The 56317-nt window shown below is 50.6% G+C and carries 60 protein-coding genes and 2 pseudogenes (2 of these 62 running past the window's edge); 15 read left to right on the plus strand and 47 right to left on the minus strand.

Annotated elements, in window-relative coordinates:
• The 39 genes and pseudogenes from I2I11_RS02600 to I2I11_RS02790 form a co-directional block, all read right to left on the minus strand.
• On the minus strand, positions 1–68 hold the 5' end (the start) of the coding sequence (locus I2I11_RS02600) for a DoxX family protein (RefSeq protein ID WP_196266087.1). Its footprint begins 391 nt before the window's first position; the window shows 68 of its 459 coding nt (coding positions 1–68); its start codon is at positions 66–68; its stop codon lies beyond the left edge, outside the window.
• On the minus strand, positions 40–681 hold the full coding sequence (locus I2I11_RS02605; RefSeq protein WP_196266088.1) for a class I SAM-dependent methyltransferase: 642 nt from the start codon (positions 679–681) through the stop codon (positions 40–42). Before I2I11_RS02605 ends, I2I11_RS02600 begins: the two co-directional genes overlap by 29 nt.
• Positions 682–898: 217 nt before the next feature.
• On the minus strand, positions 899–1450 hold the full coding sequence (locus I2I11_RS02610) for a sulfite exporter TauE/SafE family protein (RefSeq protein ID WP_230679843.1): 552 nt from the start codon (positions 1448–1450) through the stop codon (positions 899–901).
• Entirely contained in the window at positions 1374–1640 is a 267-nt protein-coding gene (locus I2I11_RS21190; RefSeq protein ID WP_230679844.1) for a hypothetical protein, read from the minus strand. The genes I2I11_RS02610 and I2I11_RS21190 overlap by 77 nt, the downstream gene beginning before the upstream one ends.
• Before the next feature lie 13 nt (positions 1641–1653).
• Entirely contained in the window at positions 1654–2415 is a 762-nt protein-coding gene (locus I2I11_RS02615) for a hemerythrin domain-containing protein (protein WP_196266089.1), read from the minus strand.
• 129 nt (positions 2416–2544) lie between these two features.
• Entirely contained in the window at positions 2545–3378 is an 834-nt protein-coding gene (locus tag I2I11_RS02620) for a helix-turn-helix domain-containing protein (RefSeq protein WP_196266090.1), read from the minus strand.
• A gap of 410 nt (positions 3379–3788) precedes the next feature.
• Positions 3789–3998, minus strand: a complete 210-nt coding sequence (locus tag I2I11_RS02625) for a hypothetical protein (protein WP_196266091.1) — start codon at positions 3996–3998, stop codon at positions 3789–3791.
• A gap of 323 nt (positions 3999–4321) precedes the next feature.
• Positions 4322–4522: a hypothetical protein gene (locus I2I11_RS02630; RefSeq protein WP_196266092.1), complete on the minus strand. Its 201-nt coding sequence runs from the start codon at positions 4520–4522 to the stop codon at positions 4322–4324.
• Positions 4523–4798: 276 nt separating this feature from the next.
• Positions 4799–5425 carry a DUF305 domain-containing protein gene (locus tag I2I11_RS02635; protein WP_196266093.1) on the minus strand — a complete coding sequence of 209 codons (627 nt, stop codon included), beginning with the start codon at positions 5423–5425 and terminating at the stop codon, positions 4799–4801.
• 156 nt (positions 5426–5581) lie between these two features.
• Entirely contained in the window at positions 5582–6049 is a 468-nt protein-coding gene (locus I2I11_RS02640) for a hypothetical protein (protein WP_196266094.1), read from the minus strand.
• A 127-nt stretch (positions 6050–6176) separates the two neighbouring features.
• Positions 6177–6299, minus strand: coding sequence for a hypothetical protein (locus I2I11_RS21400; RefSeq protein ID WP_255531334.1), 123 nt, complete (start codon positions 6297–6299; stop codon positions 6177–6179).
• Positions 6300–6428: 129 nt separating this feature from the next.
• The gene (locus I2I11_RS02645; RefSeq protein WP_196266095.1) at positions 6429–7097 is read right to left on the minus strand and encodes a ferric reductase-like transmembrane domain-containing protein; all 669 of its coding nucleotides are present in this window, start codon (positions 7095–7097) and stop codon (positions 6429–6431) included.
• A 103-nt stretch (positions 7098–7200) separates the two neighbouring features.
• Positions 7201–9300, minus strand: a complete 2100-nt coding sequence (locus I2I11_RS02650) for a copper-translocating P-type ATPase (RefSeq protein ID WP_196266096.1) — start codon at positions 9298–9300, stop codon at positions 7201–7203.
• Positions 9301–9408: 108 nt separating this feature from the next.
• Positions 9409–10704 (minus strand): annotated as a pseudogene (locus tag I2I11_RS21195) (PQQ-dependent sugar dehydrogenase).
• 118 nt (positions 10705–10822) lie between these two features.
• Positions 10823–11887 (minus strand): NAD-dependent epimerase/dehydratase family protein, encoded by a 1065-nt coding sequence (locus tag I2I11_RS02665; protein ID WP_196266098.1) that lies wholly within the window; start codon positions 11885–11887, stop codon positions 10823–10825.
• 170 nt (positions 11888–12057) lie between these two features.
• Positions 12058–12363 carry a heavy-metal-associated domain-containing protein gene (locus tag I2I11_RS02670; RefSeq protein ID WP_230679845.1) on the minus strand — a complete coding sequence of 102 codons (306 nt, stop codon included), beginning with the start codon at positions 12361–12363 and terminating at the stop codon, positions 12058–12060.
• 29 nt (positions 12364–12392) lie between these two features.
• A complete protein-coding gene (locus I2I11_RS02675) occupies positions 12393–13751 on the minus strand; it encodes an MBL fold metallo-hydrolase (RefSeq protein ID WP_196266100.1) in 1359 nt (452 codons plus the stop codon).
• A 189-nt stretch (positions 13752–13940) separates the two neighbouring features.
• Entirely contained in the window at positions 13941–14156 is a 216-nt protein-coding gene (locus I2I11_RS02680; protein ID WP_196266101.1) for an SHOCT domain-containing protein, read from the minus strand.
• A 20-nt stretch (positions 14157–14176) separates the two neighbouring features.
• Positions 14177–14506, minus strand: a complete 330-nt coding sequence (locus I2I11_RS02685; protein ID WP_196266102.1) for a P-II family nitrogen regulator — start codon at positions 14504–14506, stop codon at positions 14177–14179.
• Between the two features lie 214 nt (positions 14507–14720).
• Complete coding sequence (locus tag I2I11_RS02690) at positions 14721–15083, minus strand: hypothetical protein (RefSeq protein ID WP_196266103.1); 363 nt, start codon at positions 15081–15083, stop codon at positions 14721–14723.
• Positions 15084–15133: 50 nt separating this feature from the next.
• Positions 15134–17374: a heavy metal translocating P-type ATPase gene (locus I2I11_RS02695; protein ID WP_230679846.1), complete on the minus strand. Its 2241-nt coding sequence runs from the start codon at positions 17372–17374 to the stop codon at positions 15134–15136.
• A 140-nt stretch (positions 17375–17514) separates the two neighbouring features.
• Complete coding sequence (locus I2I11_RS02700; RefSeq protein ID WP_196266104.1) at positions 17515–18939, minus strand: outer membrane protein assembly factor BamB family protein; 1425 nt, start codon at positions 18937–18939, stop codon at positions 17515–17517.
• On the minus strand, positions 18936–19580 hold the full coding sequence (locus I2I11_RS02705) for a class I SAM-dependent methyltransferase (RefSeq protein ID WP_196266105.1): 645 nt from the start codon (positions 19578–19580) through the stop codon (positions 18936–18938). Before I2I11_RS02705 ends, I2I11_RS02700 begins: the two co-directional genes overlap by 4 nt.
• A 30-nt stretch (positions 19581–19610) precedes the next feature.
• Entirely contained in the window at positions 19611–20291 is a 681-nt protein-coding gene (locus I2I11_RS02710; RefSeq protein WP_196266106.1) for a DUF3347 domain-containing protein, read from the minus strand.
• A 229-nt stretch (positions 20292–20520) separates the two neighbouring features.
• Positions 20521–20979, minus strand: coding sequence for a hypothetical protein (locus tag I2I11_RS02715; protein WP_196266107.1), 459 nt, complete (start codon positions 20977–20979; stop codon positions 20521–20523).
• Between the two features lie 215 nt (positions 20980–21194).
• Positions 21195–21557 (minus strand): four-helix bundle copper-binding protein, encoded by a 363-nt coding sequence (locus tag I2I11_RS02720; protein WP_196266108.1) that lies wholly within the window; start codon positions 21555–21557, stop codon positions 21195–21197.
• A 90-nt stretch (positions 21558–21647) separates the two neighbouring features.
• Positions 21648–21854: an SHOCT domain-containing protein gene (locus I2I11_RS02725; protein WP_196266109.1), complete on the minus strand. Its 207-nt coding sequence runs from the start codon at positions 21852–21854 to the stop codon at positions 21648–21650.
• A gap of 162 nt (positions 21855–22016) precedes the next feature.
• Entirely contained in the window at positions 22017–22421 is a 405-nt protein-coding gene (locus tag I2I11_RS02730; RefSeq protein ID WP_196266110.1) for a hypothetical protein, read from the minus strand.
• A gap of 131 nt (positions 22422–22552) precedes the next feature.
• Entirely contained in the window at positions 22553–23116 is a 564-nt protein-coding gene (locus tag I2I11_RS02735) for an AraC family transcriptional regulator (protein ID WP_196266111.1), read from the minus strand.
• Positions 23117–23357: 241 nt separating this feature from the next.
• Positions 23358–23822 carry a heme-binding domain-containing protein gene (locus I2I11_RS02740; RefSeq protein ID WP_196266112.1) on the minus strand — a complete coding sequence of 155 codons (465 nt, stop codon included), beginning with the start codon at positions 23820–23822 and terminating at the stop codon, positions 23358–23360.
• A 2-nt stretch (positions 23823–23824) separates the two neighbouring features.
• Positions 23825–24415, minus strand: coding sequence for a DUF3347 domain-containing protein (locus I2I11_RS02745; protein ID WP_196266113.1), 591 nt, complete (start codon positions 24413–24415; stop codon positions 23825–23827).
• Between the two features lie 330 nt (positions 24416–24745).
• Positions 24746–25336 (minus strand): AraC family transcriptional regulator, encoded by a 591-nt coding sequence (locus I2I11_RS02750; protein WP_196266114.1) that lies wholly within the window; start codon positions 25334–25336, stop codon positions 24746–24748.
• 193 nt (positions 25337–25529) lie between these two features.
• Positions 25530–26009 (minus strand): hypothetical protein, encoded by a 480-nt coding sequence (locus I2I11_RS02755; protein WP_196266115.1) that lies wholly within the window; start codon positions 26007–26009, stop codon positions 25530–25532.
• 233 nt (positions 26010–26242) lie between these two features.
• Entirely contained in the window at positions 26243–26890 is a 648-nt protein-coding gene (locus I2I11_RS02760) for a DUF3347 domain-containing protein (protein ID WP_196266116.1), read from the minus strand.
• Positions 26891–27072: 182 nt separating this feature from the next.
• The gene (locus tag I2I11_RS02765) at positions 27073–28287 is read right to left on the minus strand and encodes an efflux RND transporter periplasmic adaptor subunit (protein ID WP_196266117.1); all 1215 of its coding nucleotides are present in this window, start codon (positions 28285–28287) and stop codon (positions 27073–27075) included.
• Between the two features lie 11 nt (positions 28288–28298).
• Positions 28299–29636 carry a heavy metal-binding domain-containing protein gene (locus I2I11_RS02770; protein ID WP_196266118.1) on the minus strand — a complete coding sequence of 446 codons (1338 nt, stop codon included), beginning with the start codon at positions 29634–29636 and terminating at the stop codon, positions 28299–28301.
• On the minus strand, positions 29614–30885 hold the full coding sequence (locus I2I11_RS02775; RefSeq protein WP_196266119.1) for a TolC family protein: 1272 nt from the start codon (positions 30883–30885) through the stop codon (positions 29614–29616). Before I2I11_RS02775 ends, I2I11_RS02770 begins: the two co-directional genes overlap by 23 nt.
• A pseudogene (locus I2I11_RS21520) lies at positions 30872–34084 on the minus strand (efflux RND transporter permease subunit). Before I2I11_RS21520 ends, I2I11_RS02775 begins: the two are co-directional and overlap by 14 nt.
• Before the next feature lie 172 nt (positions 34085–34256).
• Entirely contained in the window at positions 34257–34688 is a 432-nt protein-coding gene (locus tag I2I11_RS02790) for an HYC_CC_PP family protein (RefSeq protein ID WP_196266122.1), read from the minus strand.
• A gap of 224 nt (positions 34689–34912) precedes the next feature.
• Between I2I11_RS02790 and I2I11_RS02795 the strand changes: the two genes are divergently transcribed.
• The 3 genes from I2I11_RS02795 to I2I11_RS21200 are packed head-to-tail and all read left to right on the plus strand — an operon-like array spanning position 34913 to position 36111.
• Entirely contained in the window at positions 34913–35284 is a 372-nt protein-coding gene (locus tag I2I11_RS02795) for an ArsR/SmtB family transcription factor (protein WP_196266123.1), read from the plus strand.
• Positions 35285–35317: 33 nt separating this feature from the next.
• Positions 35318–35902 carry a mercuric transport protein MerTP gene (merTP, locus tag I2I11_RS02800; RefSeq protein WP_230679847.1) on the plus strand — a complete coding sequence of 195 codons (585 nt, stop codon included), beginning with the start codon at positions 35318–35320 and terminating at the stop codon, positions 35900–35902.
• On the plus strand, positions 35902–36111 hold the full coding sequence (locus I2I11_RS21200) for a GDCCVxC domain-containing (seleno)protein (RefSeq protein ID WP_230679848.1): 210 nt from the start codon (positions 35902–35904) through the stop codon (positions 36109–36111). Before merTP ends, I2I11_RS21200 begins: the two co-directional genes overlap by 1 nt.
• A 94-nt stretch (positions 36112–36205) precedes the next feature.
• Here I2I11_RS21200 and I2I11_RS02805 read toward each other — a convergent pair whose 3' ends face one another.
• The 4 genes from I2I11_RS02805 to I2I11_RS02820 all read right to left on the minus strand — a co-directional run bounded on the left by I2I11_RS02805 (position 36206) and on the right by I2I11_RS02820 (position 39463).
• On the minus strand, positions 36206–36979 hold the full coding sequence (locus I2I11_RS02805; RefSeq protein WP_196266125.1) for a metallophosphoesterase family protein: 774 nt from the start codon (positions 36977–36979) through the stop codon (positions 36206–36208).
• An 81-nt stretch (positions 36980–37060) separates the two neighbouring features.
• On the minus strand, positions 37061–38149 hold the full coding sequence (gene arsB, locus I2I11_RS02810; RefSeq protein ID WP_196266126.1) for an ACR3 family arsenite efflux transporter: 1089 nt from the start codon (positions 38147–38149) through the stop codon (positions 37061–37063).
• Positions 38150–38218: 69 nt separating this feature from the next.
• On the minus strand, positions 38219–39064 hold the full coding sequence (locus tag I2I11_RS02815; protein ID WP_196266127.1) for an arsenite methyltransferase: 846 nt from the start codon (positions 39062–39064) through the stop codon (positions 38219–38221).
• Positions 39065–39130: 66 nt separating this feature from the next.
• Positions 39131–39463: an ArsR/SmtB family transcription factor gene (locus I2I11_RS02820; protein ID WP_196266128.1), complete on the minus strand. Its 333-nt coding sequence runs from the start codon at positions 39461–39463 to the stop codon at positions 39131–39133.
• A gap of 162 nt (positions 39464–39625) precedes the next feature.
• Between I2I11_RS02820 and I2I11_RS21525 the strand changes: the two genes are divergently transcribed.
• On the plus strand, positions 39626–39946 hold the full coding sequence (locus I2I11_RS21525) for a DUF6660 family protein (RefSeq protein ID WP_370582906.1): 321 nt from the start codon (positions 39626–39628) through the stop codon (positions 39944–39946).
• On the opposite strand, the gene I2I11_RS02825 is transcribed toward I2I11_RS21525, so the two are convergent.
• Positions 39943–40224, minus strand: coding sequence for a hypothetical protein (locus tag I2I11_RS02825; RefSeq protein ID WP_196266129.1), 282 nt, complete (start codon positions 40222–40224; stop codon positions 39943–39945). The genes I2I11_RS21525 and I2I11_RS02825 overlap by 4 nt on opposite strands.
• Positions 40225–40270: 46 nt before the next feature.
• Here I2I11_RS02825 and I2I11_RS02830 point away from each other — a divergent pair, with 46 nt between their 5' ends.
• The 11 genes from I2I11_RS02830 to I2I11_RS02880 all read left to right on the plus strand — a co-directional run bounded on the left by I2I11_RS02830 (position 40271) and on the right by I2I11_RS02880 (position 53756).
• Positions 40271–44713, plus strand: a complete 4443-nt coding sequence (locus I2I11_RS02830; RefSeq protein WP_196266130.1) for a CusA/CzcA family heavy metal efflux RND transporter — start codon at positions 40271–40273, stop codon at positions 44711–44713.
• Positions 44714–44718: 5 nt separating this feature from the next.
• Positions 44719–46020: an efflux RND transporter periplasmic adaptor subunit gene (locus I2I11_RS02835; protein ID WP_230679849.1), complete on the plus strand. Its 1302-nt coding sequence runs from the start codon at positions 44719–44721 to the stop codon at positions 46018–46020.
• Positions 46021–46173: 153 nt separating this feature from the next.
• Positions 46174–46512: a P-II family nitrogen regulator gene (locus tag I2I11_RS02840; RefSeq protein WP_196266131.1), complete on the plus strand. Its 339-nt coding sequence runs from the start codon at positions 46174–46176 to the stop codon at positions 46510–46512.
• Between the two features lie 16 nt (positions 46513–46528).
• Complete coding sequence (locus tag I2I11_RS02845) at positions 46529–46888, plus strand: zinc-ribbon domain-containing protein (RefSeq protein ID WP_196266132.1); 360 nt, start codon at positions 46529–46531, stop codon at positions 46886–46888.
• Between the two features lie 126 nt (positions 46889–47014).
• The gene (locus I2I11_RS02850) at positions 47015–47776 is read left to right on the plus strand and encodes an AlbA family DNA-binding domain-containing protein (RefSeq protein WP_196266133.1); all 762 of its coding nucleotides are present in this window, start codon (positions 47015–47017) and stop codon (positions 47774–47776) included.
• Between the two features lie 131 nt (positions 47777–47907).
• Positions 47908–48321 carry a Fur family transcriptional regulator gene (locus tag I2I11_RS02855; RefSeq protein WP_196266134.1) on the plus strand — a complete coding sequence of 138 codons (414 nt, stop codon included), beginning with the start codon at positions 47908–47910 and terminating at the stop codon, positions 48319–48321.
• Between the two features lie 193 nt (positions 48322–48514).
• Positions 48515–49231, plus strand: coding sequence for a ZIP family metal transporter (locus I2I11_RS02860; RefSeq protein WP_196266135.1), 717 nt, complete (start codon positions 48515–48517; stop codon positions 49229–49231).
• A gap of 97 nt (positions 49232–49328) precedes the next feature.
• Positions 49329–51344 (plus strand): heavy metal translocating P-type ATPase, encoded by a 2016-nt coding sequence (locus I2I11_RS02865; RefSeq protein WP_196266136.1) that lies wholly within the window; start codon positions 49329–49331, stop codon positions 51342–51344.
• A 38-nt stretch (positions 51345–51382) separates the two neighbouring features.
• Positions 51383–52402 carry a cation diffusion facilitator family transporter gene (locus I2I11_RS02870; protein ID WP_196266137.1) on the plus strand — a complete coding sequence of 340 codons (1020 nt, stop codon included), beginning with the start codon at positions 51383–51385 and terminating at the stop codon, positions 52400–52402.
• A gap of 12 nt (positions 52403–52414) precedes the next feature.
• Entirely contained in the window at positions 52415–52771 is a 357-nt protein-coding gene (locus I2I11_RS02875) for a SpoIIAA family protein (RefSeq protein ID WP_196266138.1), read from the plus strand.
• An 82-nt stretch (positions 52772–52853) separates the two neighbouring features.
• Positions 52854–53756: a cation diffusion facilitator family transporter gene (locus I2I11_RS02880; protein WP_196266139.1), complete on the plus strand. Its 903-nt coding sequence runs from the start codon at positions 52854–52856 to the stop codon at positions 53754–53756.
• 41 nt (positions 53757–53797) lie between these two features.
• On the opposite strand, the gene I2I11_RS02885 is transcribed toward I2I11_RS02880, so the two are convergent.
• The 3 genes from I2I11_RS02885 to I2I11_RS02895 form a co-directional block, all read right to left on the minus strand.
• Positions 53798–53959: a carboxypeptidase-like regulatory domain-containing protein gene (locus tag I2I11_RS02885; protein ID WP_196266140.1), complete on the minus strand. Its 162-nt coding sequence runs from the start codon at positions 53957–53959 to the stop codon at positions 53798–53800.
• A gap of 552 nt (positions 53960–54511) precedes the next feature.
• Entirely contained in the window at positions 54512–55870 is a 1359-nt protein-coding gene (locus tag I2I11_RS02890; protein ID WP_196266141.1) for a T9SS C-terminal target domain-containing protein, read from the minus strand.
• Between the two features lie 38 nt (positions 55871–55908).
• Positions 55909–56317, minus strand: partial view of a TonB-dependent receptor gene (locus I2I11_RS02895; protein WP_196266142.1) — the 3' end only. The gene runs 2390 nt beyond the window's last position; the window shows 409 of its 2799 coding nt (coding positions 2391–2799); its start codon lies off the right edge, out of view; it ends in the stop codon at positions 55909–55911.

Genomic DNA, 56317 nt, shown 5'->3' on the forward strand with positions numbered 1-56317 from the left:
GCGCCGGTCATCAGCCGGATAAGAATAGTGGTGGACGAGCTATCGGTTTCTAAGAATCTTTTTAACATGTTGTTGTGTGATAGTGGTTCTGAAGCTGCAAAAAAGGAAGTTCTGAGTGGTATGGAAAGGCGTTACATGGTCTTCTGTGATACACCTTATTTTTTGAAACTTGGCGGCAAGCTGTAATTGTAGCTCCTCCTCCGAGTATTGTTTTACCTCCAGTCCGCTACATTTATTCGGCCCTTTGTCAGAAAACGTTCCGATGACCAGATAACCTTCGATGGCCTTGCGGGCAGTTTCCAGGTATGAGTGTATCTGCTCGCGGGAAGTGAGAAAATGGAATGTGGCCCGGTCGTGCCACACATCATAACTCTCTGCCGGAACAAACTTTGTTATATCAGACTCTATCCATTTCACGCGGTTCGCTTTATTGCCAAGCCTTTGTTTTGCCCTTGCAAGTGCGATGCCCGAAATATCCAGCACGGTTACATTCTGGTATCCTTTCTGCAGCAGGAAGTCGACCAGCCTGCTGTCCCCGCCGCCAACGTCTATAATCCGTGCGGATTTGGGCAGCCCGAAACTATGTATAAATGCGAGCGAGGTTTTCGGCTCTTGTTGCGTCCAGCTTACCTCATCGGGCTGTTTGGTCTGGTAAATCTTTTCCCAGTGTTGTTTTCCCATGATATACCTGTTCTTGTGAACACTGTTTTTATTGCAAAATCGAGATAGTTGTTCCCGGAAAGAAGTACAAGGCAAAATTAAAGCATGATTTCCCAGAACTATGGTACAACAGCCGCTATGTTTGGTATGACCGATGCAACACGAGACCTTTTTACTGCTATTAAACGAGAAAGTACTGCAAAGTATAAAGGCGCTGTTGTGTATGCCGAATGAGTGTTTACGAAGTCAGCAGCTCTTTCAGTTGGTCATAAATAATCACAGCGCCGCTTATTACCATAACTATAAGTACAAGTTTCCGGAATGTTTCGCTGCTGATTTTCTGCAGGAATCTCTTGCCGAAGTAATTTCCGATAGAAGCTCCTGCACCCAGTGCCAGCCCATAAAGCCACAGGTTGCCATGAAGGGCCCCCAAAGTGGTATAAGTCCCGATTTGTACCAGCCCCACCAGAAAGGAGTTGGCCGTTTTGGTGCCAATCATGCTTTCCTTATCCACTCCATAGTTGAGGTAGAACGGGTTCAGCACAGGTCCCATCGCTCCAACTAGCGTCGAAAAAAAAGCTATTAGGAACCCCAAAGGGACAAAGTAAAACAGCTTCATCGAAAACGACCGTTCCTTTTTGCCGAACCGATACTGAAACACGGTGCTTAGCAGGAACATCCCGATAAAAATCTGAAGCCACTCTGCCCGTATGTTACTGAACAGCAGTCCTCCTGCCACCACGCCCGCCACAGCAGCGGGAACATAGTATCTGGTTACCTTCCAGTTCAATATCTTTCCAGAACAGGTAGAGCCTGACGGGCGCGCCTAACAAATTGCCTAGGTTGATAACAGGTGCGGTAACTTTTGCGCCCAGCAGGAAGCTGACGACGGGGACGAGCAACAGCGAGCCGCCGCCACCTGAGAGCGTGCTGATGATATAGGCCAGGAGAGCCGCGACAAGTATAAAAAAATAATTCACTGCCCAGCCTAACTTATCCGGGCAGGGTAGGGGTGAACTGCGACAGCTCGTAAATGCCCATCTGTTTTTCGATGCCGGCAACTTTGTCTACCATCGTGGCAAAACCGTCTTCGCCGAACAACTCATGCTCTTTCTTCTCGAAGTCTTCGCCCATTGCATCATACTCATTGGAAGAAACGATTTCCTTCAGGGCCGGGAACAACACCGTGTCTTCCCTCGCCTCATGGGGCCGGTACATCCGGTTAAACTGCGACAACAGGTTTACCAGTTGCTGCCTGCCCTCGTTTTTAGACAGGGCAGGCATGTTGCTGTACTGCAGGATTTGGTCTGTGAGCGCACGCCCGGCATCGTGCTGCCGTTGCAGCACCTGCACCAGGTCAGTGAGTTTGTTGGCCTTCCTGAACCGCGGGAACAGGTAGTTCTCCTCCAGTTTTTCGTGGTAGTCCTCAATAAAAGTCCTGATAATGCCGGCGGCGTTGTGGAGGGATTCCGGCGAAAAGTCCTCTTTACTGTTCAGGCGGGTAATGGAAGTGTCATATATCAGCAATATCCTGTTCAGTAGACCGTGCTCCCGCATCAGGTCTTCCGGCGGCGACACTTCCTCTTCGCTCTTTTCGCCTTCTTCGTCGCCTGCTTCTCCTGCTTGTGTGCCATTCTCTCCATTGCGCTGCTGACAGCCCCATAAAAGCGAGGCGCCGCCAATGCCTACGGTGGATGTTACGAGGGTGATGCTTTGCAGGAAGCTGCGCCGGTCGCTGTTTGTCGTTGTTTTCATAGTCCTTTTATTTCAATTATGCCTGTTATAGTATAGAGGTTGGCAGCAACTGTTCCTACCATACCTGATGGTATAAAATTACGCAGCAACGAAGTCAGAGGTATGGTTTAAAAGGAGCTTATCCTGGTACTATCGAAAATGGGCGGTGCGGAACTGGGCAGGGGTAACGGTTTCGGACTTTTTAAAGAACTTCACAAAGTGAGAAGGGTCAGAGAAGTTAAGCTGAAAGGCAACCTCGCTAACGGTCAGGTCTGAGTGCAGCAGGTAGCGTTTTGCCTCTAACAGAATCTGCTCTCGCATCAGGCTGCTTGCAGACTTGCCTGCCACCTGCCGGCACACGGCATTCAGGTTCTGGGGGCTGATGTTCAGTTGCCCGGCTACCTGCTTCACTTTTAGCCTGGCGTTTATGCGCCCTTCCCGGATAATCTGCCGGAACTGATGGTATACTTTGTGGTTGGTGTTCGGCGCTGCATGAGAGCTTGCGTTTGCCTGTAACAGCCTGGCAAGTATAACCTGAATCAGTCCTTGGGTAATCTCATAGGAGTATGGGCCGCTGTCAAGCTGTTCCTTTTCGATTTCAAGAAACAATGCTTGGAGGCCCAGGTTGTTAGCGACATCGCAGGCAATAGTAGCCTCCAGCTCTCTTATCAAGCCCAAAATATCTGCCTGCCTGACATAGTTAAAGAACTCTTCTCTAAAAAGGAGAACAAATCCCTTTGGTATCGTTGTGAGTTCCCAGCAGTGCAGTTGCCCCGGTGACAGGAAGTAAGCTACCGGCGGCTCCACCTGCAGTTTCTCTGTGTCTACCCAATGGAAGCCGGCCCCCTCATACAGAAAAATCAACTCGAAATAACCCTCGTGTTTATGGGGAGTGGTTTTTTTGATGATTTCCTTGAAGCGGGATATTTTGAACGGCACGTCCTTGCCAAGCTTGTCTTTCTTCTTTATCGGGATAGATTCCATTGATATAACAATTCAACGCTGCTTGTAGAGGTAAAGTCCTGAAGATAGTTGGAAGACACCAGCTTATCAAAAATTATATATTAAACCTGTTTATATATTAAATTTCTGCTTCTATCCAAAGTCCTTGCTGGTGTTATTACCCGTAAGCAAGCGGCGGCTGAAGTATAGATGTTGGTGAAAACATCAACAAGGGCGGGCTTTTACATATTCATACTTATATACTACACAGGTGCATTGTTTTGAAAGACGATCATTGTCGTAAATTTACAAAAACAAGGCGGGAACAGGCCATTTCAAAAATTTTCATGCCTTCAATTACCAGGTCTGCTATGGAGCACAAAATAAAACATCAGCTTCTGTTAGAAAGATTTTCTTCTGACAGAAGCTGATGTGAATAGAACCAGCACCCGTTATTTCCAGGCTGCTTCATTGCCTTTCTCGTAATCAGAGAACGCTTTGGCTAAACCACCTAAAACTTCTGCGGAGGTTTCAAATAGTGCCTGAGCCTTTGGCTCCTCCAGTTGGCCAATATCTTTGCGGAGATGGTCAATTAATTCTTGTAATCCCGATCCTACATTTCGGGCGTGTTCCTTCGGATCTGACGTTTGTAAATTTTTCATAGCTTTCAGAATTATGGTTTCAGTTAAGTATACTGCCAAGTATACTTAAAGGTGTTGTAGAGGTATGGTATAATTAGGCATATGTTTGGTAGTATAGGCTAAGGCTATTATGTAGTGCCTTCAGTCAGCTTCAGGTTTTATAGTTTCTAATGCCACAAAACGAAGTCTGTTGTACAATGGAGTACATACAAAAACAATCCGTACCTTCTATACGTGCATCTGTTCTCTATACTCAGAGGCAGCAAGCCGTTTCTGTTAACGGACAGTAATCCTGGCTGATATTATTGCGGCTTCGATTGCTCCTCTATCGGTGCCAACTACTGTTACCGCATCATCTTCATCAGGCCGGGGGAAAAGCGCAGGTATACTTCGGCACTGAGCGGGAGCTTTCCATAAACAGGGTGCAGGCCGCCAGAAGGGCTGAAAACACTTACCTGCGCGCCCGCATTCACATTTGCTGGCCGAGTTGCAATACCTGCCGGTATATTAAATATTTCGTCATGATCATACAAGGGCTCCGCCAATCCTAGCTAGCTCCCTGGCTGATTTCTGCACAAACTCATAACGCCCACAGTGTCCTATGGCTGCTGGTGCATCTCATGCTGCGCCGAGGCCGGTAAAGCGAGGGCTGTCAGCAGGAGAAAACAAGGCAGGGTAGTATAGCTTTTCATCATTTTTAACTCACTGAGATTTAGGTGCGGTGTAGCCTGAAGCGCATTTGCTGCGCTATAACAAAGACTGTTTGTTATAGCGCAGCAAATGCGCTTTTATTCTGAACATCAGTATCTTGCGGTAGTGAACTACGGCTGTCCGTGCTCGTTGCGGAATTTAGCCAAATCGATGATTTCCTGCTCCTGCGCCTCTATTATTGTCCGGGCTTCATCAAGCATTGCCTGCTCATGCCCGTGCTTCAGCTCAATGTTGGACATGTCTATGGCTCCCTGATGATGGAAGGTCATCATCATAGCGTAATCATAGTCCGGGTCGTTAGACATGTTATAAGCCTGCATCGTCTGGTTCATCTTCGTCATGGCCTGCATCATCTCTTGGCCAAAGCTACTGTCTGTTTCAGGCTTTGGAGCCCCGTGTGCATCCAGAAAGGCTTGCAACCTGCCCTGGCTCTTGCTGTCATTTTCCAGCGCCTCCTGTGCCAGCTGCTTCAGCTCTTCATGCTTGGCATATTTGAGCACGATGTTAGACATATCAATAGAACCTTGGTGGTGCGGTATCATCAGCCGGGCGAAGTCCACATCAGGGTCCATTGTCATTTCCACGGAGTCCATCGCCTGCTGCATTTTCTCCGCAGCGGCCTTCATTTCGGCGTGAAAGGCCATGCCTGACGGGTCTATTTCTCCGTCTTCTTTGTCGCAAGCAGCCGACAAAAGCGCCGTTAACAGCAATAAAGTGTAAATTTTAAGCTTGTTCATATACAAAAAATTAGGTTAAACATGCTGTTTTTACGGCAGTGAAGTAAGCGTGTTGTTGCGGGAGTGGCGAGACAATAAATATGTAATTTTTCACTTTTAAATGTAAAAGTAAAATACAGGGCACAACAGGATTCGTGTGCTTACCTGTTGCTGAGATTATAGCCTCGGCTTTGCTGCATTGGCACCGAGGTAAAAAGCCAGGCCGGGAAGAAGCATGAGTTGCAGCAGAGGCAACAGACCAACGTCGAGCACAGGAACAAGGGGCATGGCCGTTGTATAAGACCACTGCTCTTTGGCCAGCGCCCATTTTTCAAACCATAGGGCAAGCAAACCACCGCTAAAGGCCAGTAGGCCATACTGCCACAGTTTAGCCTTCAGAGGCCAATATAGACTATGGCTGAGTACCGCAAACAGTAGGTATAGCAGCAGGAGCACCAATGCATCCACCACAGCGGCAATAAAGCAAATCCAGAAATGCGCGAAGAATCCATTGTAGCCCCTGTAGAATGGCGCCTGTGCGTTTTCCCAAATTAAGTTAAGCAAAAATCCTATCACCAGCACGTAGCCACAGAGCACATACCTGCTCCGCCATACTGTGATTCTCTTATCTGGCCTGCACGTCATATTTTATGGCAACATTTAGCTGTAGCGTATAACAAGGCATATTCCTTCTAATTGATTTTGGGAGGCGCCCGCTGCGGTACCAGTGCAGTCTGCGCTAGTTGGAAAAATGCGCAAAAGCATTACGCTGTTATTTCCTTATCTGCTTCACGAGCCATACAATCAGGAGCACCAGGACTATTAACAGGAGCAAGCTACCCAGCATCATGCCGATGCCCATCCCGCCGCAGCAACCGTTCATTCCGTTCATCATATTTGCGATTTGAGGTATTTAAAGTTTTATTCTTTTTATCATTCAAAAATATATATAACCTCATCCTCCTGAAACGTATATTCCTCCTGATAGAATAAATCATCCGCATCTTCTACAATCTTTTCCTCTCTAACTTCTTTTGCCGTATTTCTTGTATTTTAAGTAACCCATTAACTGAACAACTAAAACCGGAAGAATAAGCGCTATCAATACAATCGGATAAGGAAGCATCCTTTTCTCGATGACCTGGTAAGATACTGCATGAATAATAACCAGTAAGTAAAGCACATAATTCCACCTTTGCCAGTACTTCCAGCGTGGGGCTTTTAACTTTCTCAAGGTCAGGTCATTCGAGAGTGCCAGGAGAAGGGCCAGAATAAAGGCCCCTGCCAGTCCGGTATAATTGGCGAAACCAAACAGGTCTGAACGCAGAACCAATTGTTGACTTATCTCTTCTTTTTTAAAAAAGTACAGCAACATATTACCCATGTGAACCTGCCAACCAATACCTACATGTGCCAATCCAATCAAGCCGCTCCAAATCCCTATATCACGGCGCAGATCTGTAGAAACAGGGTTCCTATGTTTTCTTAGTAGATTAATAGGGCCTGTGATCAAGGTGATACCCAGAAATAGCAGGGAGGTATAAGCTGTACTCATGCTCCACTTATAAATTATATCCGGTGATTGAACTAAATAAAAAAGACTGCCGAGCAATAATAAACTCAGCAGTGCTAAAATGCTATGGTGAAAGATTCTTTTGGTCAAACGGGAATGCGTACTGGTTTTTTTTATCATTTCTTAGATTCAATAATGAAGTTTTTAAAAATCAACCTTAGGTCAGACTTCGTCTGCGTAACTGTTAAGTTCGCCTTCATTCCAGGTGAGCTTAGTTGTGTTTTTATTTTATCTGCCTTCGCAACAGTTGCGCGTTAATCGCCACGATCACGGTACTCAGGCTCATCAAAGCAGCGCCCACAGCAGGAGAGATCATGATGCCCTGCTGGTACAGCACGCCGGCGGCAAGGGGCAGCGCGACGATGTTGTAAGCCGTGGCCCAGATCAGGTTCTGGATCATTTTGCGGTAAGTGGCTTTGCCGAAAAGTATCAGCGAGGCGATGTCCTGCGGGTTACTGTTAACGAGTATAATGTCGGCTGTTTCGGCGGCTACATCGGTGCCCGAGCCAACGGCAATGCCCACGTCAGCCTGGGCCAGGGCAGGAGCATCGTTTACGCCGTCGCCCGTCATCGCTACAAACTCTCCTTTTGCCTGCAGCTCTTTTACTTTCTCCTGCTTTTGATGCGGCAGCACGTTGGCCAGGTAGCCGTCCATGTGCAGCATGTCGCTCACGCTTTTGGCCACTCGCTCATTGTCGCCCGTCAGCAGCAGGTTTTTGATGCCGTTCGCTTTCAGCACACGTATGGCTTCTGCTGACTCTGGCCGGATCTGGTCGCGCAGGGAGATATAGCCCGCCACCTGCCGGTTTATCAGCACGTATACTATTGTCTCCACGCCTTTCTCTGCCTGGCTTGGCGGCACCTGCACGTTAAATTCTTTGATGTAGTTGGGGCCGACTACTTTTATGTCTTTGCCTTCCACTCTTCCTTCCAGTCCCTTGCCAGGCAGGTAGTTGAAATTATCGGAAGCAGGTACGGTTATACTATCGGCCTTCGCTTTTTTAAGGATGCCCTGCGCAATATAGTGTTCCGAATTTTGCTCCACACCCGCAGCCAGCCGCAGCAATTCCTGTTCGCTGTAACGCGGGTTAAACGCAACCACCTGCGCCACTTCGTGAGATCCCCGGGTGAGCGTGCCTGTTTTGTCGAAGATAATGGTGCTTATTTTACGGGCATTCTCGAAGGCGGTGCGGTTGCGTATGAGCAGGCCATTGTTGGCCGAAACGGCCGTGGAGATAGCCACCACCAGCGGGATGGCCAGGCCCAGTGCATGGGGACAGGAGATGACCATCACGGTTACCATGCGCTCCAGGGCAAAACTAAGCGCAGCGCCAGCCAAGAGCCAGGCAGCCAGCGTGCCGAAACCAGCCGCAAGCGCCACATAGGTCAGCCACTTGGCTGCCCTGTCGGCCAGGCGCTGCGTGTCTGACTTTGTTTTCTGCGCCTCCTGCACCAGGGTAATTACTTTGTTCAGGTAGCTGTCCTTGCCCGTGTGCTCTACGCGCACCTGAAGCGCGCCGTTGCCGTTGATGGAGCCGCCGATTACGTTATCGTCTTTTACTTTTTGCACAGGTTTGCTCTCGCCCGTCAGCATGCTCTCGTTCAGGTAGCTTTCGCCTTGTACCACCACGCCATCGGCAGGCACTTTCTCTCCGGGCCTGATAAGTATAATATCTCCTGGCCGGAGCTCCTCCACTTTAACCGTTAGCGTCTGCCCGTCCTTTATAACATGCGCCTCGGCGGGCATCATACTTACCAGTAGCTCCAACGCTTTTGATGCGCCCAGCACGGATTTCATTTCAATCCAATGGCCCAGCAGCATGATGACGATGAGCGTAGCCAGTTCCCAGAAAAAGTCCATCCCTTCCAGGCCAAAAGCCACGGCCGAACTATAGAGATAAGCTACGGTGATGGCTACGCCAATCAGCGTCATCATACCTGGGGCGCCCTTCTTTATTTCCTCCACCAAACCCGTCAGGAAGGGCCAGCCGCCGTAGAAAAAGATAATGCTGGACAGGGCAAAGGCGATGTACAGGCTGTAGGGCACGTGCAGCGAGTAGCCCAGGATGTTTTGCACCATCGGGCTAAGTATGATGACCGGCACGGAGAGCACGAGCGAAACCCAGAAGCGCTTTCTGAAGTCGTCTATCATCATGCGGTGATGGTCGTGTCCGCTGCCGTGGCCGCCATGACCTACATGCTCCTTGTTGGGCATGGCGCTGCTATGCGCGTGCAGGGTTTTCTCCTCCAGCCGCTCTGCTGTTTTATCAGCTTTTTCCTGGGCTTTGCCTTTAGCGCTTTGGTGGTGGTGTTCGTGTTCCATAAATATCGTTTTTAGCTTCTGAGGCTACTCTATTTTGTAAACCTTACCTGTTTGTCCGTGCGGTCCCAGTACGTCGTTTACCAGCAGGTATACTTCGCCGCTGTTGTCCTACCCAAATCCATACAGGTAGTACCCGAGGGCTCCGTTTGCCATGTCCTTAAAGTGCAGCTGCCTGTATTGCCAGGGACCTTTGTCTCCTGTAACTTCAGCGGCAAAAACGGCTCCGTCCGGCTTGTCATGGGCCTGCGTCCATACCCCGAAAAGATACTTTCCATCCAGTCCCTGATACTGCTGCCCCCTGTACACATAACCTCCCACTCCCACAATTCCCAAACCTTCAGGGTAAGTCATACTGTTCTTGAATTCAATCACCGGGTCGATAAACCTATTGCCTAAACTGTCTGCATCGGGGCAGTCCGGCAAAGGCTGCTTGTTGTCTGCTGCGTTAAAGCAGAGGGTGCCTTCCTTCACGTTCCAGCCATAGTTGCCGCCTTTGGTAACCACATCTATCTCCTCCCGCAAAACCTGCCCGGCGTCTCCTGCTATCAGCATTCCTGTTTTTTTGTCGAACGAAAAGCGGTATGGGTTACGGAAGCCGTAAGCATAAATCTATTTCCTTCCATTTTTGCCATCAGCAAAGGGATTATCAGAAGGAATGCCGTATGGGGAGCCGCTGTTAACGTCGATGCGCAGGATGTTGCCCTCCAGATTTTTCTCTATGTCCTGGCCGTTGCCGCCCTCGTTTTCCTTATACCAGTCTTCTACATGGCCGGTGCCAATGTCATTCTTATTGCCGCCGTCGCCTATCGAAATGTAAAGATACCTGTCGGGCCCGAATAGAAGCGTGCCGGCATTGTGGTTGGTGTATGGATGGTCATCGGCCAGAAGAATCTTTTCAGAGCCCGGCTCTGCCACATTCGGGTTACTGGCCGAAACGCTATACTCAGCAACATAGTTGGTGTGGTCATAATCATCAGGGGCAGAACTGCGCAAGGGGGCACTGTAGTAGACGAAGAAACGGCCGTTCCGGGCATAGCCAGGATGGAAGGCCAGTCCCAGTAGCCCCCGTTCCTCTTCTTTATTCTTCTTGAGCGGCACTATCTTGTTTTTGATGTCCAGAAAAGGTTCGGGAAGCAGCTTTCCATCCGCAACCACCCTGATCTCTCCAATCTGGTCCAGAATAAAAAGCCGGTCATCGTTAGGTGGCTGTGTCAGGAAAACCGGCTCTGCAAGGCCTGAGGCAACCAGTTGCAGCCCGACGGAGTCTACTGCTGCCTGTTCAGATGTTGAGGCGGCTGTAACAGCACTGTCAGTTGTCTCCTGCCCTCCAGTAGACTTGGCTCCATCGCAGGCGATGAGCAGCGGCGCCAGAAATGCGAAACAAAGTATGTGTGTGTTTTTCATAGCGTAAGGTTTAATGGTATGTTAAGAAGTAAGTATTTATAAGGTTACATCCTGATTATAAGCCTCCTATATATGGCATGGCGTTATCGGATATTCCTGATTAATTTTGTTTCCATACTTACTTTAATTTGTTGCGACGGTACCAGCCGGCGGGGTCGGCTTTAAGGGCCGCAATCATTTTGGGCAGCGTTTCGCGCAGGGAGTGCCGCGGCTCCCAGCCGAGCAGGGTGCGGGCGCGGGTGATATCCAGCTCCGAGTGGTCGTCTGCCAAATCTATCATCCAGGGCTTGATGAACGGGTCGCCGAAAAGGCCTTGGGCCCAGGCCCCGAGCTTGGCCACTACCTTGGGGATTCTGTAAGTACGCCACGCTTTACCGTAAAGGAACCGACCAATCTGCTGCTGCAGTTCCCTGTAGCTCAGCGTTTCCGGGTCCCCGATGTTGATGGTTACTTCGGCGGGTAAATCCTTTCGCCTTTCGATTGTTTTCGCTATCGCCTCTACCAGATCGTCTAAATGGATAAAAGGATTGCCATGAGCCGTATTGCCCGGGTAGAAATGGCTGGTGAGCTGCTTTTCGTAGATGCGCTGTATCTGGTTTGTGAGTGGAATAGAGTTGCCTTCCTCATCGTACACGCCCGCGATCCGGAGGATGACAGCAGGGATGTTTCCCCGGTTTTCGTGAATGAGTTTCTCGGTCTTTACCTTGGATTTGGGATAGTCCCATTTGGGTTCCAATGGGGAATTTTCGTTTATCTTTACGCCGGGATGGGTGGGGGCGTACACTAGCAGACTGCTGGAGAAGATAAACTGCTGCACCTCCAGCGGCTGCAGGGCCTTAAGCAGCTTCTGCGTGCCCTGGACGGTTATTTTCTCATACAAGGGGCTGGGCCTTCCGGCAAAGTCATAGTAAGCAGCCAAATGCACGACGGAGGCAATACGCTTGCCATACCTGGCCTGCACCTCATCCATCACTTCCGCCAGGTTCTCTTCGGAGGTCAGGTCAATGGTAATGCAATCAGCCTCTTCGGGCGGATAAGGGTAGCCGGCGTTGTCGAAGCCAACCATCTGGTAGCGCGGCGCCAGCTTTTTAATCAGGGCGCTGCCGATGAGCCCGCTGCTGCCGGTTACCAGAATCACTTCTTTTTCTGATTTACGGGCAATCTCGTTGTTTACCTGGAGCATAGTCTGATGGCTGGTTTGGTATGATATTTCTTGCTTCACCCCATTATGTATGGGACATGGCATAGAGAATATGTTAAATTAGTTCAGGCGGAGCAAGCAAGGTGTGGGAGCTGCAGAAAGCCCGAGCCGCTGTGGCTCCCACCTCAGGTGCATCTTTCAACAGCCGCTGCCTAACAGCAACAACCGCCGGAACGATTGGGCTTTGGAATATCGCCGCTTTCCTTCTTCTCAAGCTTAAAGCCGATGCCTTCCACGGCCTGCTGCATCCGGGCGGGCGTTACCGCATCCGGGTCATAGGCAACCGTGGCGGACGCGCCGGCAAGGTTCACCTCCGCCGATTTTACGCCCTCCAGCTTCGAGAGGGATTTTTGCACACTGTTGGCGCACCCGGCGCAGGTCATGCCCTCCACAGAGAATGTCTCTTCCACCAAATTATCTGATTGGCTTACCTGGTTGTTTTGCTTTTCGTTTTCCATGATTGTCATATTTAGGTTAACACAATTATCTATTTAGCTGCCTTAGCAGCCGGTTGTTCAAAATCCTTTATCGCCTTACCCAAGTCGTAGACGGGCGTGCCTGCCAGGGATTTCTCTAAAATGCTGGCTCCAATAGCCGACCTGTAGCCACTCGCGCAGTGAACGACTACAGGTTTATCCGTACCGATCTCATCTGTCCTGTCGCGTAGCTCCGGTAGTGGAATATGGAGTGCCTGGTCAAATATTTTCCTCTCTTTTACCTCCGACTCATTGCGAAGGTCCACAATGGTAAAGTCCTGCGAGTGCTCCATGAACTCCTGGAGATCAATGTGGAGGCTGCGCTGCTGCCCATACGTTGGCGCCTGTAAAGCTCCCCTGATGTTTTTCTCGTAGCCAATCTTTGCCGCTTTCCGGATCAGGCCCTCTAAGGCCTCGTGGCTGTCTGCCAGCAGGTAAAACTCCTCTTGCGGCCCCACAACAGACCCCAGCCAAGTCTCAAACTTCTTCCCGCACATGATACTGATGGCCCCTGGCAGGTGCCCCGCTTTGAACTGCTCTTGCGGGCGGGTATCCACCAGCAGTACGCCCCGCTGAAGCGAGGCGTACTTGTTTAGCCGGGGCACTGCCTCCACGCTTTTGCCGAAGGCCTCGGTACCCTTTCTGTTCAGAGCCACATCGTAACTGAAGTATTTTGGTATGTAGGGTTGTTCTTCCAGGAGTGCTTGAACAAAGGTGTCTTCCGGCATTGGCTGAAGCGCATAATTGTGCTCCACTTCCTGGCCTATCGTGCTGGAAAGATTGCTGCTGATATTCTTTCCGCAGAGGGAGCCTGCCCCATGCGCCGGATAAACTTTCACGTCTTTATCCAGCTGCATGAGGAGCTCCCGTGTTGAGTGGTATAGCTGCCTTGCCAGTTCCTCCCGCCTCGTGCCGGAACTAGTAGCATCCTCCCGCAGGTCGGGCCTGCCCACGTCTCCCACGAACAGCGTATCCCCTGTGAAAACGGCATGTTCTTTCCCCTGCTCATCCTTCACAAGGACGCTGATGCTGTCTGACGAATGACCGGGTGTGTTGAGGGCCACGAGTTTTAACTTGCCCACCGTCACCTGGTCGCCCTCATCAAAGGCGGTGTGGGGATAGGTAACTTCTGCCCGCCTGCTTATATAAACGGGAGCATTTGTAGCACTGTGAATTTCCAGATGGCCGCTCACAAAGTCCGCATGCAGATGCGTTTCTACAACTGCCACTATTTTTGCCCCGTGTTTTTCGGCAAAGTCATAGTAGGACTGTGGATCTCTGCCAGGATCGACCAGCGCTACCTGTTTGTCGCTCAGCACTGCATAGGAGGCGTGTGCCAGACCTTCGTCATAAAACCGTTTGATATGCATTTTGTAACTTCCTTGAGTTAAAGCATTTCTTCGCCCTGCCGTTTTCTCCAGAACATATAACAAATCCTCCACATGTAAAAAGCCGTTTTCATGGGTAACATCCCGGGGAAAAATGCCTGGAAATTTCGGCTATGTCCAAAAAAAGAACCTACAGGATAATATTGTGTTTTCCCTGCAGGGCTTTTAAAGCTACTTAATTTTATCTCTTTGCAGTATTGCTTTTCGCTCCTCGTATTCCTGGGTGGTCATCTTTCCACTTGCATATTTTTTTTGAAGAATGTCCAAAGGGGTTTCCCTATATACTCTCGTCCGTGACATGGGGAATAAAAATATTGCAAAAATTAAAATTATCCAGATGATCCACCAGACCATATTCATGCCCATCACGTGATATTCATTGTCCATAGCTGTGTCGTATTTAAAAGTTAAAATAAATCCTGCCTGCCTTCTTTACCTGTCCGTACTTTGAACATTTGTTGTACCTCGGAAACGTAAATGGTCCCATCGCCTGTTTCTCCGTGTTCGCTGAGAATTTTTACAACTTCCTGTACGTTCTCCTTGTTGCAAACGATTTCGAGCTTAGCCATTTCACTGTGGGTTACAGGAAGACCTGCATGTGGGCCCAATATGTGAATGTCTTTCTTCTGAGTATATTTCACATGCGCAATGCTCATGCTCAGAAACCCGGCACTTCTCAGCGCTTCTACTACTTCATTGACGCTTGCTTCACTTATGTATGCTTTTAGTTCTCTCATAGCTCGTTGTCTTTATCGCTACCCCGGGCATTTTTCCGCCCCATCAGCAGCATGGGTAAGACACAGACGGCTATTAAGACTATAAAAAGCAGCCAGCCTATGTTTGCTTCAATTCCGAAAAAGGGTAATGTAAGAAAAAGCAATAAAGCCAGTATACATCCTATCATCGTCCATTTCATCATACTTCCTTTCATAGCGTTTGGGCTTATAAGGGTCAGTTTTGATTTTTGTGCATTTCCATATGATCTTCTTCTTTCATTTCTTTCTCATTGTTCATCTTGTCATTTATCATGCTTTTCATGTGGTCATTGTTCATCATCATATTTCCCATCATGCGGCATGTGGAGGAATCATTTTCGGCTTTGTTCATCATGGCGTTCATCATCATCTTCATCATTTCAGGGTCGTCCATCATCCTGCCCATCATTTCTTTATTACCCATCATGTTTTTACACATCTCCATCATAGCTGCAGAGGAAGAATCCATGGCTGCTGTGCTTTTGCCCTGTGCATGGGCCTGTACTGAGAACAAGGCGATAAAACCTGATGCGATTAAAAATTTAACAGTAGCTTTCATAGTTCTTGTGTTTATAGGTTTAATGATTTGTTAAGTACATGACCGCTTAGTTACCGCTTTAATGACCGTGCCTTCAGCCGCAGGCTATTGGTAACTACCGACACTGAGCTAAAGGCCATGGCTGCGGCTGCAAAGATCGGGTTCAGCAAAAAGCCCGTGAAAGGGTATAGCACTCCTGCCGCGACTGGGATACCGATCAGGTTGTAGATGAAGGCCCAGAACAGGTTCTGCCGGATTGTCTTCACGGTTTCTTTGGAGAGCCTGATCGCGGTTACGATGTCCTCCAAATCGCCTTTGATGAGGGTAATCTCGGCACTTTCTATGGCGATGTCCGTTCCCGTTCCCATGGCAATGCCCACGTCTGCCTGTGCCAGGGCCGGGGAGTCGTTGATGCCATCTCCCACCATAGCCACCTTCAGGCCGCCGGACTGAAGCTCCCTGACGTAGGTTGCCTTGTCGGCAGGCAACACGTCCGCCTTGATGTGGTCCACGCCGGCTTGCCGGCCGATGGCCTCTGCCGTCTGCCGGTTGTCCCCTGTCAGCATGTGTACCACTAGTCCCATCTGTTGCAGGGCGGCGATGGCTGCTTTAGAGGTTTCCTTGATGGTGTCCGCTATGGCGATGATAGCGACGGCCTCCGTATCCTGCCCCACATAAATGATGGTCTTGGCTTCCCGGCTCAGCTTCTCTACCTCCATCTGCAGGTAGGGGGGTACGGCTACCCGGTTTTCATCCAGCAGCGTTCTGTTGCCGATCAAATACCGCTTGCCGCCATAGCTTGCCTTTACGCCCTTGCCCGTAACGCTGTCAAAGCTATCCAGGGAAACAGCTTTGGGATTTTCCGGTTTCAGGTGATGGACGACGGCCAGCGCCAACGGGTGCTCTGACTGGGCCTCCATGGCAAAAACAATGCGGGAGGCTTCCTGCCTTCCCTCCGGGGAAAGGTCCCAGAGCACGTCGGTTACCTCGGGTTTGCCCTGCGTGATGGTGCCTGTTTTATCTACGACGATAGCATTGAGTTTATGCGCCAGTTCCAGGCTCTCGGCATTCTTGATCAGGATGCCGTTTTCCGCCCCCTTGCCGATGCCTACCATAATGGCGGTGGGTGTCGCCAGCCCCAGGGCGCAGGGGCACGCAATGATGAGCACAGTAACTGCCGCGATGATGGCGTAGGTGATTTGTGGCTCCGGCCCCCACACGCTCCAAACGATAAAGCTCAGGATGGCAATCACAATCACAACCGGAACAAACACAGCCGATATACTGTCGGCAAGCTTTTGTATAGGCGCCTTGCTGCCCTGCGCCTCCTGCACCAGCTTTATGATTTGGGCCAGCATGGTTTCGCTGCCTATCCGCTCGGCCACCATCTTAAAGCTGCCGGTTTTGTTGATGGTGGCTCCGATGACCGCGTCACCGGCTTCTTTTTCAACAGGAATAGACTCTCCCGTAATCATACTCTCGTCGAGGACAGATTTCCCCTCCGTAATCTTTCCGTCTACCGGCACTTTTTCACCAGGCCTGATAAGGATGATGTCTCCTTTCTGTACTTCCCCTATGGGAACCTCAACCGCCGTGCCGCCCCGAATTACCCTGGCGGTTTTCACCCCCAGGTTGATGAGTTTCTTAATAGCGGCTGACGTGCGCGACTTGGCCCTTTCCTCAAAGTACCTGCCCAGCAGTATGAGGGCAACGATGGCGACAGCCACCTCATAGTATACATGCGGCTCCAGGCCTCTGCTTCTCAGGTACGCCGGGAAAAAGGTGTTGAAGGCGCTAAACAGGAAGGCAGCTCCCGTTCCCAGCGCTATCAGCGTATCCATGTTAGCAGAGAGGTGCCTGGCCCTTTTATAGGCAACAACGAAAAAGTCTTTGCCGCTCCAAAAGATAACGGGTACGCTCAAGGCCAGCATAATCCAGCCCGCGTAAGGCATTTCCGGGAAAAGCATGGCAATCCAGATAACGGGAATGGAAAGCGCCACGGCCACTATAAGTTTAAATCTGGTCTCGCTTAGTTTCTTTTCTTCTCTCTCTTGCCGGTTTTCCTGATCTGCCTTCTGGTTCACCACCAGGCTATAGCCGATGTCCGCGACGGCCGCCTGCATCTTCTCCGGTGTAGCCACATCCGGTTCATGCTCCACCAGCACGCTGGCGTCGGCGAAGTTCACGCTGGCTGACCTGACACCCTCCACATGCGAAAGGATACTCTCAACACTGTTGGCGCAGGAAGCGCAGGTCATGCCTTCAACTTCGTATCTGTCTTTAACTGTTGGTTTTTCTAGTACTGGTTGCATTACCTTATCTTTTTGATTTTGAACCCTGCTTTTTCAACTGCCTCTGCTACATCCTTACCGCTTACATTTTCTCCTGCTACACAACAAGCACTTTCTCTGGGATTTCTATGTCCGCGCACCGTCTTTCTGCAGCAGGTTTATTACTGTTTTACGCTGTAAGCATACATCCCATACGCCTTTTTGTCGGCCCACTTAAACAAATCAGGCGCTCCTCCACCCAGGTATAAGGTGTTGCCTTTTACCCACAGCCAGGATATAACAGGGCTGGGGTTTTTTGTGCTCCACAGTTGTTTTCCATCATCTGCATTATAGGCTTGTAAAGTACCATCCAAAGAACCTACAAAATATACATCGCCGGCTAAATAACCCGGTACAATGGCAGCAGGCTGTGCCTCGTTTTTTACCCATTTAAGCTTTCCGGTAGAAGCGTCTAAAGCTTTAATTGTTATCTTTGCTTTATCAGGCGCCATGTTGCCGTGGTTATAGTTGTTATTACTCCAGGCCAACACAGTTCCTTCGCCAATAGAGGCTTCTCCGTGCATACCTCCGTCCACGCCTCCATATCCTATTGATATTTCCCAAACTTTTTCTCCTGTTTCAGCATCCAGGGCATAGTAAATTCCGCTCTTCTGTGCTGCCCCAACCAACTTTCGCGGCTGTCCGTTAATATTAGCCGTAAAGAGCTGTGCGCCGCCGGCAAAATCATAATCAGGCCCTTTCTTATTAGAGTGTGTCCATAGATCATGCGGGGTCACTTGCGTGAACCATTTTATATCTCCGGTCTTCGCGTCCACGGCAATCACTGCGTCAGACATGGCCGATGCCTCCTCTCCGGTGTAGTTATTGCCAGTGGTAAAGAACAAGGTGTTCAGTTCAGGGTCTAAGGCAAACGAGGTCCACATGGGCGCGCCATTTTGCGGGGGCTCTACCAATGCTTTTTCCCACACTTTCCGGCCATCTTCTGCATTTAAGGCCACTACTTTCCCCTGCAAGTCAGGCGTAGAATTTTCCTGCATTTCTTCCACGGACGATACACCTATGTATACTAACCCGTCATAGTATAAAAGCGTACCAAGGTTACCTGCCTCCGGGTCATCCGTGAATTTTGTTTTCCATAGCACTTCCCCTGTAGCCGGGTCAAGCGCAAAAGCATTGCCTTCTACACTGGCTTCAAATAATTTGCCACCTCCAAGGGTGCCTGTGCCCGCAAAGCCATGCCACGGCCATTCCGTTTTAGGTTCTTCTATAGCCTTCTTCCATACCAGATTTCCATTGTTTACATCTACCTTATAAATTGTTCCTCCCCAATCGCCAAAGTAAACGGCGCTGCCCTCCACCAAAGGAGCATGGCTCACCGGATGCTGCGTGGGATATTTCCAGCTAAGGCGCATCGCATTCACATTTTTGCTGTTAATGGAAGATGTTTTCGTAGCATGCTGGTTGTAGAGCATTTGCTTTTGAGAGTCTTTTAACGTAGCTGCTGCCCTTTTATCCTGTGCATAGGCAGGCACTGAAAGAAAGGCCATAAAGCCTGCTGTGATTAAAAGTCTGATTTTAGTTTTCATAGTTGATGTGTTTGTAGGTTGTCGGATTTTATAAAAATGCCTTGGTACCATTGTACCAGCTGTTTGAAATAATCTTCTTTAACCGTCTCAAATCCATTGTTTTTAATAACGGTGTCCGTCCGGCGGTTAAGATGGCAGCCTTCCCCAATCGCTTTCCAGGCCGGGGCTATGAAATCCTGGAGCTTTCCATTGGTTTCTTTTTTGGAGCGAATGTGTTCCAGTACAATTAGCAATTCCTGGGGGTTAAGCCACCTGTGAAATCTATCCAAAGCTGCCTCCAGGCTAGGAATGGTACAAAGCACAAGGGTGCAAACCACTGCGTCAAGGCTTGCATGGGGTATTAACTTATCCAACTCCGGGTCTTCTATACCTGCCTGATACAAAGTTATACTACCTTTCTGTGGCAGCTTTTCTTTAGCTCGTTTAAGCATTGGCCCTGAAGGCTCTATACCAAGCACTTGTGCATCCTGCCCATAAAAAGAAAAATTCGCCCCGGTGCCCACGCCCACTTTCAGGATGCTGCCCGACAGCCTGGAAATCAATGCTTTCCTTCGCCCGGCCAACTCCTTCTGATCCGCTTTGCGCATTACAGCATCGTAGGCATAAGCAAAGAAGCGGGAATAAAATGTGTTTCTTTTCATGGTATGTGATGCATGGTTCGTGGCAGAAAGTCAGTTCAGGGTATCTTTTGTTTCGCCGCATGTCAGCATTTGCTGCCCCATATAGGGGTTCCGGATTTCCTTTGCCTCACTTAGCCAGTATGCCCCTTTATTCCCGTTAGCCATGGGACAGTACTGGACGTACAATGTTCGCCGGCCTGCTCCGTAAACCTCTGCTGCTTTTATCATGGCCTGGGAAATAAAGGCGAAATTTTCTCTTTTCCCGGCCATCGTTTTGGCCTCTTTACAAAGCTCCAAATGGTCCATCAGGAAAAAGTCCTTTTCTTTCCAGAAATCATGGGCACTTCCAGTCAACAACCCGTCATTCACCTCAAGCAGCGCAGCCATCATATTTGTGCTTGCGTTATCCACCTGTTTTTTATCTGCGGCTACCAGGCCATTTTTTAAAGCAAGGTAAGCTTCTAAAACGCTGCCGAGCTGTTGCTTAAATGCTGCCGGGGCTTCCTGGCTAAAGTCCAGCGTATCTCCTGCTACAAATTCGCTGGTCGGAATCTGGTTCTTCCTGATAGAGTCATCGATTGTCCCATAATCCATATCCATGTTCTCATGCACTTCCATGGGGTCAGCTTTATTTTCTGCCACTTCCTTCTTCTCACTGTTGCACGCTGCGAGAAAAATGAACATCAAAGCAGTTACTGCCAAAGACATCAGCTTAATTAGTACCTGTTCCATTTTACCTCATTGTTTGGTGTCATATTGATTAACACTTGCTTTTATGTTGAACCGTTACCCTTTTAACTTAAACCCTTGGCATGCAAATAAGGGTTTTACATAATTATGGATAAAATGTACATAATTATACCATTCTTACTTGAGCCCTTTGATAAACTCTTGGCTCATGGCAGCCATTTCCCCGTAATAACAACTAAGTTATATGCACAGCTTGGGTTCTCTGTGAATACTATCCTGCAGGCTTTCGGAAGTCCTTCCAGGTAAAAACCAGGGGCAGCGCCTTTATAAGAAAGGAAAAGGCGTTGATGAGGTAAAACTGGAAGTATACACCATAATACACGCTTATAGCCGAATCCAAAATAACCCAGGTGCCAAAAGCTACCAGGATGGCATTGCGAGCCCAGCGTTCTTTTCTCCTGAAAGGGTACCGGGCTATATAAGCAAGCAGAATATAGGAGCAGGCGATAGTTCCGCCCAGCGGCCCCCAGATAAAGGCGCGAAAAGGCACTATCTCTGCTGGTATTTGTGAACTGTGCCAGAACAGCCGGGCCAGCGCCTGGTTATAGGGCCGGAACAGCGGGTTATCTCCATACACAGCAAAAGCAACCCCAAACAGCGCAAAAAGTACGCTGGTGTAGAAGAGCCATTTTTGCCAGAAGAGAAAGGAGTTACTTGCCTTGCTGTTCATTTTCGAAAGGTAGCCAGGGGCAGTTATTCCTGCGTCCTAAAGTATATAAACACTTTATTATAGTTCTTCACATCTGTCTCAAGCATGTAAAATATATAGCAGCAATTATTTTATAACTTAAAAGGGAAGTTACCAGTTGGGCTTTTGCCACGACTATAAAAGTAGAAGCCTGCCCGTTTAGACAGGCTTCTACTCCTTAAACAGTAGGGGGAGGCTTAAGCGCCTACGCCTTTGTAATTCCTGCAGGCTTCCTCGCACTCGCGGCAGATTTTGGCGCAATGCATGGTTTCCTGCTCTTCTTCCTTGTGGTTCTCGCAGATATCGGCGCACTGCTTGCATATTTCCGCGCAAAGGTCTACCATCTGCTGGGCAAATGCTGAGTTGGAGGCCACAAAGCTCGCTGCGACGCGGCAAACCTTCGCGCAGTCCCTGCAGGCGCGCAGGGCGCGTACCAGCTCGTCTGTTCTGTCATTGTCCAGACAGGCATCAAAGCAGTGGTCGCATTCATCCGCGCATTGCGCCAGGATGTGAAGCAGGCTCTGGTGGGGGCTGTTGTTGTGTTCATTGCTGTGATTCATAGTTTTTTGTTTTAGGTTAAAAAAATCGGTTAAAGTCATTGGTTAAAAAGGAAGCCTGGCCGTTTAGGCAGGCTTCCAGGTTATACATACTTATATTTTTAAGTCCCGCTCAAGCACTTCTTTCCGTTCTTCGTAAGCTTCGGTGCTCATTTCAACGGAAGCATACTTCTTGCGAAGCACGTCCAGCGGGCTTTCTTTCCCTCCGTCTTTAGAGGGAGAGAACAGCTCGTAGAGCAGCATAAACACCACGCCTACGAAAAGAAGCGTGCATAGCAGGCCATATCCTATAAATTCCATAAAAATCATCTTTTTAGTTTAACGTACTTGTTTTCTCATTTTGCCCGGATACAGTAATTAGCGCATTCAGGGCAGGGGAAGGGGCCAGACAAACAGCTAAAGAAAGCCGGCGCCCTCCACGTGCTGCACCAAATTATCCGGGTAATTTAATTTAAGAAGATGTTACAGCTTCTGGCTTTCCGGCTCACCGGCTTTCACCTTGTTCCCGTCCATTTTCATGTTATCATCCATCTTCATGTTGCTGTCCATTTTCATGTTTCCGTCTTTCATGCTGCTCATCATCTTGGCGCACATGGCTTTCATGTCCTTGTTTTCCATCATGGTCAGGCAGCCCTTCATGTTTTTGTTGTCTTTCATCATGGCCATGCAGGTCTTCATATCTTTGCCCTTCATCATAGCCATGCAGTCCTTCATGTCTTTGTCTCCCATCATCGGCATAGAATCGGATGTTTTAGCCCTGACTTTATCTCCTTGCTTGGGTGTAGTTTGCGAGAATGCGTTCACGGAGAACATCATCAGGAAAGCCATGGAAAGCGCAGTAGGAACTGCCATTATTTTAGTCTTCATAATCATCTGTTTTTAAGGGTTAATTTTGAAATACTTACTTGAGCATCTTACTCAAGCGTCTTTGTATAGTAAACCCTTTTTAAGGCAAGTCCGTTGTACAGGATTCCGGATGAAATGTACAAGATTCTGCCTTATACCTCATCCAGAGAGCTTCTTTCCTTACCCCCGGATTCTTTGTAGGTGTTTACTGTCATACCTGTCACGGACTTGAACTGGTTGGAAAGATGGTGAACGCTGCTGTAGCCCAGCTTGCGGGCTATCTCGCTCAGGTTCATCTCCCCGTACGCCAGCAGCTCCTTTACTTTATCAATCTTCTGGCGGATGATGTACTTTTCAATCGTGGTGCCCGCTCGTTTAGAGAATGTCTTGCTGAGACTGCTGTAGGATTGGCCTACCTCGCTGGCTATGTAGTCCGAATTGCGGAGGTTGGTGGTTACCCTCCCTTGCACAAGGTCCAGCACGGCTAGTTTCACCTGTTCGGCAAGCAGTTCGTCCTTATCCTGCATCAGTTCAAAGCCGTGCTTTTGCAGTACCTGCCTAATAGCCGCCATATCCACCATATCGTGATTAAAAATAGTAAGCTCCCCCAGCTTGTCCATCTCAAACTCCACACCCAAGGCATTTAGTTCGGTGCTGATTACGGTGATACACCGGGGGCAAACCATGTTCTTCACCTGAAAAGTCGTTCCTTCCATAGGTAGTTTCTTCTAGTAATTCTTAGTGTGTTTTCTTCTTAGCACAACAGGTGCCTCGCGGCATGTCAGCTTGTCCGCTGCTACAGTCCTGGTACCATCGTAGTTGCCCTCTCAAGCTCCGTTTGGCAACTACCAATAGAAAGTTCCTACAATGCTGAGCTGAGCATGGTGAGCAGTTAATTATCTGAAAAGGTATGATTATTCCTATCAGGTATAGTTGCAAATACGTTTCAATCTCATTTCAATTCTGTAGTGTCAGGCTGTCTTGTGTTTCATTTAACCAGGCGATGATGGTAGCTTTTTCCTCGTTTGTAAGCCGGGCATCTTTATGTATCAGGGTGTAGGAGGTTAAAGGCATAGTGCCATCCTCAATGCTATTTTCAATCGACCGCAGCTTGCTCATTTGCCTTCGGGCAGAATAAGTGCCGAATTCATTAAAGTTCAGCTCTTCTTTGCCCGCCTTTATATGCCTTTCCAACCACCAGCGCCCGGGCTGCAAGTTGGCATACCAGGGATAATTAGTGTTGTTGCTGTGGCAATCGTAACAGGCCATTTTAAAAAGAACCTGTACATTTTCGGGGATGGTATATACTTTTGTGATGTCTGTTGCCAATGCCTGCCCGCTTTGGTTGCGGGCAGGCTGTATAAACTGAACGGCAATAAATACAAGCAACAGGGCAAGCAGGATTTTCTTGCTGCTACTCATGCTTAGTTAATTTCCTCTTTCACCTCACCGCAGGTGGGCATGGCACTGCCGAGGTATGGATTGCTTATTTCTTCGGTTGCACTTAACCAAGTGGCGCCTTTGTTGTCATTGTACATCGGGCAATAGTCCACATACAGCTTTTGTACGCCATCGAAAGCCTTTACCAGGTCATACATGTCTTGACTGATGATGTCAAAATGTTCCCGCTGGTGCTCTATATTATCGGCGTTCATGCCAATGTGCTCTGCGTGTTCTATGGCATCCTCTTGCACTTCATCGTATACCTGCTTCTGCTCAGGGGTAAGCGAAGACGCACCTAACTCTTTCAGGGCATCCATCAGCTCGTTGCCGGCACTGGCCGCTTCTTGTCCGTTGTCGGCAGCCAGCGCATTTTTGAGTTGCAGGTAGTCGTCCACAACCCCGTTTATGGGCGTAGCAGCCACTGTTTCTGCACTGTTTGCCTGCTGTTCTGTTTGCGTAACAGCCGTACTTGCTGCGTTGCTTTCCTCTGCGTTGTTGTTTCCGCCATTGCAGGCTGTAAGAGCAATTGCAGCTATGGCAACACTAACAATCGAATTAATTGAATTTTTCATTTTAGAACATTTAATGGTTTTGAATTGATTAAAATTACTTTGATAGTTATGAGTTAGAATTATCTCAATGTTTCCGTTACCTTTCTACATGTAAGTATAGCTCTGCCGGAAAGGATTTTTACCAGTTCAGCTAAAGCCTGTGCCTCTGGCTGGCCTATGCAGCTGTCCGGTAAAATTTGCCGTCCCGCATTGCCCGTTATGGCTAAGCATAGGCGCATTTGCGCCTATGCTTAGTTACCCGATTGACGATGAGGCAGTTTTACATATCTATGGAATGTCATTACATAATTATGCCACTCCCGTTATTATGATGTGAGGCTGCTCTAGGTGTCAATACAAGTTATCAATGGATTGCCGGTCCGCGCCGCCTTGCCTTTTATACTTGTTGAGCGTAGTGCCGGTAACTTCTTTAAACTGGTTGGACAGGTGCTGCAGGCTTCTGTAGCCGAGCCTAATCGCAATTTCGCTAAGGCTAAGTTCCTTATAGGCCAGCAGCTCTTTGGCACGCTCTATCTTTTGCAGCACAACATACCTGTTCAGGTCCATCGCTTCTGAAATTTTGAAAGCAGTGCTAATCGTAGAATAGTCTTTGCTAAGCGTCTTGGCCAGATAAGTGGATACAGTGGTTTTGAGATGAGGCAGTTTGTCGTTATAGACCAAGTCAATAACTTTGAGCTTCACTTGCTCTACAAGCTCCTCACGTTTATTGTGCAACAGCTCAAAGCCATTGCGGACCAGCGCCGCTTCTATAGCGTTCTCGTCTATCTTGCCGTCTTGTTCTTCGATTATGGTTCTGCCAAGTTCCACGCCTATTACACGTAACCCGAGATTTTCCATTTCATCGCGCACTACTTTAATGCAGCGCGGACAGACCATATTTTTAATATGAAGCACCTTTTGGTGCAGACTCTCTTTTTCCATTTTTACAAACAGCTTTGTGAAAAGCACCGTGGACGCCAGCAGAAGCAGGCATGATGCTTAAACTGATACACAACTTTCTTTCAGCAGACAGCCTACACGGCAAAACAAGCCATAGTAAGCTTAACAGCATCACTACCGGGAGGACATAACTATTCGGCCCATGATGCCGTGCGATGCATGTGCGGTTTGTATATCAAATAATGAGAGAGTGCAGGAATATCCTGATGTCAGGTATTTTAGGAGGACTGTTATCGGGAGGAGCGTGCGACACCGCTGCGGTGCGGTTTTGGTAGAGGAGGGCCAGTGCTGCCTGGACAAGGCGGGGTACGAGGGCCAATGGAGCTTTTATAAGCGAAGGCAGCTCAACCGTAGTGGAAGCCTTTAGAAATGGCGTGTTGCCTTGCTCGGTGCAACAGTTGCTGTCCTCTGTCGGGGAGGCAGGGTGTTTGTCGCTATGCTGGTGTGTGGGAGCAGAAGCTTCATGCGCGTGCGTATGGCTGTGCTCATCATGCCCTTTGTTGTGCTGATGTTCCTGGATGGAGGCTACGGGATGAAGCCGTTGTGCCAGGTGAGGAAGATTACAAACCAGCTGAACAAGATACAGGTTTACGAACACTGCCAGCAGAGACAGCGCCATGAAGCGTATTTTCTTGTTATGCCTGGTTTTTCTCATAAAGGAAATCCTGTCTGTCAGGTGACAATCTACCTTTGAAACAAATATAGTCAAAATTATCACTATCTGCCCTGCTTACTTTCTGAAACAAGCACCCGGTTCGCTATACGTTAAAACAGCTAAAGGGAATAGCTGCTCGTAGTTCCGCAAGAAAACAGGGAGCGCTTGCCAGGTATAAAACAGTTGCTAATATATGCGTGAGCCTCCGACAGGCTCACGCATATATTATTCTCTTAGTTGAGCACTTCTTCCGTACTACCGCATTTGAGCATCTGCTCGCCAAAGTATGGATTGCGGATTTCCTGATTAACACTCAGCCAGTAGCCGCCTTCGTTGTTGTTAGCCATCGGGCAGCGTTGGTAATAGAGTTTCTGGCCAGTCGCATCAAAAGCTTTTGTCAGGGCAAAAGTTGCTTCTGAAAGCGGCTCCAGGCTTGCACGCTGGGCATCCACATCGGAAGCAGCGGCTATTTTTTCGGCGCTTTCCTTTATCTGTGCCGTTTTCTCTTCGGCAAAAGCCTTTTGCTCATCTTGCAGCGACGCTACAGGTATGGCGCCGGCAACAGAAAACACCTTGTTTGCGGCTGTTTTTGCTGCGGCTGCGTCAGATGCCACCAGGGCGTCCTTCAGTTTCAGGTAGGCGTCCAGCAAAGCTGCCACCTGTGCTTTCACCGGCTCGGCTACGGCAGTATAATCCGGCGTTTCTACCACTACGCTGGTGGGCATAGCTTCTGTTTCCATTGTTTCCTGCTGCATATCCATGCCATTGTGCTGCATTTCGGTGTTATCGGCAGTAGCTTCGGTGTTCTCCGTGGTCTTGGCGGAGCAGGAGGAGAAAGTGATGCCTGCCAGCAGGGCAGCTGAGAAAAGAGTTTTTTTCATCGGTTTAGAATTTAAATTTGAGTTTATACTTGTATGATTAAAGATTGATTTGCGTCAGCGTTACAAAGATAAGCAGCACTGTTACAAGTGCATATACCGCCCATCGCAACCACTTTTTATAGTTGTGCCTGGGCTCATTTTCGGGTTCTGTTCTGCAGCAGTCTTTCATCGATAATTGTAGTTTACATGTCCATTCCCGGCATTTCCGCCATAGAGCCGCCCTTCTTCAACACAAGCTCACTGTAGAGCAGGTAAGCGCCGGAAGTTACAATTGTGTCGTTTTCTTTAATCCCGGAAAGGATAGCTACTCTGTTAAAGTTTTCCTCCCCGAGCGTTACCATGCGGGCCTGGAAAGTGCCTTCCCCCGTCTGCACCCACACCAAACTACCGCTTTCGTCACGGATGACGGCATCGGCAGGCACCGTCAGGGCAGCGTCGTTCTTGCCGGGCAACGCAATGGTGGCCTGCATACCAGGTAGGTACTGGCCGCCTTCGTTCGGCAGCTCCGCGCGCAGCACCGTTACCTGGCTGCCCGCGCTTAGTTCCGGGCTCAGAAAAGTAACTTTGGCCGGAACAGCCTCTGCAAAACCCTGCACCGTTACCTGTACCTGGTCGCCAGTCTGTACATTTTGCAACTCCTGCGGGTATAGTTCGGCCTCCACCCAGATTTTATCCAGTTTGCCCAGCCGGTACAGCACACCGCCTTCAGCTACATACTGCCCTTCGGCAGCGGCCACTTCGGTTATCACGCCGGAAGCTGGTGCCACAAAGGTAACGCGGGCATCCATTTGCCCAGTGCTTGCGAGTTCTCTGATTTGCCCTTCTGTCAGGCCGTACAGTAGCAGCTTCTTCCTCGCAGCTTCCAGGAAAGAAGCGAAACGCGGGTTCTCTTTCCCGAGTTCCTGGTTTTGCTTCAGGGCCAGCAGATACTCCCGTTGCAGCGTTAGCAGCTGCTCGCTGTACAGCTCATAAAGCGGCTGACCTTTCTTTACGGCCAGGCCGGTTTCTTTGAGGTAGAGCTTTTCGATACGGCCGGCAGCACGGCTACTGACAACATCCGTTTGCGTTTCGTCCAGCGCCAGTTGCCCTGTCAGGAGCGTGTTGCTGTTCACATCGCCATACATTACAGGCTGCACGGCGATGTTGCCCAGCGCCATCTGGCGCTCGCTCAGCGTCAGCTCGCCCTCCGCCTTTCCCGACTGCGACACAGGCACTAATTCCATGCCGCAGATAGGACAGGTGCCGGGCTCGTCGCGCACGATCTGCGGGTGCATCGGGCAAGTATAAGTTGTTGCCTCTCCCGCAGCGTGTTCCTCTTTTTCCTGGCTGCAGGCGCCCAGGGTGATGACCATTAAAAAGGCCAGCAGGTATAGAAAATAATTTTTTACGCTTGTCATAGTGTCTTTTATTACTTGTTTATCTTGATAAAACTTTCACTGTCTACCAGGAACTGGGCGTTGCCGGCAATTACATCGCCCTGCGCCAGCCCCTCCAGAATTTGTGTCTGGTCACCTTCGGTGGTGCCGGCCGTAACAGCCACAGGCTCGAAAACACCATTTAGCTTTTTAAAGGCGACAGACCTGGTGCCGATGTCCAGCACGGCGGCTTTGGGTACCCAGAGGGAAGGGGCCGTCGTATAGCTGGCTTGTGCGCTTACCAGTTGCCCCACGCGTGCCAGCCTTTGCTGCCCCGGCAGGTATACCCGCACCTTTGCAAAGTTTTCCCCTTCCTGGTAGAAAGGTTGCAGGAAATCCACTTTTGCCTCCAGCTTCTTGCCGGGCAGTTGCGGAAATGTGATATGAACAGCGGTTCCTTTTGCCACGGCGCTAACCTGGCCGGCAGGGATGTTGAACTCTGCCCATAACTGTTCTGGATTTACCACGCGCAGCAAAGGCTGGCCGGTGCTTACATACATGCCTTCACGCAACTGAATGTCCTGGCCGGCAGCCGGGGCAGCAGGAGCAGCGGGAGCGGCCCCGGCGCTACTGCCGCCGCCCATACCGCCCATTCCGCCACCTGCAGGGGCAGGGGCCGCTGCGGCCGCCATACCTGGTGTGGCGGCAGGCGCTGCGGTGTTGAGGCCGATCACGTAGCCATCGTAGGGGCTGTAGATGGCGAAGGTATAGCTTGCTTCCCCGGTGCGGATAAGGCGGTTGATCTGGGCATCAGTAGCGCCCAGCAGGCGCAGCTTTTGCTTGGCTGCCTCAATCAGTTGCTTGTCGTCCGGAGCCGACTGCACCAGGTAGAGCAACTCCTGCTGTGCCGTGATTAGTTCAGGGCTGTAGATTTCCATGAGTTTCTGGCCTTTGCTGATCGGCTGGAAGTTATACTTGACGTACAGCTGCTCGATGCGGCCTCCTACACGTGCCGGAACAGTGTATACTTTGCGCGGGTCATAGGTGATAACGCCTTCCATTTCCACGGTGGCCTGTACTGTTTTCTGTTTTGGTTTGGTAGTGGCTACATCTGATACTACACTGCTGTTCGTGGGTTCCAGTAAAAAAGCCAGGTCTTCTGTGATGGCAGCTTCTTCGCCGCTGCCAGGTTGAGAGACGGGTACCAGATCCATACCGCAGATGGGGCAGGTGCCGGGCTCGTCGCGCACGATTTGCGGGTGCATCGGGCAGGTATAGGTGGTCGCTTCTCCTTCGGCGTGCTGCTCTTCTTTGTCGTTACAGGCACCCAGCGTAATTAGCATCAGGAAAGCCAGTAGGTATAAAACACTATTTCTCAATTTCTTTTTCATAATTAACGGCCATTAAGTATAGCTCCTGTAATTTGTTGAGGTACTCCATCTGCGCCATGTTCAGCGCCTCCCAGGCATCGATTACCAGTGGCAGTTCGGCGCTGTTCTGCTCGTAGGCCAGTATCGTTACGTCGTAGTTCTTTTTCAGCGCCGGGAGAATCCTGGTTTTATAGTTTTCCACCTGCTCCCGCATCGTGTTCAGTTCCAGCGCCATGTTGCGCACCATGCCCTGCGCCTCGTTCAGGAGAGCTTCCCGCTCTTGTTGCATCGCTTCAATTTCCAGGTTCATGGCTTTGGTGTTGGCTTTATACGTCTTAGATGACCACGGCGCAATAGGAACGGAAATCATACCCATCGCGGTGAACTGTTGCGGCATCATCGGGGCGCGTGGCATCATGTGATCGAAGCGGATGCTGAAGTCCGGCTTGCGCTCCAACTGCTCCATCTCTGCATTCAGCTGCATCGCCTGTATCGTCCTGTCCAGCTGGCGCACATCGCTACGCGCACTGGTTAAATAGGCGGTGTCTGCGGCAAGTATAACCGGCTCAGGTACAGCTACTGTTGTGTCGATGCTGTACTTTTGCTCCTTGGGCAGGTTCATCAGGATGTTGAGCTGCACGTTCTGCTGCGCGATCTGGCTGGCCGTCATCAACTGCATGTTCTCTACCTCGTGCAGCCTCGCCTCTGCTTTATACACGCTGCCCAGGTTGCCCTGGCTGTAGGGGTAGCGGATTTTGGCCAGCTTCAGCATATATTCCATGATGCGCGCATTGTCCTGGAGCACGTCCATTTTCTTCTCCAGCACCAGCCAGGTATAATAAGCCGCTTTTGCCTGTGCCCGGAGTTCATTGAAAGTAACGTCCCTGCCTGCGTTCTCAATCGCGGCTTTGGATTTCAGGTATTTTTCTTTGGCGCGCAGCTTGGCCGGGTTCGGAATAGCCTGCTCCGCTGACAGCATCAGCATGCCTTTATCCCCTCCTTCCATTACTTCTGCGCCGGGATAGGGATACATGTACACGCCGCCGCCTACCATCGGCGGCATCCACGCTGTGGCGCCCTCGGCATAGGCATTCATCGCTTTGGCGCGGTAATTATACTCCTGAAGCATCGGGTTATTGTTGTTTATCCGTTGCAACACGCTGTCCAGGCTGAGGGTTTGCCGCTGCTGGGCCAGCGCCGGGGCGCCAACCATCAGCAACAGCATCACAAACAGCCAACTTATGTTCTTATATTTCTTAATGTTTAACATCGTATATCTCTAGTTTACCGTGTTTTCTTAATTCATATTCCTTCGTCATCTCAAATATCACCGGCGTTACCAGCAGGATGTGAATGGACGAGGTGAACACGCCCCCAATCAGCGGGAGCACAATCGGCAGCATCACATCGGTGCCCACGCCGGTGGCCCACAGCACCGGCACCAAACCGAACAAGGTTACCGACACCGTCATAATCTTAGGCCGGAGGCGCTTGGCCGCTCCCATGAACACATAGTCGCGGACGTCCTGTTTGGTGATGGTCTGGCTGCTGTTGCCTTTGGTGGCCACCAGCAGTTGCATCGCCTCGTTCAGGTATACTATCATCAGCATACTTGTTTCCATGGCCAGTCCGAACAGGGCAATGAAGCCTACCGCCACCGCTACCGACAGGTTCACGCCATAAAAATAGACGATGTACACGCCGCCGATCAGTGCAAAAGGAATAGTGCCCAGGTTGATGAGGGCCTCTTTCATGGATTTAAAGGAGAAGTACAGAATGAGGAAGATGATGAGCAGCACCAGCGGAATGATGATTTTGAGCGTCTGGGTGGCGCGTACCTGGTTTTCCCACTGGCCGCTCCACTCCAGGTAATAGCCGCTGGGTATGCCGGTTACTTCTGCATTTATCTTTTGCATGGCCTCCTGCACAGTGCTGCCCAGGTCGCGGCCGCGCACGTTGAAGAGCACGGCCCCGCGCAGCTGCGCATTCTCTGAGTTTATCATCGGCGGGCCGTCCGTAAAGCGGATGTCAGCCACAGATGACAACGGGACGGTGCCTTCGGAAGCGGTCTGGATCGGAATGCGCCGGATGCGCTCCACGCTGTTGCGGTAGTCCTGCGCCAGGCGCACATTGATGGCAAAGCGTCGTCGGCCTTCAACGGTATTGCCAATCGTGGCCCCGCCCAAAGCAGATTCCACAATTAAGTTCACGTTGTCCACCGTCAGGCCGTAGCGGCCCAGCGCCTCGCGGTTGATGTCTATTTCCAGGTATTTTCCGCCCGTTACGGGGTCCACGTACAGGTCCTGCACGCCGGGTACACCGTTTAGTGCAGCTTTCACCCGCTCCGATACCGCTGCAATAGAATCCAGGTTCTGGCCGTATACTTTTACGCCCACGTCGGTTCTTATACCCGTGGCCAGCATGTTGATGCGGTTGATGATGGGCATCGTCCAGCCGTTCACCACGCCCGGTATCTGCAATTTCGCGTCGAGTTCTTTGATGATATCCTCCTTTGTCACACCTTCCCTCCATTCGTCCTGTGGCTTGAGCATGATAATAGTCTCCACCATACTTAGCGGCGAATTGTCGGTGGCGGTGCTGGCGCGGCCGGCTTTGCCCAGCACACTTTTTACCTCGGGCACAGATTTGATAATTTTGTCCTGCACCTGAAGAATACGCTTTACTTCTGAGTTCGAAACGTCCGGCAGCGTAACGGGCATGAAGAGGATAGAGCCTTCGTCCAGCGGCGGCATGAACTCGGTGCCCATGCGCAGGAGCATCGGGATGGCGATGAGCAGCGCCAGTACGTTCAGACCGATGGTGGTTTTGCGCCATTCCAGGCACCATTTGAGCACCGGTCCGTATACGCGTTCCAGACCGCGGTTGATGGGATTGGCGCTGTCTTCCCTGAACTTGCCCCGCAGGAGGTAATACACCAGCACAGGCGAGAGTGAGATGGCTATAAAGGCGTCCACGATAAGTATAAACGTCTTCGTCCAGGCCAGCGGGCCGAAGAGCTTGCCTTCCTGCCCGGTAAGCAGGAACACCGGCAGGAAGGAGGCGATGATGATGATGGTGCTCCAAAACACGCTGGGGCCCACCTGCTTGCTGGCTTTTTCTATTATTCTGATTCTATCTTCTTTTGTCAGTTTCATGGGTCATTCTTTTTGAATGCTGGTAATTTGTTATTCCTCTTCCTGCTGTTTCCCTCTCGATGCATCTGCCAGGTGCCGATAGCCGTTCTCCACCATCACAATCGCATCGTCCACGATAACTCCTATAGACAGGGCAATGCCGGTGAGCGACATGATGTTGGAGGAGATGCCGAAGGCGTTGAGCAGGATAAAGCCGATGGCCACAGCAAGCGGCAGCTGGATCATGATCACCAGGGCGCTGCGCCAGTGGAAGAGGAACAGGAACACGACCAGCGCGGCCACAATCATCTCCTCTATTAAGGTGTGCTTGATAGAGTCTATGCTTTCGTTGATGAGGCCGCTGCGATCATAGACGATGTTGAATTTCACGCCTTCAGGCAGGCCTTTGGACAGTTCTTTCATTTTCGTCTTCACGTTGGCTATCACGTCAGCTGCGTTTTCACCGTAACGCATTACCACAATGCCGCCCACGGCCTCGCCTTCGCCGTTCAGGTCGAAAATGCCCAGCCGGCTTTCGCCCGTCATCTGCACGGTAGCCACGTCTTTTATCCGCACGGGAATAGTATTGTTGGTAGCGATGGCAATATTTTCGATCTCCTCTAGTGATTGCAGATAGCCCGTTGTTTTGACGATGTAGCCGATGCTGGAAAGCTCGAACTTGCGGCCGCCGGCCTCGTTGTTGTTGGCGCGCACCGCCTGTATTACCTGCGGCACGGTGAGGTTATAGTAGGTGAGCTTGTTGGGGTCTATCGTTACCTGATACTGCTTTTGAAAGCCGCCGAAGGAAGCTACTTCGCTTACGCCGGGCACGTTCTGCAAGCCGAACTTCACGTACCAGTCCTGCACGGCACGCAGCTCGCCCAGGTCCATTCCCGGCGCATCCAAAGTATACCATAGGATATGGCCCACGCCGGTGCCATCGGGGCCGAGGGTGGGAGAGACGCCGTCGGGCAGCATGTTTCCGATGCTGCTTAGGCGCTCCAGCACCCGCTCCCGTGCCCAGTAAATGTCGGTGTCGTCCTCAAAAATGACATAGATAAAACTCATGCCGAACATGGAGGCGCCCCGCACATACTTGACCTGGGGCAGGCCCTGCAGGTTGGTTACCAGCGGATACGTTATCTGGTCCTCCATAATCTGGGGGCTGCGGCCCATCCACTCGGTAAAAACAATTACCTGGTTCTCCGACAGGTCAGGGATGGCGTCTACTTTGTTTGTCTGCACGGAATAAACGCCCCAGCCAAACATGCCTGCTGCAATGAGCAGGATCATTATTCTGTTGTGGAGCGAAAAAGATATTAGCTTCTCAATCATGAAATTATAAATTAACCTATAAAGGAAGTATAAACTGGCCACTTAGGCAGTGGCAGTAAGAAGTGGTGCCCTAAGTATAATGTACAGGTATGGCCATGCAACATCCGTGGCAAAGTATAGCCTATAGCCACAGAAATTCAGCATGCCACAGGGGCACTAAAAGCCTGAAAGGTTAAAGAAGGAAGGATTGCACCAGCACCGAAATGTCGCGGGCCAGCGGGGGAGACGTATAAAGTGCGTAAGCAGGTGTTGTGGCTGCCTCGGGAACAAACAGCTGAAGTATAACAGCTTTGACAGCAGCTATAAATTTGATGTCTAACGCCCTATGCAGGGTGACTTTTGTGTCAGAGCCCGCGTCGAGGCGCTTCATTACGAAGCTATGATTTTCGCAGCAGTGACTGTCTTTCGCCTGTTTATGCTGTTTCTTTAGGCAAGGAGGCAGCTCTTGCTGCTTTGGGTCCATGGAGCAAGGCTGTGCCTTCCCCAATAGGCTTATATCCTGAATCTCTCCACCGCATACATGCATGCCCACCGCCATACCCGTCGAAGAGACGAGCACCAGTAGCGCAAGGGTAAGCAGTATGATTTGGCGGTATAGTTTCATTTGAATCAACAGTAACTAATTGTTTCAGGATACAAATTTAAGGAATGATGTATGTTAATTTATTACATAATTGTTAATTCCTTTTACATATTTATTGGGCACTGTGGCTCCGGCCATGCTGACATCAACGATAAACACATCATATTTTATTGAGCATTGCCATATATAGTTAAGTATTTGCTTAAATACTTTAGTTATGATATCTTTGTTGTATAAATTTGAAAATGAAAGAAGACAAAACGTGTATTCGGGTATATGCCGACAGGAAAAGGCTACAGCTGTGCGCTGAGAAGCTGAACTCAGCAGGGACCATAATTCAGGCGTTAAGCCAGGTGCTCAGCCTGGCCGGTAGTGAGACGAGGCTGAAGATTCTCTACCTGCTGGAGGAGGAAGGCGAGCTCTGCGTGTGCGACCTGAGCGACGTGCTGCAAATGACGATGCCTGCCGTATCGCAGCAGCTGCGCAAGCTCAAAGACGGTAGCATCATCCAAAGCAAAAAGGTGGGCCAGACGATCTTTTACTCCCTCCGGCAGGAACGTCTGGAAATCATAAAGCCCCTTTTCCAGCACATTAACAGTAAAACAGTAAAAGTATAAGAATTTATTATGAAAGCATCCTCTGTAAAACTTATGGGAACTGGTTTGTCAGCTGCCCTTCTGGCCTCCCTTTGCTGCATCGCACCACTACTGGCACTTGTGGGCGGCGCGACTGGTGCCATTTCCGCTTTCGGATGGGTGGAGCCTTTCAGGCCCTATCTGATAGCCATTACCCTTGTGGTGCTGGCGATGGCCTGGTACCAGCGGCTGCAGGCAAACAAAGCAACCACTGCCTGCGGCTGTGAAGAGGATGCGAAGCGGGCGTTCTGGAAATCAAACAAATTCCTACTGGTAATAAGTTGCATGGCACTGCTCCTGCTTGCTTTTCCCGAGTACGCGGGCGCGCTCTACAGACAACCTGAAGCCATGGCTGCCAGCGTGCAGACAAATTTCATGAAAACTGTGAAGCTTGAGGTAAAAGGCATGAGTTGCGAGGGCTGCGAAGCGCATGTGAACCGGGAGGTAGGAAAGTTAGCAGGTGTTTTTAGTGTGAGCACCTTCTATGAGAAAGGCAGTGCCGTTGTGAAATACGATAGCACGAAAGTGCAGCCGGCGCAGATACTGCAAGCAGCCAGGAAAACAGGTTACACCGTGGTCCTAGAAGAAAAGAAACCATAATGGGAGGAACGAAAACAGTTTCTGTGCTTACCTGTCCGGCATGCGGGCACAGCAAAGAAGAGCAGATGCCAACGGATGCCTGCCAGTACTTTTATGAGTGTACAAACTGCCAGACAGTACTGAAGCCCAAGCCCGGAGACTGCTGCGTGTACTGCTCCTACGGCACGGTGTCCTGCCCACCCGTGCAGCAAAACAAAAGCTGCTGCTAGCTTTTGTATCCTGATCCGGGAGAGACCTGTATTACTACGATTCGCTAGAATAGGGAAGTAGGAGCTGTTCTCTGCTGCCGTCCGGGTCCATATTTCAGTAAGCCCTTCGCAGCATATCAGCGTATGCGTTTGGCAGGGGACTTTCTTCCACGGCTCTTGCAGCCTTCTCCACATCATATTTAAAGCGCACAAATTCAACCTTTATGCTTTCTTGTATGATTGTACTTGCATTTTCTTGAATGGTCAGGATAGCGTAGCAGCCTCTTGTATCGCCGTCCTTGGGCTTACCGGCAGAGCCGATATTGATAGCATGCCGGTAGTGGATGATGCCTTCTTTTTCCTCCTCGAGTATGCGGTGAAAAGGCTTATGCGTGTGCCCAAAGCATAAAATGTTTGCATTGGCTTGCTGCATAATCCGGAGTAAGCTTTTCTCCTCCCTGTCTTCGAACAGATACTCATTTATCTTACGTGGGCTGCCATGCACCAACAGCATGTTCATCTGGTCATTGTTGAGCTGGTATTCCACCCTGATGTGGGCAGGCAGCGTGCGCAGGTAATTCCGCTCCGTCGGCTGCATCAGCTCATTAGTATAAGAAATGGAAACTTTGCCCATCGTTTTGTCCTCGTCTGTTTTGTACGCGCAGCCGCATTCATCGCTTGTGCGGCCAATGCCGTAATCATAGTTTCCGGCTATGGTCGGGATGCCTCTCCGGCGTATTTCATTTATCACTTCGTTTGGCCAGATGTTATACCCTACCAGGTCGCCGAGGCAGTAAGTGGCATCTATGGCCCTGGTTTCCATATCGGCAAACATGGCTTCCAGCGCGGGCAGGTTGGCGTGTATATCTGAAAAAAGTGCAATTTTCATAAAGACTGATTTTAGAATAGATAAGATAAATTTATTTGAAATAGATGGACGGCTAACAACTGAGAAAGAAGTATAGTCTGGCTATTTATTTGCTGGCGCGTGTTCCGGAAGTTTTGGGCTATACCACTTTTTCCGGAGCCAGAAAGCCACGTTGACCAGGGCTATCAGGGCCGGAACTTCGACCAGCGGCCCCACTACGCCCGCAAACGCCTGACCGGAGTTAAGGCCAAAAACAGCAATGGCCACCGCAATGGCCAGCTCGAAATTGTTGCCCGACGCCGTGAAAGCTACGGAAGCGTTTTCCGCGTAGTTGGCCCCGACCGCCTTGCCTACAAAGAAACTCACCAGAAACATGATGGCAAAGTATATCACCAGCGGCACCGCGATGCGCAGCACATCAAACGGTATCGAAACAATTAACTCGCCTTTTAGGCTGAACATGACCACGATGGTGAACAGCAGCGCAACAAGTGTGATGGGGGAGATGGCAGGTATAAACTTTGCCTCATACCATTCCTGCCCTTTTATGCGTATCAGCAACACCCGCCCCACAATGCCTGCCATAAAGGGAATGCCCAGGTATACAGCGACACTTTCGGCCACGGTAGCCACTGAGATATCCACAATGGCCCCTTCAAAACCCAGGAGCGGCGGGAGCTTGGTGATGAAGAGCCAGGCATAAAAGCTGTACAGGAGCACCTGGAAAATGCTGTTCAGCGCTACCAAGCCCGCAGCATATTCCCTGCTGCCGTCCGCCAACTCGTTCCAGACCAGCACCATGGCAATGCAACGTGCCAGGCCAATTAGGATCAGGCCCGTCATATACGCCGGGTAATCCCGCAGGAAAACAATGGCTAGCCCAAACATGAGCAGTGGCCCTATTACCCAGTTCAGCAACAGCGAGAGCGTGATGACCTTTACATTCCGGAAGACCTTTGGCAGAGGCCGGTAATTTACCTTTGCCAGCGGCGGGTACATCATCAGAATAAGTCCGATGGCGATAGGAATATTGGTAGACCCACTGGAAAAGGAGTTGATGTAGGCGGAGCTCTCGGGCCAAAAATAGCCGATGGCCACGCCAAGCAGCATCGCCAGGAAAATCCAAAGCGTGAGGTAGCGATCCAGAAAGCCTAGCTTTTTACGGTTATAGGCAGGGGCGCAGTGTTCCATGATTTAAGATAAAGTATAGAATAGATTTGAGCTAAAGTATAAGCCCCGCAAGCGGGCGGGGCTTATACTTTAGCAGCAGCCGGAGCCCGGCGTGCAGGTGGCGCCTTCCAAAGGTTTGTCGCCATACACGCTGATGCTGAAGATGCCCGTGCTGCTCTCCCGGAATTTCTGAATTTCATTCTCATTCAGGTAATCCCTCAGGATTTCGTCCGGCACTTGTATGGCTTTTTCTTTCTGCATGGTTACATTTTCAAAGCCCGCCTCATGTATAATCTGCAGGTATTCCGCTTTCTGGATAGCGCCGGAAACGCAGCCCGCATACATCTCGCTCGCTTTGATGATGCCCTGCGGCAACTCGCCCACCAGTACCACATCCGAAATGCTGAAATGGCCGCCCGGCTTTAGCACGCGGTAAGTTTCGGCAAAAGCTTTGCGCTTGTCCGGCACAAGGTTCAGCACACAATTGCTGATAACCACGTCGGCGCGATTCGCCGCAAGGGGCAACGCCTCGATTTCACCTTGCCGGAACTCTACATTGTTAAAATTAAGCTTGTCGGCATTCTCACGGGCTTTGGTTAGCATGGCTTCCGTCATATCCACGCCAATCACTTTGCCGCTTTCGCCGACGAGGGCACGGGCCACCAAGCAGTCGTTGCCTGCGCCGGAGCCGAGATCTACCACGGTGTCGCCTTTCCTAATTTGGGCAAATTCCGTGGGAAGGCCGCAGCCCAGGCCGAGATCGGCCTCCGGGCTGTAGCCTTCCAGCGAAGTGTAATTTTCAGCGAAAATGGCATAGTCTACGGTGCCGCAACCCGTGGCACCACAGCAGGAGGCCTCGTTCTGCTCCCTGCGCTGCTGTGCGATTTCGCTATACTTTTCTTTAACGATTTTCTTTAAATCTTCTGCGTTGTTCATAGGTTTATACTTTGGTTCTATACTTTAATTACATCGTAATAATGCGATGAATAATGACAAAAAAATTTAACAGCAGGAAGTATGACAGGGTTCATCGCCGGCAAACAGTACGGCCAGTGCCTGCTGTGCCTGTTTCCATTCCTGCGCATCGATGCAGTAGCAAACTTTTTTGCCTTCGATATCGCCCTTTATCAAGCCTGCCGCTTTTAGTTCTTTCAGGTGCTGCGACACTGTTGACTGCGACAGCGGCAGCTCCTCCACTATATCGCCGCAGATGCAGCTCCGGCGCTCCAGCAAAAGGCGGAATATAGCGATGCGGGCGGGGTGCGCCAGGGCCTTGGCATATTTGGCGACTGTTACGTCGGCTTGTGTAAACGCTGTTGTTTTAGATGCGCCCATACTTGTTTTTATAATCGTAAAATTACGATTAATATTCGGATTTCAAATCAATAAATTAAAAAACATACAAGATATGGCACAGGCCAGTTTTAGAAGCCTCGCTATGGTAGTATCTGAACATGCAATGGCATTGCATGTTTTTATTAGGTACCTTTGCCCTGAATGAAGTCTATACTTTACATATTGGGTCTGCTTTTGCTGGCGCTTTCCCTGAAACCATGCCCGGACAAGGCAAGCGCGGTGCGCAGTGAAAGACAGGTAATGGCTGTAGCTGGTTTGCACCAGGACCATCAAGATAGCGGTGCGGACCGATGTTCCCCATTCTGCGCCTGCCATTGCTGCCATACTCACTACCAGCCACAAAATGCAGCGGTTCTTGAAGACGCATCTTCGCCTGAGGTAGGCCGTGAGGTAGCCTCATACAGGAATAATTTCATTTCTTCTCTTTCCTATTCCATCTGGCAACCACCCAAGGTAGCCTAATTCTTTTCCTTTTCTTTTTGTGGACAGGCTTGTACATACCCGGCATCGGTATGCGCATGTCCTATTATCCCCATCCATTCCATCCAAATCAGGAAATAAAAATCACACAAAATCAGATTGAATTTAAATTTTGTCGATCGGAAATTGAAAAAACCAAATAAAAGCAAAGCTAACAACAGAAAGAAAACCAAGCAGAAGAAACAGATATACAGCTGGCGAAAGTTGCTAAAAATCATTGGGTTAGCAGTTGCAACCCTCTTGGCTGCTTTAGTTATCATAGCCAGAGTACATCATTTCTTCTCTATCCATATAAAATAATCAAGTATGATAAATAGCATCATTGCTTTTTCCATCCGGAACAAGCTCCTTATCGGCCTGATGGTCGTCGCCTGGATTGGCGCGGGTGTCTGGGCCATGTCTACCGTCAACCTGGGTTCCGTGCCCGACATTACCAACAACCAGGTACAGGTCATCACTGTCTCCGAGAATCTGTCTACCCAGGATATCGAGCAGTTTGTTACCTATCCCGTGGAGCTGGCCATGGCTAACCTGCCGGGGGTGGAGGAAATACGCTCCGTGTCCCGCTTCGGCCTTTCGGTTGTTACCATCGTGTTCGAAGAGAACATGGGCACATACCTGCCCCGGCAGCTGGTGCAGGAAAAGCTCAGTGAAGTAAGTGCCGAAATCCCGGAGCAGTTCGGGTCGCCTGCGATGGGCCCCATCAGCACCGGTCTGGGAGAGATATACCAGTATGTGATTGAGCCGCAGCCAGGGTATGACAGCGTGTACACGCCCACAGAACTACGCACCATCCAGGACTGGCTGGTGGCACGCCAGATGGCGCTGGTGCCCGGCGTGGTGGAGGTAAACGCCTTTGGCGGCAACATCAAGCAGTATGAAGTCGCGCTGGACCCGGGCAAGCTCAACTCGATGAATGTGTCCATTTCAGAGGTGTTCGAGGCGCTGGAAAAAAACAACGTCAACACCGGGGGCGCTTACATTGAGCGGAACAACATGGCCAACTTTATCCGGGGAGAAGGCCTGGTGCGCTCGCTGGATGACATTCGCGACATTGTCGTCAGAAACGAGAACGGCACGCCGATCCTGATCAGAGACGTGACTGATACCGTACAATTTGGCAGCCAGGTGCGCTACGGCGCTTTCACGCAGGACGGGCGGGAGGCCGTGGGCGGCATGGTGCTCATGCTCCGGGGAGAGAGCCCGGACAAAGTGATTACTGCGGTGAAAGCGCGTATGGCCGAGGTGCAGAAGTCGCTGCCGGAAGGATTGGTGATCAAGCCTTTTATTGACCAGAGCAACCTGATAGCGCGCACGACCAGCACTGTTTCCAAAAACCTGACCGAGGGCGCGTTAATCGTGGTATTTGTGCTCGTGCTGCTGCTGGGCAGCTTCCGGGGCGGCCTGATCACCGCTTCGGTGATCCCGCTGGCTTTGCTGTTCGCGTTTATCCTCATGCGCATCTTCAATGTGTCGGCCAATCTGATGAGCCTGGGAGCCATTGACTTCGGTATTATCGTGGACGGCGCCGTGATTATTGTGGAGGGCACGATTCATCTGATAGAAAAGAAAGTCAGGGAAGGCAAGGGGAATTTCGGGCAGCGACAGATGGATGAGATTGCCTACGACTCGGGCAGCACCATGATGAACGCGGCGTTTTTCGGGCAGATCATCATCCTGATAGTTTTCGCGCCTATCCTCTTCCTGACCGGCGTGGAGGGCAAGATGTTCCAGCCGATGGCCTTTACCTTTGGCTTTGCCGTGCTGGGGGCCATTATACTATGCCTCACCTACGTGCCGATGGCAGCCGCCTTGTTTCTCAAGCCTTCTCACAACAAAAAGAACCTGCTTAGCCGCGTTGAAAACAAAGTGGCGCATGTCAGCAACCGGCTGATGGGCGGGATAAACAGGGGCTACCTTCCCGTGCTTCGCAAGTCATTAAACCACAAGGCGCTGGTTATCATCACAGCGGTCGTGCTGCTGGCCGGGGCGGGGTTTACGTTCTCTCGTATGGGCGGGGAGTTTATACCCAGCCTGGACGAGGGCGACATCGCCATGCAGGCGCTGCTGCGGCCGGGAAGCTCCCTGTCTGAGAGCATCGAGCAATCCAAAAAGATGGAAAAGATTGTGCTGGAGAATTTCCCGGAGGTCAAGACGATGGTGGCCCGCATCGGGGTGTCAGCCATCCCCACCGACCCGATGCCAATGGACATCGCCGACACCTTTATCATCCTGGAAAAGGATGAGAAAAAATGGGTGAGCGCCGATTCCAAAGAAGAACTGATTGAAAAGATAAAGGCGAAGCTCTCGGTGCTGCCGGGCATCAACTACGTATTCAGCCAGCCGGTGGAGTTGCGGTTCAACGAACTCATCAGCGGTGTACGGGAGGACGTGGCGGTGAAGCTGTACGGGGAGGACTTAAAAGTGCTGGCCGCTAAAGCCGAGCAGATGGCGCAGATCATCCAGTCCGTGCCGGGCGCGGGCGACGTGAACCTGGAAGCCACCGCAGGGTTGCCGCAGATGACCGTGCGCTTCGACCGCGGAAAAATCGCACAGTATGGATTGAACATCGAAAAACTCAACAATTATATCAGCACTGCCTTCGCCGGGGGCGAGGCCGGGGTGGTGTTTGAAGGGGAAAAGCGCTTTGACATTGTCGTTCGCCTTTCTAAGGAGAACAGGCGCAGCATTGAAGACCTCAGGAACCTGTACATCGACTTGCCGAACGGGGAGCAGGTGCCCTTGCAGCAGGTAGCCGACATCAGTTTCCAGCCGGGTCCCATGCAGATTTCCCGGGACAACACCTTCCGCAGGATAAACGTGGGCGTGAACGTGCGGGGTCGCGACGTGGAAAGTATGGTGGAGGAGATACAGCAAAAGCTGGACGCGCAGCTGGACCTGCCGCCGGGGTATTACATCACCTATGGCGGTTCATTCGAGAACCTGCAACGGGCAAAGGCGCGCCTGCAAATCGTGGTGCCCATTGCGCTGGCGCTGATATTCGTGCTGCTATACTTTGCCCTGAAGTCGCTTTCCCAGTCGGTTATGATTTACATGGCGGTGCCGCTGGCGGCCATCGGCGGGGTGTTTGCCCTGGCGCTTCGGGGAATGCCTTTCAGCATATCCGCCGGCGTTGGCTTTATCGTCCTTTTTGGGGTAGCCGTGCTGAACGGGCTGGTGCTGGTCAGCCGCTTCAACAGCCTGAAGGAGGAAGGCATCACCGACCTGAAGCAACGCATCTTTACGGGAACGGAGGAACGGATACGCCCTATCCTGCTGACGGCCACAGCCGCCATCATGGGCTTTATCCCGATGGCTTTCTCTGCCTCTGCGGGGGCCGAGGTGCAACGGCCGCTGGCCACCGTCGTTATTGGGGGGCTGATTACGGCAACGCTGCTGACTTTGCTGGTCGTGCCTGTTTTATACTTCCTGGTTGAGTCCCGGTCAGGCAGAAAGGGCGGTGGTTCAGCGAGGTTGGCGATGGCTCCTTCGTTTCTTATCCCGTTTATACTTGCTTTCGGGCTGCTTCTTGCTCCAAATATGGCGAAGGCACAGAATACGGCGGCAATGCCTTCAGACAGCCTGCCCGTTATCTCGATGGAGGAAGCTGTCGAAAGAGCCATCGCCAGTTATCCATCTGTAAAAGCCGCCAAGCTGGACGTGGCGAGCCAGGAAGCCCTGAAGAAAACAGCCTGGAACCTGGGCAGCACGCAAATTTTTACCGGCAAGGAAGAGGTAGGCAACCGCAACGAGGGCATTGTCGGCAACAATGGCATCTATAACCGCATCGGCGTGCAGCAGCAAAACATAGAAGTGTTTGGCGTAGCGCCCAGGCTGAAGCTTCAAAAGCAGCAGGTCGCCCTGTCGGAGGCGGCCCTGGACCTGACCACGCTACAGGTGGCGCGGGAGGTAAGCATTGCCTGGGGCAACACGTATGCGGCCAAAAGCCGGTACCTGCTATATCAAAGGCTGGATTCTATTTTCACGGAGTTTGCCCGTGCGGCCAGGATAAGGTATGAAACCGAGGCCACCTCTAACCTGGAGTACCTGGCGTCTACGAACCAGGCCCGGCAAATCACCCTGCAAAAAGAGCAGGCGTATCGGAACTACCAAATAGCCCTGCAACAACTGAACCTGTGGCTGGTGAGCGACACCCCTTTTACCGTGGCCATGACTGACCCGGAGCAGCTGACAGTAGCCATACCTAACCCGGCAGACACCCTGTCGCGGCATCCGCTGCTGGATTATTCCCGCCAGCAGGTGAAGGTGGCCGATGCGCGCTACCGCGTGGCCAAGTCCGATTTCCTGCCCAGCCTGAGCGGCCAGTATGCGGCACAGGAGATTGCCGGACAGAGCGGGTTTTACAGTTATCAGATAGGTATAAACATTCCATTGTTTTTCCTGCCCGAGCGCGGCCGTGCCCAGTCGGCGAAGATTGAGCGCGAAATCGCCGGGCAGAACCTGTCCCGCACACAGTTGGAGCTACAGGCCAGCTATAGCAGCCTGCTGGAGGAATACCGCAAGTGGTATAACTCCTGGCAGTATTACCAGCAGGAAGCCCTGCCCCTGGCCGTGCAGCAACGCAACGGGGCCATCATCGCCTACCGGGAAGGGGCTATCGACTATGTCGCTTTCCTGCAGAATATCAGGGACGCCATACAGGTGGAGCTGGATTCCAGGGACGCCCTGGCCAATTACCTGGAGGCAAAATCCCGCCTTGGCTACTTTCTTCAATCATCTAATCAATAAATAAAATGACAATGCATTATAAAATAAAATCAATCGTCCTGCTGGGTCTGTTGTCGCTTGCGTTCAGCGCGTGCAGCAACGAAAGCGAGCCTGCCGGGAACCAGGCCGGGCCGAATGAAGATGCCACGGCGGCATCCGGTAACCACGAAGCGGCAGAGGCGCATGAGGAAGGCACCGTGCGTATGTCTCCCCTGCAACTGGAGGCCGTGGGCCTTAAGCTGGGAACGCTCCAGAACAGAAACCTGTCTACTGCTATAAAGGTAACGGGCGAGCTGGAGGTGCCGCCCCAAAGCGAGGCTAATGTAAGCGCCATCGTTGGGGGCAACGTGCAAAGTATAAAAGTGGTAGAGGGCGACAAGGTACGCAAAGGCCAGACCCTCGCCGTGCTGTCTCACCCTGACCTGGTGCAGATGCAGGTGGACCTGCAGGAGGCAGCCGGCAGGCTGCAATACCTGGAGCAGGAATACCAGCGCCAGCAGCGGCTGTATGAGCAGAAGGTGGGTTCCGGCAGAGCGCTTCAGGAAGCTACCTCGAATTTTACCGCTACCAAGGCGCAGGTGGCTGGCCTAAAGTCCCAACTTGATATACTGGGCCTCAATACGAAGAGCGTTCTGTCCGGTAAAATCTACCAATCGGTTCCGGTTGTTTCACCTATTAGTGGATATGTCAAGAAGGTTAATGTTACGACCGGTGGGTACGTATCGCCGCAGGAGCAGATGTTTGCCATAGTGGATAACTCGCAGCTTCATGCCGACTTCATGGTGTTTGAGAAGGACATCGCTAAAGTGAAAGAAGGCCAGAAAGTACGCTTTACCGTCGCTAATGCAGGCAACCAGAGTTACACCGCCACTATCTACGCCGTAGGGAAAGCCTTTGAAGAGGAACCCAAGGCAGTGCATGTGCATGCTGATATTGACGGCAAAACAGATAATCTCATTCCCGGCATGTACATTGAAGGCCGCTTGGCAGTGGATGAGGTGACGACCCTCGCCCTGCCGGAAGAAGCCGTTGTGCAGGATGGAGACCAGGCTTTCATTTTTGTGAAGACAGGGGAGGCGGATGCCGGAGAAGAACATGCCGCAGAAACGACCGCGGCCGCCGGAGAGAAAGCCGCTCCGGAACCTGCCCAGGCAAGCGGCAAAAGCTGGGTCTTCAAACAGGTTCCTGTCATCACAGGTGCCAGCGATAACGGATGGGTAGAGATAAAGCTGTCGCAGCCTTTGCCCGACAGTGCGCAGGTAGCCTACAACGGCGCCTACAACCTGCTTTCGGAGATGGGCAAAGGAGAGACGGAGCATGCTGACTAAAAACAAATAACGTACCTGGCCGCACAAGTAAGTGCGGCCAGGTCTTTATGCAGTTGATGGTTTGGGAAGGCCCGAAAGAATAGATTGGCTCAGATAGCATAAGCTAAGTATAGGTACAGGTATAAATTTATAGTATAGATAAGATTCAACACCATGAAAGAGATAAAAGCATTTGTAAAACCGTCCAGGGTTCAAAAGGTAGTGGAGGCGCTACAGGAAAACGGGTTTGAGAGCGTTACCCTCTCGCAGGGGGAAGGCACGGGGGCCTACAACCGTAAAGACGCCTTCCCTTCGCTCGACTTCCGCTTTACGGACAGCAAAATCGTGAAGGTGGAGCTGGTTTGCCAAAACGAGGAAGCAGAAAAGGCTGTGCAGTTAATCAGCGAGAATGGCCGGTCTCCGGAGCCTGGCGACGGCATCATCTACATGACGGAAATTGAAAGCGCTTACCGCATCAAGACGGGAGAGTCGATGAAGCGATTTGACTTTTGATTAAAACCGGGATAAGATGCAAATCGCGCTTCATGAGATGCAACACCTGGCGCATGAAAGAGGTGGAAAATGCCTATCAGACACCTATGTCAACAGTAAATCAAGGCTTTGGTGGGAATGTGGCAAAGGGCATACATGGCAGGCTACCCCTTTCAGCGTAAAGACGAGGAAGAGCTGGTGCCCTGCATGTGCCAATAACCGGCCCCTGGGCCTGGAGAAGATGCAGGAGTTGGCCAAAGCCAAAGGCGGGAAATGTCTTTCAGATGCCTATACCAACTGCAAGGTGGCCTTGCAATGGGAATGCCGGAAAGGACACTCCTTCATGACTACCCCCGATATGATAGTCCAGGGCAGTTGGTGCCCGCAGTGCAAATGATATGGATGAGCAGAGTACGGGCAAAGGAAGAAAGTGCTTTAGATAAGAAGCAGGATAAAAAGCAGCGGGCTGTGTGGCTGGCACAGCTTGCTTTTTTCAACAGCCATAAGACAACAGCCATAAAAGATGAGTAGGAAATCAATCATATCAGCGATAATGATTGGCGTGCTGGGAGGTGTGTTTATTTTCCAGCCGATTGTAGCTTCGTTCAACGCTTACAATTTAAGTGGCAAACACGATGCATGGCTGATGTATCTGGGCAATGCGTACAAAAGCATTTCTTTATTCAAAGATCGGTATCAGTTTTTTGAAGCGGTTCTTTTCGGATTGTTTGGGGCTGCCCTCATGGTGAAGTTGAGAACCAGCAGGAACTTGTTAAAGTTGCAATCCGAACTACAAAGCAGGAACCTGATTATGGACATGATTCAACAGGGTGAAAATCAGTATGTAACATTCCTGCCAACGCTGCGGTGGAATCCGGAAGAACATAAACCCGATGAGATAGTGGAATTGGCGGTAGCCAGGACAATTGCCGGGTTTATGAACACGCATGGCGGACACCTCTTTATCGGCGTAGATGATAATGGAAACCCCGCAGGACTGAAAAAAGATTACCAGACGCTGGAAAAGCCCGGCCGGGAGGGATTGCGCCAGTACATCATGCAGGTGATGACGACCATCTTAGACGCTGGCTGCTGCCCTTTGTTAAAAATTGATTTCTATGAAATCGGGGGCAGGGATATTTGTTACATTAGGGTGAAGCCGTCCTCTTATCCTGTATATGTGCATATTGGCGAACGGGCGCATTTTTTCGTGCACATAGGCAGTGGCACCCGGGAACTGGAGGCAAGAGAGGCTTTGGATTACTTTGAAAGAATGTTGGAGTAGAAGCGCAAGAGTATGCTCTAAACAGTCATCTCCATGCTAATCTTCCTGGTGCCCCCAGGGAGAGAGATGACCAGGAAGGTGAGGATTGCCTGTTTGTTTACTGAAAGTATGACATAATTTAAAATAGTACCATGCTTGAGAAACTGGAAGAAGTATTGAAACAGAGGCACATCCGGCCTACGGCCATGCGCCTGCTGGTACTGGAAACACTAACCAGGCAGCTAACGGCCATAAGCCTGAAGGACATAGAAGCGACTTTTGAGCAGGCAGACCGCATTACCCTGTACCGCACCCTCAAGACTTTTGAGGAAAAAGGATTGGTACACCGGGTGATTGATGGCACGGGCCTAACCAAGTATGCGCTTTGTGAGGAGGGCTGTGTATGTGCGCCTCAAGACCTGCATGTGCATTTTTACTGCAACGCCTGCAAGGAAACCTACTGCCTGCCAAAATTAAAAGTGCCGGATGTACAGCTGCCAAGCAGGTTTCAGTTAGAGGAAGTCAGCCTGGTTGTGAAAGGCATCTGCGACAGGTGCGCTACTTAAGTCATAGGTTCTTCTCAGCCCGGCAAAATCCAGTGAGTGCATCCTGCTGAACTAGGATACTATAAAAGGGTGGTAAGCCAGCGATCATCTAGACAGTAGTAGCTGCTATGGTGAAAGCTGGGCGGCCTTTGCTGTTTATGCCCCCTCTGTTTAGCAGAATCAAAGAAAAGCATCATCTGTAAAATGCAAAATTATGGAAAACTATTCGCAAGTAATCCTTTATGCCTCGATCGCCGCAGCAGCGCTGCTGATAGGCGGCGTCCTATCCATTATCAGGACCCCGGGCGCAAAGCTTCAGGGCGCTATTCTGCACTTTGCGGCCGGGGTCATCTTCTCGGTGGTTGCCGTAGAGCTTTTACCAGATATTATGGCTAAGCATAATACGCTTGAAATAGTCATCGGCTTTGGTACGGGAGTTCTGCTGATGCTGGCCATTCAGTATTTCCTAGAACCCAAAAAAGAACAAGAAGCCAGCGGCGGCTTTCCCATCGCGTTTATGGTAATCATCGGCATAGACCTGCTGATTGACGGGGTTTTAATGGGAATAGGGTTTGCCACCAGTCAGGAGGCAGGCGTTTTGCTGGCTGTCGCGCTGTCGGTAGAGCTGCTTTCGCTGGGCATGGCCACGTCTACTACTTTAGGCAGCTCCGGAGCTTCTCGTAAAATAAAAATACTGTCGATTCTCGGGCTGTCGGTCCTTGTGTTGGACAGTGCCTTGGTGAGCGCGACTTTGCTGAGCGGTATATCAGATGCCTATCTGGAGGTCATCCTGTCCTTCGGACTGGCGGCCCTGCTGTTCCTTGTAACCGAGGAACTGCTGATAGAAGCGCACGAAAACAAGCAAACCCCGCTGCTTACGGCCGCTTTCTTTGCCGGTTTTTTGTTGTTTATGCTGCTCCCGGGGAGTTAAATAGGAAATCAGCCTAATTGTGAAAGGCATCTGTGACAGGTGCGCCCGGTAATATTACCATCTTAGATCAACCCAACTAACAGTAAAATACAAAAAGATGAACAATAAAAAAAATAAAAAGGCAGAAGAGGAATTCAAGCCGTTGGAGATCACTTCTCCACGTACAGCAGCGGCTCCCGGCCCGACTGTCGGAGACAGCTGCTGTTCGGCAGACGGCAGACCCAAACAGGCAGGAGCCGAAGGACAAGAAGAAGCGGAGGAGGAGGCAAAATCCTCTTACGTGCCTACGGCCATCAGCCTTTTCCTGCTCCTGGCGGGCATCCTGCTCGACTACCTTGATGTGCCTTGGTTTACGGGCTATGTGCGGCTGCTTGTGTATGGTATAGCCTACTTGCTGGTGGGCTGGCGGGTAGTATGGCACGCCATCAAAAGCATGCGGGGCAGTTTCTTCAACGAATTCTTCCTGATGAGCATGGCTACATTAGGCGCTTTCTATATCGGCGAGTATGCCGAGGGCGTGGCGGTGATGCTTTTTTACGTGATTGGGGAGCATTTCCAGGAGGCGGCGGTGCTGCGCTCGCGGCGTTCCATCAAAGCCCTCATCGACAACAGGCCGGATGAAGTAGATCTGATAACGGAAAGGGGTATAACAACTGTGAAGGCGAAAGAGGTGCAGGTAGGGAGTGTGATACAAATAAAGGCGGGCGAGAAAGTAGCGCTGGACGGGGAACTTTTATCCGACCGCTCTTCCTTCAACACGGCTGCCCTCACAGGCGAGTCGAAGCCCGATACCAAAAAGAAGGGCGAAACGGTGCTGGCCGGTATGATTAACCTCGACCGCGTGATTGAACTCAAAGTAACCGCTGCTTACGAGAACAGCGCTCTGTCTAAAATCCTGCGGCTGGTGGAGGAGGCTGGTAGCCGCAAGGCCAAAACGCAGCAGTTCATTACTCGCTTTGCCAAAGTATACACGCCCATCGTTTTCTTTCTGGCTGTGGGGCTCACCTTTATCCCATACTTCTTTGTGGAGGCTTACGATTTCAACCAGTGGCTGTACCGGGCGCTTATCTTTCTGGTCATCTCCTGCCCGTGCGCGCTGGTCATCTCTATTCCGCTGGGCTACTTCGGCGGCATTGGCGCCGCTTCGCGGAATGGTCTGCTGTTTAAAGGCTCTAACTTCCTGGACCTGATGACGCAGGTAGATACGGTGGTGATGGACAAGACAGGAACGCTGACGGAAGGCGTGTTTAAAGTACAGCAAGTAAAGACGACGCTGCCGGATAAAAGTTGGTTTTTAGCGGCGGTTGCCGCCATCGAGAGCCAATCCACCCACCCCATTGCGCAGGCGATTGTGGCGGCAGCGACCACTCAAAAGTATACAGCCACGAACGTGGAAGAGCTTTCAGGGCATGGGCTGAAGGGCGAAGTAGACGGCAGGCAACTGCTCGTGGGCAACGCCAGGTTGCTTGATAAGTATCATATACCTTATGATCCAAGTCTAAAGGACATTGTGGAAACCATCGTGCTGGTAGCCGTGGATGGAGCTTATGCAGGGTATATCACCATCGCTGATAAAATAAAAGAGGACGCGCCGCTAGCCGTGAAGCGGATGCGGGAATTGGGGGTGAAAAAGCTGGTGATGCTCTCAGGTGATAAAGATTCCATTGTGCAGCAGGTGGCAAAAGAACTACAGTTAGATGAAGCCTATGGCGGGCTGCTGCCACAGGACAAGGTAAGTAAGGTAGAAAAGCTAAAAGCAAAGGGCAATACGGTGGCTTTTGTAGGCGACGGCATCAACGACGCGCCCGTTATCACGCTGGCGGATGTGGGTATGGCGATGGGCGGCTTAGGCTCCGACGCGGCCATCGAGACGGCAGACGTGGTGATACAGACCGATCATCCCGCTAAAATAGCCACCGCCATCCGCATCGGGAAAAAGACCAGGCAAATTGTGTGGCAGAACATCACGCTGGCCTTTGCCGTCAAAGCCATCGTGCTTATACTTGGCGCCTGGGGTGTGGCCACGATGTGGGAGGCTGTGTTTGCCGATGTGGGCGTGGCCTTTCTGGCAATCCTGAATGCCGTGCGCATTCAGCGGATGAAGTTTGACTGAGCCGGTGAATAAAGACAATAGTATCTAAAACTTAGCTTATGGCACAAGAAAACAAAAGCAACAACATCAAAGTCGCTTTTTTCCTCAACCTCTCTTTCACGGTGCTTGAACTCATCGGAGGGTTGATTTCCGGCAGTATAGCCATTCTCGCAGACTCTCTGCATGATTTTGCCGATAGCCTTTCACTGGGGCTGGGCTGGTACTTTGAGCGCAAATCAGAAAATGAAGCAAGTAACGAGCGGTATACCTATGGCTACAAGCGCTTCTCTTTGCTAAGCGCTTTTATCAACGTCATCGTGCTGATGCTGGGCGCGGTGTATATCTTTTACGAGAGTATCCGGCGCATCATGAATCCGGAGATGCCCGATGTAAAGTGGATGATCGGAATAGGCGTACTCGGTATAGTTTTGAATGGGATAGGCGCCTGGAAACTAAAGTCCGGTGCGTCGCTCAACAGCAAAGTGTTAATTATCCACTTACTGGAAGACGCAATAGGCTGGTTTGCTGTGTTGGTCGTCAGTATTATTCTATTATTTGTGGATATTCCCATTCTTGACCCCATACTGGCAATCGTCATCAACCTGGCCGTGCTGATAGCAGTATCCGTTAAACTGGTTGCTGTTGTGAAGATATTCCTGCAAAGGGTGCCAGAGGGCGTGAATGTAGCCCTGCTAAAGCAGAAAATACTGTGCATTGCTGGCGTCGAGCGGGTGAATCACTTCCATATATGGGGGCTTACAGATAAAGACAAAGTGGTAACCGCCCATGTCAAAATAAAAGACCTGAATGCTCCGGAGCAAAGCGCCTTGAAAGAAAAGATTTGTGAGGTGTTCAAAGATATGGATACCGAGCATATTACTATAGACCTGCAACTTTTTTCCACTTACCTGGAAGCCCTTTTTGAGGACCATCAGCAGCGATTGAATGTGCTGGACGAGCATGTGCGGAAGCTGGCCATACAACATGCGGAAGAATTTTACCAAGAGGAGAGATGCACAAAAGAGGAGGCCCTTGAAAGGGGCATCACCAAAGCAGAAATGGAACTTAGAAATCTTTAAAAGAAATTTACGATGCTACAAATACTGGATTTTACCCGCAACAATATCATCGCCACAAAGGCCGAAGGAAAATTAAGTGAACACGATATAGAGAAAATCCATCCCTTGATTCACAACATTCTTGATAGGGACCAGAAAGTAAGATGGTATTTTGAGATGGAGAATTTTTCAGGCTGGGATGCCAAGGGCTTATGGGAAGACCTGAAAGTGGATTTGAAACATGCCAGCGATTATGAAAGAATCGCTATGGTAGGCGATAAAGAATGGCAGGACTGGATGACGCAATTTATGAAGCCATTTACTTCCGCAGCCATTAACTACTTTGACTTAGCCGAAAAAGAAGCAGCCAAAGCCTGGATTGAAAATTAAAGAAAGCAATAAGCTGCCTCCTACAACTTATACTAAAGCAGCGTATTATACGAAACAGCGTAACCCTAAAGCAAGATAACGTATGGCATCACACGGACATGCTGTCTCTCCGGGCAGTCAAAACAAAAAGCGGTTGATCTGGGTGCTTTCACTCACATTCCTCTACCTGATAGCCGAAGTAATAGGCGGGCTCCTTACCAACAGCCTGGCACTGCTGGCTGATGCCGGGCACATGCTCACGGATGCTGGCGGGCTCGTGCTGGCGTTAATTGCTATCAGGCTGGCAGAAAAACAAGCCACTCCCCAGCGGACCTACGGGTACTACCGGGCTGAGATTCTGGCCGCGCTCACCAATGCAGTCGTATTGATCGGCATCTCGATTTACATCCTCTATGAGGCGTACCTCCGGTTCATGAATCCCCCGGAAGTTGCAGGCAAGTCCGTGGTGGTGGTAGCCGGTATAGGGCTTGTGGTAAACCTGATCGGGATGTTTATCCTTCGCAAGGGATCAGGGGAAAGCCTGAACATGAAAGGGGCCTACTTCGAGGTCTTATCAGATATGCTGACTTCCATAGGCGTTATTATCGCCGCCATCATCATGTGGACAACGGGCTGGTATTATGCTGACCCGATAGTTTCGGCTGGCATCGGTTTGTTCATACTGCCCCGAACTTGGATCTTGCTTAAAGATGCGATGGGTGTTTTACTGGAAGGCACGCCCGCAGACGTAAACGTGGAAGAGCTGCGCAATTGTATTAAAGGGTTAAAAGGGGTCGAGGATGTACATGACTTGCATGTATGGTCGCTCACCTCCGGCGTTAATGCCATGAGTACCCATGTGGTGATAGCTGACAGTGTGGAGACCTTATCTTATAACGAGCTGCTGAAGCAGATAAATAGCGCTGTTTCCGGCAACTTCAAAATATCACATTCCACCATACAGCTGGAGGGCCCAGGATATGAGGAAGGAGAGACGCACTTATAATAAAGGAGCATCATCTGTGTTCCTGCTTCGCTTATGAAAGATTATCTATTTGTATCTGGGTGTACATAGGTGCCGTCGGCGTTTGTAGATGTGCCGGTAGATGTTCCTTTCAGGAGTACCGTAACGCCGGGCAATAGTTCCCCTTGTCCATCTGTCACGCTACCCTGCACCGTTTGCGACTGTGCCAATGCACTAAGCAACATAGCAACAGGATGCCAAAGAGAGTCACGAAAGGTATGCTGTTAACTATAGTAGATTTTAAACCCATAGCCTTGCTTTTTAGTTCAGCACAAAGCTATGGCGCAGGGGCTACTCTCTGGTTAAGTGCATCTTAAAGAAAGGTTAAGGATTCCGGCTTTCTGCAAATATTCTTAATCGTTCCTTTACATAAGATTAAGCAAGATTACATTGCACCTCAAGCAGGGCTATATAGCAGCCTTGTAAGTTGGAAACCCATTTATACTCCAAGCTGAAAGCTTGAAGTAGCTATATCGCTAATAGAGGCTTGTGTAGAGAACAGACGAATAGTCGTACCCCCTTGCCCAGGGCTCTTTCAGGATAACCTGGGATAAGTATAATCTCTGCCGATTTTGTCTACTTACTGATACATATGCTTGCCGTTAAGTATAAACTGCCACAAAACAGGAAACCCGCCAGCAGGCGGGTTCTGCGCAGCGCGGGAGACCAAGCCGCACCGCTGTTAGTTGCAACGAATGTTTCTCACCCATACATGTGCAACCAATTTCTTTAAAGTCTTAGTACGTGGTGTCGTTTGGAGAGAAGTTGGTCCAGCCGTTGGTCCAGTCTTCTGTACCAAATGCACCGATGTAGTCTACGGGTGTAAAGAAGCTATCCAGGCCGGTAAAGTTGGCACCTGCCTGTAGCTGTGATGCCGTCGTGAAGTCGGGTCTGCCGGTAGAGAAGAACACACCACCGATGCCCAGCATCGCGTTGTCAACTACTACAGTGTTTCCTTTACCTGAAGCATTGAACCAGGTAGCCACATCATATGTGCTTCCTTCTTCTACTGTCAGCGCTTTGCCTTCAGGCACGCCAGCTATAATGGTATTTTGTATTTTCAGCTTATCAGCAGTAGCATTTGCCTGCGAGGCAGCGCCATCTAAAAGCAAACCTGTTGGCCATCCGGCAACTACAGAATTGTAAATTTGCAAAGCGCTGTTACGGCGGATGTGCAGGCCACGACCGAATTGCGCATTAAAAGTAGTCAAGTCAGTGGCACGCGGACCAAATAAACTCACGTTAGAAAAAACGGCAGAAGTTTGTGGCGTAGCGTCCGTTCCTTTCGAGTCGTTGTCAGATTCAAAACCGTTAGAGTCGGAAACGTCGGCTAAGGTTGGGTTAGAGATACCTACCAGGAACTGTAGTTTGCCGGAGTATCCGTTGTCGGTATCAAACATATCGTCCACGGTGCTGTAGGCAATCAGGTGTTTGGCGTTTACCGTGCCGCCGAACCATTCAAAAGAGTCGTCGCCGCTGTACGAAACCTGCACATAGTCGATAGTTGTACCAGCGCCTACGCCGCCCAGTGTCAGGCCATTAATTTCGTTATCCGGCTGAAAAGCGATGCCCGGAAACTCGATGCGTACATACTTTAAAGAACCTGAATTGTCGTTTGCGTCGGCGCCGCCGTACTCGCGGTCTACACCGCCTTCAATTTTGGCGTTGGCGCCCAGGTTTACAGGCGCTTTGCCAAGTATAATCACACCGCCCCAGTCGCCCGGCCTGCGCTGGCCTGCCGGTTGTGCCGAAGTGAAAACGATAGGTTTGGCAGCAGTACCATTGGCCATAATCTTACCCCCACGCTCAATAATCAGAGTCCCCTTAGAGTCTTTATCACCCATGATTACGGTGCCCGGCTCTATGGTTAGCGTGGCGCCGTCTTTTACAGACACGAACCCGCTCAGCAAATATTTTTTATCGGCCGTCATGGTAAAGTCTTCTTCTGTAGAGCCGGATACCACCGTCATTCCATTAGACTGTGCCGTTGTAAACGCTATACCTGCAGGCGCCGGCGTATTGCTGTCATCATCGTTGTTACAGGCAGCAAGGCTAACTACAAAGGCCACCAATATAAAATTCAATAGCTTTTTCATACTTTTTTTAGATTTTAAATTTGAGTTGTTTGTCTGATTTAGAATTTATAGGTAAGGCCAATCGTGCTGTACTGGCCTTTGCGGAACTTGCGGAAGGATTTATCCACCCCCGTAATCCTGCCATCGCGGTCCAGGTCCAGCATCAGGCGTGTCTGCTGGTTGAGGATGTCCTGGATACCCGCTTTAAGCTCAAAATTCCCGAAACCTTTGGTCACAGACAGGTCAATCACGTTCTTAGGCAGCTCGTACACCGTCTGGCGCAGGTTATTGCCCACTGCGAAGATGCGCTGGCCCACCACGTTGTAGAGCAGGCTGAACTGTAGCTTGGCATCCTCATCTTGGTAATAAACCCCCGCGTTTACCACGTAAGGCGACTGCCCCTGCATCACGCGGAGCTGGTCCTGGCTGGCGGCGGCTCTATCGCTCAACTGCACTTTGCTGTCCACC

This window comes from Pontibacter rufus (assembly GCF_015694705.1).
GTDB classification, from domain to species: domain Bacteria; phylum Bacteroidota; class Bacteroidia; order Cytophagales; family Hymenobacteraceae; genus Pontibacter; species Pontibacter rufus.

Excerpts from the sequence above, each read along its gene's own strand:
- I2I11_RS02605 (WP_196266088.1), bottom strand. The coding sequence starts at position 681 with ATGGGAAAACAACACTGGGAAAAGATTTACCAGACCAAACAGCCCGAT.
- I2I11_RS02615 (WP_196266089.1), bottom strand. The coding sequence starts at position 2,415 with ATGAAAACAACGACAAACAGCGACCGGCGCAGCTTCCTGCAAAGCATC.
- I2I11_RS02620 (WP_196266090.1), bottom strand. The coding sequence starts at position 3,378 with ATGGAATCTATCCCGATAAAGAAGAAAGACAAGCTTGGCAAGGACGTG.
- I2I11_RS02625 (WP_196266091.1), bottom strand. The coding sequence starts at position 3,998 with ATGAAAAATTTACAAACGTCAGATCCGAAGGAACACGCCCGAAATGTA.
- I2I11_RS02635 (WP_196266093.1), bottom strand. The coding sequence starts at position 5,425 with ATGAACAAGCTTAAAATTTACACTTTATTGCTGTTAACGGCGCTTTTG.
- I2I11_RS02640 (WP_196266094.1), bottom strand. The coding sequence starts at position 6,049 with ATGACGTGCAGGCCAGATAAGAGAATCACAGTATGGCGGAGCAGGTAT.
- I2I11_RS21400 (WP_255531334.1), bottom strand. The coding sequence starts at position 6,299 with ATGATGAACGGAATGAACGGTTGCTGCGGCGGGATGGGCATCGGCATG.
- I2I11_RS02645 (WP_196266095.1), bottom strand. The coding sequence starts at position 7,097 with ATGATAAAAAAAACCAGTACGCATTCCCGTTTGACCAAAAGAATCTTT.
- I2I11_RS02650 (WP_196266096.1), bottom strand. The coding sequence starts at position 9,300 with ATGGAACACGAACACCACCACCAAAGCGCTAAAGGCAAAGCCCAGGAA.
- I2I11_RS02665 (WP_196266098.1), bottom strand. The coding sequence starts at position 11,887 with ATGCTCCAGGTAAACAACGAGATTGCCCGTAAATCAGAAAAAGAAGTG.
- I2I11_RS02670 (WP_230679845.1), bottom strand. The coding sequence starts at position 12,363 with ATGGAAAACGAAAAGCAAAACAACCAGGTAAGCCAATCAGATAATTTG.
- I2I11_RS02675 (WP_196266100.1), bottom strand. The coding sequence starts at position 13,751 with ATGCATATCAAACGGTTTTATGACGAAGGTCTGGCACACGCCTCCTAT.
- I2I11_RS02680 (WP_196266101.1), bottom strand. The coding sequence starts at position 14,156 with ATGGACAATGAATATCACGTGATGGGCATGAATATGGTCTGGTGGATC.
- I2I11_RS02685 (WP_196266102.1), bottom strand. The coding sequence starts at position 14,506 with ATGAGAGAACTAAAAGCATACATAAGTGAAGCAAGCGTCAATGAAGTA.
- I2I11_RS02690 (WP_196266103.1), bottom strand. The coding sequence starts at position 15,083 with ATGAAAGCTACTGTTAAATTTTTAATCGCATCAGGTTTTATCGCCTTG.
- I2I11_RS02695 (WP_230679846.1), bottom strand. The coding sequence starts at position 17,374 with ATGCAACCAGTACTAGAAAAACCAACAGTTAAAGACAGATACGAAGTT.
- I2I11_RS02700 (WP_196266104.1), bottom strand. The coding sequence starts at position 18,939 with ATGAAAACTAAAATCAGACTTTTAATCACAGCAGGCTTTATGGCCTTT.
- I2I11_RS02705 (WP_196266105.1), bottom strand. The coding sequence starts at position 19,580 with ATGAAAAGAAACACATTTTATTCCCGCTTCTTTGCTTATGCCTACGAT.
- I2I11_RS02710 (WP_196266106.1), bottom strand. The coding sequence starts at position 20,291 with ATGGAACAGGTACTAATTAAGCTGATGTCTTTGGCAGTAACTGCTTTG.
- I2I11_RS02715 (WP_196266107.1), bottom strand. The coding sequence starts at position 20,979 with ATGAACAGCAAGGCAAGTAACTCCTTTCTCTTCTGGCAAAAATGGCTC.
- I2I11_RS02720 (WP_196266108.1), bottom strand. The coding sequence starts at position 21,557 with ATGAATCACAGCAATGAACACAACAACAGCCCCCACCAGAGCCTGCTT.
- I2I11_RS02725 (WP_196266109.1), bottom strand. The coding sequence starts at position 21,854 with ATGGAATTTATAGGATATGGCCTGCTATGCACGCTTCTTTTCGTAGGC.
- I2I11_RS02730 (WP_196266110.1), bottom strand. The coding sequence starts at position 22,421 with ATGAAGACTAAAATAATGGCAGTTCCTACTGCGCTTTCCATGGCTTTC.
- I2I11_RS02735 (WP_196266111.1), bottom strand. The coding sequence starts at position 23,116 with ATGGAAGGAACGACTTTTCAGGTGAAGAACATGGTTTGCCCCCGGTGT.
- I2I11_RS02740 (WP_196266112.1), bottom strand. The coding sequence starts at position 23,822 with ATGAGTAGCAGCAAGAAAATCCTGCTTGCCCTGTTGCTTGTATTTATT.
- I2I11_RS02745 (WP_196266113.1), bottom strand. The coding sequence starts at position 24,415 with ATGAAAAATTCAATTAATTCGATTGTTAGTGTTGCCATAGCTGCAATT.
- I2I11_RS02750 (WP_196266114.1), bottom strand. The coding sequence starts at position 25,336 with ATGGAAAAAGAGAGTCTGCACCAAAAGGTGCTTCATATTAAAAATATG.
- I2I11_RS02755 (WP_196266115.1), bottom strand. The coding sequence starts at position 26,009 with ATGAGAAAAACCAGGCATAACAAGAAAATACGCTTCATGGCGCTGTCT.
- I2I11_RS02760 (WP_196266116.1), bottom strand. The coding sequence starts at position 26,890 with ATGAAAAAAACTCTTTTCTCAGCTGCCCTGCTGGCAGGCATCACTTTC.
- I2I11_RS02765 (WP_196266117.1), bottom strand. The coding sequence starts at position 28,287 with ATGACAAGCGTAAAAAATTATTTTCTATACCTGCTGGCCTTTTTAATG.
- I2I11_RS02770 (WP_196266118.1), bottom strand. The coding sequence starts at position 29,636 with ATGAAAAAGAAATTGAGAAATAGTGTTTTATACCTACTGGCTTTCCTG.
- I2I11_RS02775 (WP_196266119.1), bottom strand. The coding sequence starts at position 30,885 with ATGTTAAACATTAAGAAATATAAGAACATAAGTTGGCTGTTTGTGATG.
- I2I11_RS02790 (WP_196266122.1), bottom strand. The coding sequence starts at position 34,688 with ATGAAACTATACCGCCAAATCATACTGCTTACCCTTGCGCTACTGGTG.
- I2I11_RS02795 (WP_196266123.1), top strand. The coding sequence starts at position 34,913 with ATGAAAGAAGACAAAACGTGTATTCGGGTATATGCCGACAGGAAAAGG.
- merTP (WP_230679847.1), top strand. The coding sequence starts at position 35,318 with ATGGGAACTGGTTTGTCAGCTGCCCTTCTGGCCTCCCTTTGCTGCATC.
- I2I11_RS21200 (WP_230679848.1), top strand. The coding sequence starts at position 35,902 with ATGGGAGGAACGAAAACAGTTTCTGTGCTTACCTGTCCGGCATGCGGG.
- I2I11_RS02805 (WP_196266125.1), bottom strand. The coding sequence starts at position 36,979 with ATGAAAATTGCACTTTTTTCAGATATACACGCCAACCTGCCCGCGCTG.
- arsB (WP_196266126.1), bottom strand. The coding sequence starts at position 38,149 with ATGGAACACTGCGCCCCTGCCTATAACCGTAAAAAGCTAGGCTTTCTG.
- I2I11_RS02815 (WP_196266127.1), bottom strand. The coding sequence starts at position 39,064 with ATGAACAACGCAGAAGATTTAAAGAAAATCGTTAAAGAAAAGTATAGC.
- I2I11_RS02820 (WP_196266128.1), bottom strand. The coding sequence starts at position 39,463 with ATGGGCGCATCTAAAACAACAGCGTTTACACAAGCCGACGTAACAGTC.
- I2I11_RS21525 (WP_370582906.1), top strand. The coding sequence starts at position 39,626 with ATGAAGTCTATACTTTACATATTGGGTCTGCTTTTGCTGGCGCTTTCC.
- I2I11_RS02825 (WP_196266129.1), bottom strand. The coding sequence starts at position 40,224 with ATGATAACTAAAGCAGCCAAGAGGGTTGCAACTGCTAACCCAATGATT.
- I2I11_RS02830 (WP_196266130.1), top strand. The coding sequence starts at position 40,271 with ATGATAAATAGCATCATTGCTTTTTCCATCCGGAACAAGCTCCTTATC.
- I2I11_RS02835 (WP_230679849.1), top strand. The coding sequence starts at position 44,719 with ATGACAATGCATTATAAAATAAAATCAATCGTCCTGCTGGGTCTGTTG.
- I2I11_RS02840 (WP_196266131.1), top strand. The coding sequence starts at position 46,174 with ATGAAAGAGATAAAAGCATTTGTAAAACCGTCCAGGGTTCAAAAGGTA.
- I2I11_RS02845 (WP_196266132.1), top strand. The coding sequence starts at position 46,529 with ATGCAAATCGCGCTTCATGAGATGCAACACCTGGCGCATGAAAGAGGT.
- I2I11_RS02850 (WP_196266133.1), top strand. The coding sequence starts at position 47,015 with ATGAGTAGGAAATCAATCATATCAGCGATAATGATTGGCGTGCTGGGA.
- I2I11_RS02855 (WP_196266134.1), top strand. The coding sequence starts at position 47,908 with ATGCTTGAGAAACTGGAAGAAGTATTGAAACAGAGGCACATCCGGCCT.
- I2I11_RS02860 (WP_196266135.1), top strand. The coding sequence starts at position 48,515 with ATGGAAAACTATTCGCAAGTAATCCTTTATGCCTCGATCGCCGCAGCA.
- I2I11_RS02865 (WP_196266136.1), top strand. The coding sequence starts at position 49,329 with ATGAACAATAAAAAAAATAAAAAGGCAGAAGAGGAATTCAAGCCGTTG.
- I2I11_RS02870 (WP_196266137.1), top strand. The coding sequence starts at position 51,383 with ATGGCACAAGAAAACAAAAGCAACAACATCAAAGTCGCTTTTTTCCTC.
- I2I11_RS02875 (WP_196266138.1), top strand. The coding sequence starts at position 52,415 with ATGCTACAAATACTGGATTTTACCCGCAACAATATCATCGCCACAAAG.
- I2I11_RS02880 (WP_196266139.1), top strand. The coding sequence starts at position 52,854 with ATGGCATCACACGGACATGCTGTCTCTCCGGGCAGTCAAAACAAAAAG.
- I2I11_RS02885 (WP_196266140.1), bottom strand. The coding sequence starts at position 53,959 with ATGTTGCTTAGTGCATTGGCACAGTCGCAAACGGTGCAGGGTAGCGTG.
- I2I11_RS02890 (WP_196266141.1), bottom strand. The coding sequence starts at position 55,870 with ATGAAAAAGCTATTGAATTTTATATTGGTGGCCTTTGTAGTTAGCCTT.